65 protein-coding genes, 3 tRNA genes and 1 other RNA gene (2 of these 69 cut by a window edge) are annotated in these 53,276 nt (G+C 70.7%); 44 read left to right on the plus strand and 25 right to left on the minus strand.

The window, feature by feature from the left end:
- From KCQ71_RS04065 to KCQ71_RS04090, 6 genes are all read left to right on the plus strand, one after another.
- On the plus strand, nucleotides 1-776 hold the 3' portion of the coding sequence (locus KCQ71_RS04065; RefSeq protein ID WP_223403082.1) for an MOSC domain-containing protein. Its footprint begins 109 nt before the window's first position; only the last 776 of its 885 coding nucleotides appear in the window; its start codon lies off the left edge, out of view; the stop codon is at nucleotides 774-776.
- Nucleotides 773-1,087, plus strand: coding sequence for a hypothetical protein (locus KCQ71_RS04070; protein WP_223403084.1), 315 nt, complete (start codon nucleotides 773-775; stop codon nucleotides 1,085-1,087). Before KCQ71_RS04065 ends, KCQ71_RS04070 begins: the two co-directional genes overlap by 4 nt.
- 76 nt (nucleotides 1,088-1,163) lie before the next feature.
- Nucleotides 1,164-1,505, plus strand: coding sequence for an ArsR/SmtB family transcription factor (locus KCQ71_RS04075; RefSeq protein WP_223403091.1), 342 nt, complete (start codon nucleotides 1,164-1,166; stop codon nucleotides 1,503-1,505).
- Nucleotides 1,498-1,968, plus strand: coding sequence for an SRPBCC family protein (locus KCQ71_RS04080; RefSeq protein WP_223403093.1), 471 nt, complete (start codon nucleotides 1,498-1,500; stop codon nucleotides 1,966-1,968). Before KCQ71_RS04075 ends, KCQ71_RS04080 begins: the two co-directional genes overlap by 8 nt.
- Nucleotides 1,965-2,324, plus strand: coding sequence for a nuclear transport factor 2 family protein (locus tag KCQ71_RS04085; RefSeq protein WP_223403095.1), 360 nt, complete (start codon nucleotides 1,965-1,967; stop codon nucleotides 2,322-2,324). Before KCQ71_RS04080 ends, KCQ71_RS04085 begins: the two co-directional genes overlap by 4 nt.
- Before the next feature lie 3 nt (nucleotides 2,325-2,327).
- Nucleotides 2,328-2,708: a TfoX/Sxy family protein gene (locus tag KCQ71_RS04090; protein ID WP_223403097.1), complete on the plus strand. Its 381-nt coding sequence runs from the start codon at nucleotides 2,328-2,330 to the stop codon at nucleotides 2,706-2,708.
- On the opposite strand, the gene KCQ71_RS04095 is transcribed toward KCQ71_RS04090, so the two are convergent.
- The 7 genes from KCQ71_RS04095 to KCQ71_RS04125 all read right to left on the minus strand — a co-directional run bounded on the left by KCQ71_RS04095 (nucleotide 2,648) and on the right by KCQ71_RS04125 (nucleotide 7,570).
- Entirely contained in the window at nucleotides 2,648-3,061 is a 414-nt protein-coding gene (locus KCQ71_RS04095) for a hypothetical protein (RefSeq protein WP_223403099.1), read from the minus strand. The genes KCQ71_RS04090 and KCQ71_RS04095 overlap by 61 nt on opposite strands.
- Nucleotides 3,062-3,101: 40 nt before the next feature.
- Entirely contained in the window at nucleotides 3,102-3,803 is a 702-nt protein-coding gene (locus KCQ71_RS04100; protein WP_223403101.1) for a hypothetical protein, read from the minus strand.
- A 46-nt stretch (nucleotides 3,804-3,849) separates the two neighbouring features.
- Nucleotides 3,850-4,164 (minus strand): hypothetical protein, encoded by a 315-nt coding sequence (locus KCQ71_RS04105; RefSeq protein ID WP_223403102.1) that lies wholly within the window; start codon nucleotides 4,162-4,164, stop codon nucleotides 3,850-3,852.
- A gap of 10 nt (nucleotides 4,165-4,174) precedes the next feature.
- Nucleotides 4,175-4,933, minus strand: coding sequence for a YbaB/EbfC family nucleoid-associated protein (locus tag KCQ71_RS04110; protein WP_504739591.1), 759 nt, complete (start codon nucleotides 4,931-4,933; stop codon nucleotides 4,175-4,177).
- 120 nt (nucleotides 4,934-5,053) lie between these two features.
- Nucleotides 5,054-5,911, minus strand: coding sequence for an amino acid ABC transporter permease (locus KCQ71_RS04115; RefSeq protein ID WP_223403104.1), 858 nt, complete (start codon nucleotides 5,909-5,911; stop codon nucleotides 5,054-5,056).
- The gene (locus KCQ71_RS04120; RefSeq protein WP_223403106.1) at nucleotides 5,908-6,555 is read right to left on the minus strand and encodes an amino acid ABC transporter permease; all 648 of its coding nucleotides are present in this window, start codon (nucleotides 6,553-6,555) and stop codon (nucleotides 5,908-5,910) included. Before KCQ71_RS04120 ends, KCQ71_RS04115 begins: the two co-directional genes overlap by 4 nt.
- A gap of 70 nt (nucleotides 6,556-6,625) precedes the next feature.
- Entirely contained in the window at nucleotides 6,626-7,570 is a 945-nt protein-coding gene (locus KCQ71_RS04125; protein WP_223403108.1) for a transporter substrate-binding domain-containing protein, read from the minus strand.
- A 159-nt stretch (nucleotides 7,571-7,729) separates the two neighbouring features.
- Between KCQ71_RS04125 and KCQ71_RS04130 the strand changes: the two genes are divergently transcribed.
- From KCQ71_RS04130 to KCQ71_RS04145, 4 genes are read left to right on the plus strand one after another with little or no spacing between them, the layout of a single operon-like run.
- On the plus strand, nucleotides 7,730-8,893 hold the full coding sequence (locus KCQ71_RS04130) for a Nif3-like dinuclear metal center hexameric protein (RefSeq protein WP_223403116.1): 1,164 nt from the start codon (nucleotides 7,730-7,732) through the stop codon (nucleotides 8,891-8,893).
- A gap of 34 nt (nucleotides 8,894-8,927) precedes the next feature.
- Complete coding sequence (locus KCQ71_RS04135; protein WP_223403118.1) at nucleotides 8,928-9,446, plus strand: SixA phosphatase family protein; 519 nt, start codon at nucleotides 8,928-8,930, stop codon at nucleotides 9,444-9,446.
- Between the two features lie 33 nt (nucleotides 9,447-9,479).
- Nucleotides 9,480-10,208 (plus strand): zinc ribbon domain-containing protein, encoded by a 729-nt coding sequence (locus tag KCQ71_RS04140; protein ID WP_223403120.1) that lies wholly within the window; start codon nucleotides 9,480-9,482, stop codon nucleotides 10,206-10,208.
- A gap of 16 nt (nucleotides 10,209-10,224) precedes the next feature.
- Nucleotides 10,225-10,905 carry a histidine phosphatase family protein gene (locus KCQ71_RS04145; RefSeq protein WP_223403122.1) on the plus strand — a complete coding sequence of 227 codons (681 nt, stop codon included), beginning with the start codon at nucleotides 10,225-10,227 and terminating at the stop codon, nucleotides 10,903-10,905.
- Here KCQ71_RS04145 and KCQ71_RS04150 read toward each other — a convergent pair.
- The 3 genes from KCQ71_RS04150 to KCQ71_RS04160 form a co-directional block, all read right to left on the minus strand.
- Nucleotides 10,902-11,429, minus strand: a complete 528-nt coding sequence (locus KCQ71_RS04150; protein WP_223403124.1) for an RDD family protein — start codon at nucleotides 11,427-11,429, stop codon at nucleotides 10,902-10,904. The genes KCQ71_RS04145 and KCQ71_RS04150 overlap by 4 nt on opposite strands.
- Before the next feature lie 77 nt (nucleotides 11,430-11,506).
- Nucleotides 11,507-12,319 (minus strand): phosphotransferase, encoded by an 813-nt coding sequence (locus tag KCQ71_RS04155; protein ID WP_223403126.1) that lies wholly within the window; start codon nucleotides 12,317-12,319, stop codon nucleotides 11,507-11,509.
- Nucleotides 12,320-12,340: 21 nt separating this feature from the next.
- A complete protein-coding gene (locus KCQ71_RS04160; protein ID WP_223403128.1) occupies nucleotides 12,341-12,973 on the minus strand; it encodes a TetR/AcrR family transcriptional regulator in 633 nt (210 codons plus the stop codon).
- Between the two features lie 105 nt (nucleotides 12,974-13,078).
- Between KCQ71_RS04160 and KCQ71_RS04165 the strand changes: the two genes are divergently transcribed.
- From KCQ71_RS04165 to KCQ71_RS04175, 3 genes are all read left to right on the plus strand, one after another.
- The gene (locus KCQ71_RS04165) at nucleotides 13,079-13,636 is read left to right on the plus strand and encodes a dihydrofolate reductase family protein (protein ID WP_223403130.1); all 558 of its coding nucleotides are present in this window, start codon (nucleotides 13,079-13,081) and stop codon (nucleotides 13,634-13,636) included.
- Nucleotides 13,637-13,711: 75 nt separating this feature from the next.
- Nucleotides 13,712-14,200 (plus strand): GbsR/MarR family transcriptional regulator, encoded by a 489-nt coding sequence (locus tag KCQ71_RS04170; protein WP_223403132.1) that lies wholly within the window; start codon nucleotides 13,712-13,714, stop codon nucleotides 14,198-14,200.
- Nucleotides 14,197-15,060 (plus strand): alpha/beta fold hydrolase, encoded by an 864-nt coding sequence (locus KCQ71_RS04175; protein WP_223403134.1) that lies wholly within the window; start codon nucleotides 14,197-14,199, stop codon nucleotides 15,058-15,060. The genes KCQ71_RS04170 and KCQ71_RS04175 overlap by 4 nt, the downstream gene beginning before the upstream one ends.
- A 13-nt stretch (nucleotides 15,061-15,073) precedes the next feature.
- On the opposite strand, the gene KCQ71_RS04180 is transcribed toward KCQ71_RS04175, so the two are convergent.
- On the minus strand, nucleotides 15,074-15,850 hold the full coding sequence (locus KCQ71_RS04180; protein ID WP_223403135.1) for a YaaA family protein: 777 nt from the start codon (nucleotides 15,848-15,850) through the stop codon (nucleotides 15,074-15,076).
- 42 nt (nucleotides 15,851-15,892) lie between these two features.
- On the opposite strand from KCQ71_RS04180, the gene rnpB reads away from it, so the two are divergent.
- From rnpB to KCQ71_RS04215, 7 genes are all read left to right on the plus strand, one after another.
- Nucleotides 15,893-16,265: RNase P RNA component class A (gene rnpB / locus KCQ71_RS04185), an RNA gene on the plus strand.
- Nucleotides 16,266-16,419: 154 nt separating this feature from the next.
- Complete coding sequence (locus KCQ71_RS04190; protein ID WP_223403137.1) at nucleotides 16,420-16,653, plus strand: type II toxin-antitoxin system Phd/YefM family antitoxin; 234 nt, start codon at nucleotides 16,420-16,422, stop codon at nucleotides 16,651-16,653.
- Nucleotides 16,650-17,039, plus strand: coding sequence for a type II toxin-antitoxin system VapC family toxin (locus tag KCQ71_RS04195; RefSeq protein WP_223403139.1), 390 nt, complete (start codon nucleotides 16,650-16,652; stop codon nucleotides 17,037-17,039). Before KCQ71_RS04190 ends, KCQ71_RS04195 begins: the two co-directional genes overlap by 4 nt.
- Nucleotides 17,040-17,177: 138 nt before the next feature.
- Nucleotides 17,178-17,390 carry a hypothetical protein gene (locus tag KCQ71_RS04200; RefSeq protein ID WP_223403141.1) on the plus strand — a complete coding sequence of 71 codons (213 nt, stop codon included), beginning with the start codon at nucleotides 17,178-17,180 and terminating at the stop codon, nucleotides 17,388-17,390.
- A 330-nt stretch (nucleotides 17,391-17,720) separates the two neighbouring features.
- A tRNA-Gly gene (locus tag KCQ71_RS04205) sits at nucleotides 17,721-17,793 on the plus strand.
- Between the two features lie 38 nt (nucleotides 17,794-17,831).
- Nucleotides 17,832-17,907, plus strand: a tRNA-Arg gene (locus KCQ71_RS04210).
- A gap of 49 nt (nucleotides 17,908-17,956) precedes the next feature.
- Nucleotides 17,957-18,039: transfer RNA gene (locus tag KCQ71_RS04215), tRNA-Leu, on the plus strand.
- Nucleotides 18,040-18,135: 96 nt separating this feature from the next.
- Here KCQ71_RS04215 and KCQ71_RS04220 read toward each other — a convergent pair.
- The gene (locus KCQ71_RS04220; RefSeq protein ID WP_223403143.1) at nucleotides 18,136-18,474 is read right to left on the minus strand and encodes a TraR/DksA family transcriptional regulator; all 339 of its coding nucleotides are present in this window, start codon (nucleotides 18,472-18,474) and stop codon (nucleotides 18,136-18,138) included.
- 106 nt (nucleotides 18,475-18,580) lie between these two features.
- Between KCQ71_RS04220 and KCQ71_RS04225 the strand changes: the two genes are divergently transcribed.
- Nucleotides 18,581-19,804, plus strand: a complete 1,224-nt coding sequence (locus tag KCQ71_RS04225; RefSeq protein ID WP_223403145.1) for an RtcB family protein — start codon at nucleotides 18,581-18,583, stop codon at nucleotides 19,802-19,804.
- Nucleotides 19,805-19,892: 88 nt separating this feature from the next.
- A complete protein-coding gene (locus KCQ71_RS04230) occupies nucleotides 19,893-20,231 on the plus strand; it encodes a hypothetical protein (RefSeq protein ID WP_223403147.1) in 339 nt (112 codons plus the stop codon).
- A gap of 43 nt (nucleotides 20,232-20,274) precedes the next feature.
- Here the strand turns inward: KCQ71_RS04230 and KCQ71_RS04235 are convergent, their stop codons facing one another.
- The 3 genes from KCQ71_RS04235 to KCQ71_RS04245 form a co-directional block, all read right to left on the minus strand.
- Complete coding sequence (locus tag KCQ71_RS04235; protein ID WP_223403149.1) at nucleotides 20,275-20,970, minus strand: GOLPH3/VPS74 family protein; 696 nt, start codon at nucleotides 20,968-20,970, stop codon at nucleotides 20,275-20,277.
- The gene (locus KCQ71_RS04240; RefSeq protein WP_223403151.1) at nucleotides 20,967-21,488 is read right to left on the minus strand and encodes a small multidrug efflux protein; all 522 of its coding nucleotides are present in this window, start codon (nucleotides 21,486-21,488) and stop codon (nucleotides 20,967-20,969) included. The genes KCQ71_RS04235 and KCQ71_RS04240 overlap by 4 nt, the downstream gene beginning before the upstream one ends.
- 99 nt (nucleotides 21,489-21,587) lie before the next feature.
- Nucleotides 21,588-22,340: a MerR family transcriptional regulator gene (locus KCQ71_RS04245; RefSeq protein ID WP_223403153.1), complete on the minus strand. Its 753-nt coding sequence runs from the start codon at nucleotides 22,338-22,340 to the stop codon at nucleotides 21,588-21,590.
- A 170-nt stretch (nucleotides 22,341-22,510) separates the two neighbouring features.
- On the opposite strand from KCQ71_RS04245, the gene KCQ71_RS04250 reads away from it, so the two are divergent.
- On the plus strand, nucleotides 22,511-22,663 hold the full coding sequence (locus KCQ71_RS04250; protein ID WP_223403155.1) for a hypothetical protein: 153 nt from the start codon (nucleotides 22,511-22,513) through the stop codon (nucleotides 22,661-22,663).
- Nucleotides 22,664-22,867: 204 nt separating this feature from the next.
- A complete protein-coding gene (locus tag KCQ71_RS04255; protein WP_223403157.1) occupies nucleotides 22,868-23,284 on the plus strand; it encodes a PH domain-containing protein in 417 nt (138 codons plus the stop codon).
- 153 nt (nucleotides 23,285-23,437) lie between these two features.
- Here the strand turns inward: KCQ71_RS04255 and KCQ71_RS04260 are convergent, their stop codons facing one another.
- The gene (locus KCQ71_RS04260) at nucleotides 23,438-24,277 is read right to left on the minus strand and encodes a phosphatidylinositol-specific phospholipase C/glycerophosphodiester phosphodiesterase family protein (protein ID WP_223403159.1); all 840 of its coding nucleotides are present in this window, start codon (nucleotides 24,275-24,277) and stop codon (nucleotides 23,438-23,440) included.
- 157 nt (nucleotides 24,278-24,434) lie between these two features.
- Between KCQ71_RS04260 and KCQ71_RS04265 the strand changes: the two genes are divergently transcribed.
- On the plus strand, nucleotides 24,435-24,782 hold the full coding sequence (locus KCQ71_RS04265) for an ArsR/SmtB family transcription factor (RefSeq protein WP_223403161.1): 348 nt from the start codon (nucleotides 24,435-24,437) through the stop codon (nucleotides 24,780-24,782).
- A complete protein-coding gene (locus tag KCQ71_RS04270; protein ID WP_308116603.1) occupies nucleotides 24,779-26,497 on the plus strand; it encodes a SulP family inorganic anion transporter in 1,719 nt (572 codons plus the stop codon). Before KCQ71_RS04265 ends, KCQ71_RS04270 begins: the two co-directional genes overlap by 4 nt.
- A 30-nt stretch (nucleotides 26,498-26,527) precedes the next feature.
- Here the strand turns inward: KCQ71_RS04270 and KCQ71_RS04275 are convergent, their stop codons facing one another.
- The gene (locus KCQ71_RS04275; RefSeq protein ID WP_223403163.1) at nucleotides 26,528-26,827 is read right to left on the minus strand and encodes a hypothetical protein; all 300 of its coding nucleotides are present in this window, start codon (nucleotides 26,825-26,827) and stop codon (nucleotides 26,528-26,530) included.
- A gap of 183 nt (nucleotides 26,828-27,010) precedes the next feature.
- Between KCQ71_RS04275 and KCQ71_RS04280 the strand changes: the two genes are divergently transcribed.
- The 9 genes from KCQ71_RS04280 to KCQ71_RS04320 all read left to right on the plus strand — a co-directional run bounded on the left by KCQ71_RS04280 (nucleotide 27,011) and on the right by KCQ71_RS04320 (nucleotide 38,369).
- The gene (locus KCQ71_RS04280; RefSeq protein ID WP_223403165.1) at nucleotides 27,011-27,709 is read left to right on the plus strand and encodes a response regulator transcription factor; all 699 of its coding nucleotides are present in this window, start codon (nucleotides 27,011-27,013) and stop codon (nucleotides 27,707-27,709) included.
- Nucleotides 27,710-27,792: 83 nt separating this feature from the next.
- The gene (locus KCQ71_RS04285) at nucleotides 27,793-28,713 is read left to right on the plus strand and encodes an ATP-binding cassette domain-containing protein (protein WP_223403167.1); all 921 of its coding nucleotides are present in this window, start codon (nucleotides 27,793-27,795) and stop codon (nucleotides 28,711-28,713) included.
- On the plus strand, nucleotides 28,710-29,492 hold the full coding sequence (locus KCQ71_RS04290; RefSeq protein ID WP_223403169.1) for a hypothetical protein: 783 nt from the start codon (nucleotides 28,710-28,712) through the stop codon (nucleotides 29,490-29,492). The genes KCQ71_RS04285 and KCQ71_RS04290 overlap by 4 nt, the downstream gene beginning before the upstream one ends.
- A gap of 28 nt (nucleotides 29,493-29,520) precedes the next feature.
- Nucleotides 29,521-30,468 carry a sensor histidine kinase gene (locus KCQ71_RS04295; protein ID WP_223403177.1) on the plus strand — a complete coding sequence of 316 codons (948 nt, stop codon included), beginning with the start codon at nucleotides 29,521-29,523 and terminating at the stop codon, nucleotides 30,466-30,468.
- 325 nt (nucleotides 30,469-30,793) lie between these two features.
- The gene (gene kdpA, locus KCQ71_RS04300) at nucleotides 30,794-32,458 is read left to right on the plus strand and encodes a potassium-transporting ATPase subunit KdpA (RefSeq protein WP_223403179.1); all 1,665 of its coding nucleotides are present in this window, start codon (nucleotides 30,794-30,796) and stop codon (nucleotides 32,456-32,458) included.
- Nucleotides 32,455-34,548 (plus strand): potassium-transporting ATPase subunit KdpB, encoded by a 2,094-nt coding sequence (gene kdpB, locus KCQ71_RS04305; RefSeq protein WP_308116604.1) that lies wholly within the window; start codon nucleotides 32,455-32,457, stop codon nucleotides 34,546-34,548. Before kdpA ends, kdpB begins: the two co-directional genes overlap by 4 nt.
- Nucleotides 34,549-34,575: 27 nt before the next feature.
- The gene (gene kdpC, locus KCQ71_RS04310; RefSeq protein ID WP_223403181.1) at nucleotides 34,576-35,154 is read left to right on the plus strand and encodes a potassium-transporting ATPase subunit KdpC; all 579 of its coding nucleotides are present in this window, start codon (nucleotides 34,576-34,578) and stop codon (nucleotides 35,152-35,154) included.
- A gap of 12 nt (nucleotides 35,155-35,166) precedes the next feature.
- Nucleotides 35,167-37,695: an ATP-binding protein gene (locus KCQ71_RS04315; RefSeq protein WP_223403183.1), complete on the plus strand. Its 2,529-nt coding sequence runs from the start codon at nucleotides 35,167-35,169 to the stop codon at nucleotides 37,693-37,695.
- The gene (locus KCQ71_RS04320) at nucleotides 37,692-38,369 is read left to right on the plus strand and encodes a response regulator (RefSeq protein WP_223403185.1); all 678 of its coding nucleotides are present in this window, start codon (nucleotides 37,692-37,694) and stop codon (nucleotides 38,367-38,369) included. Before KCQ71_RS04315 ends, KCQ71_RS04320 begins: the two co-directional genes overlap by 4 nt.
- A 24-nt stretch (nucleotides 38,370-38,393) precedes the next feature.
- Here KCQ71_RS04320 and KCQ71_RS04325 read toward each other — a convergent pair whose 3' ends face one another.
- Genes KCQ71_RS04325 through KCQ71_RS04335 form a run of 3 tightly spaced genes read right to left on the minus strand, consistent with a single transcriptional unit; the run spans nucleotide 38,394 to nucleotide 40,401 of the window.
- On the minus strand, nucleotides 38,394-39,146 hold the full coding sequence (locus KCQ71_RS04325; protein ID WP_223403187.1) for an ABC transporter permease: 753 nt from the start codon (nucleotides 39,144-39,146) through the stop codon (nucleotides 38,394-38,396).
- Nucleotides 39,143-39,853, minus strand: coding sequence for an ABC transporter ATP-binding protein (locus tag KCQ71_RS04330; RefSeq protein ID WP_223403189.1), 711 nt, complete (start codon nucleotides 39,851-39,853; stop codon nucleotides 39,143-39,145). Before KCQ71_RS04330 ends, KCQ71_RS04325 begins: the two co-directional genes overlap by 4 nt.
- Before the next feature lie 2 nt (nucleotides 39,854-39,855).
- A complete protein-coding gene (locus tag KCQ71_RS04335) occupies nucleotides 39,856-40,401 on the minus strand; it encodes a TetR/AcrR family transcriptional regulator (protein WP_223403190.1) in 546 nt (181 codons plus the stop codon).
- A gap of 172 nt (nucleotides 40,402-40,573) precedes the next feature.
- Between KCQ71_RS04335 and KCQ71_RS04340 the strand changes: the two genes are divergently transcribed.
- Entirely contained in the window at nucleotides 40,574-41,203 is a 630-nt protein-coding gene (locus tag KCQ71_RS04340) for a hypothetical protein (RefSeq protein ID WP_223403192.1), read from the plus strand.
- On the opposite strand, the gene KCQ71_RS04345 is transcribed toward KCQ71_RS04340, so the two are convergent.
- The 3 genes from KCQ71_RS04345 to ppgK all read right to left on the minus strand — a co-directional run bounded on the left by KCQ71_RS04345 (nucleotide 41,200) and on the right by ppgK (nucleotide 44,310).
- Entirely contained in the window at nucleotides 41,200-42,045 is an 846-nt protein-coding gene (locus tag KCQ71_RS04345) for an alpha/beta fold hydrolase (protein ID WP_223403194.1), read from the minus strand. The genes KCQ71_RS04340 and KCQ71_RS04345 overlap by 4 nt on opposite strands.
- Nucleotides 42,042-43,283 (minus strand): Na+/H+ antiporter NhaA, encoded by a 1,242-nt coding sequence (nhaA, locus tag KCQ71_RS04350; RefSeq protein WP_223403196.1) that lies wholly within the window; start codon nucleotides 43,281-43,283, stop codon nucleotides 42,042-42,044. Before nhaA ends, KCQ71_RS04345 begins: the two co-directional genes overlap by 4 nt.
- 232 nt (nucleotides 43,284-43,515) lie before the next feature.
- A complete protein-coding gene (gene ppgK, locus KCQ71_RS04355; protein ID WP_223403299.1) occupies nucleotides 43,516-44,310 on the minus strand; it encodes a polyphosphate--glucose phosphotransferase in 795 nt (264 codons plus the stop codon).
- Between the two features lie 139 nt (nucleotides 44,311-44,449).
- Between ppgK and KCQ71_RS04360 the strand changes: the two genes are divergently transcribed.
- The 4 genes from KCQ71_RS04360 (at nucleotide 44,450) to KCQ71_RS04375 (ending at nucleotide 48,726) form a co-directional block, all read left to right on the plus strand.
- Complete coding sequence (locus KCQ71_RS04360; RefSeq protein ID WP_223403198.1) at nucleotides 44,450-44,677, plus strand: SPOR domain-containing protein; 228 nt, start codon at nucleotides 44,450-44,452, stop codon at nucleotides 44,675-44,677.
- Between the two features lie 110 nt (nucleotides 44,678-44,787).
- Nucleotides 44,788-45,633, plus strand: coding sequence for an N-acetylmuramoyl-L-alanine amidase (locus KCQ71_RS04365; protein WP_223403200.1), 846 nt, complete (start codon nucleotides 44,788-44,790; stop codon nucleotides 45,631-45,633).
- Nucleotides 45,634-45,939: 306 nt separating this feature from the next.
- Complete coding sequence (locus KCQ71_RS04370) at nucleotides 45,940-47,145, plus strand: glyoxalase superfamily protein (protein ID WP_223403202.1); 1,206 nt, start codon at nucleotides 45,940-45,942, stop codon at nucleotides 47,143-47,145.
- Nucleotides 47,146-47,259: 114 nt separating this feature from the next.
- Nucleotides 47,260-48,726, plus strand: a complete 1,467-nt coding sequence (locus KCQ71_RS04375; RefSeq protein ID WP_223403204.1) for a plasmid pRiA4b ORF-3 family protein — start codon at nucleotides 47,260-47,262, stop codon at nucleotides 48,724-48,726.
- Between the two features lie 41 nt (nucleotides 48,727-48,767).
- Here KCQ71_RS04375 and KCQ71_RS04380 read toward each other — a convergent pair whose 3' ends face one another.
- Nucleotides 48,768-49,739, minus strand: a complete 972-nt coding sequence (locus KCQ71_RS04380) for a helix-turn-helix transcriptional regulator (RefSeq protein WP_223403206.1) — start codon at nucleotides 49,737-49,739, stop codon at nucleotides 48,768-48,770.
- A 133-nt stretch (nucleotides 49,740-49,872) separates the two neighbouring features.
- Here KCQ71_RS04380 and KCQ71_RS04385 point away from each other — a divergent pair, with 133 nt between their 5' ends.
- The 4 genes from KCQ71_RS04385 to KCQ71_RS04400 all read left to right on the plus strand — a co-directional run bounded on the left by KCQ71_RS04385 (nucleotide 49,873) and on the right by KCQ71_RS04400 (nucleotide 52,026).
- Entirely contained in the window at nucleotides 49,873-50,268 is a 396-nt protein-coding gene (locus KCQ71_RS04385) for a RidA family protein (RefSeq protein ID WP_223403208.1), read from the plus strand.
- Between the two features lie 172 nt (nucleotides 50,269-50,440).
- Complete coding sequence (locus KCQ71_RS04390) at nucleotides 50,441-51,328, plus strand: TolB family protein (protein WP_223403210.1); 888 nt, start codon at nucleotides 50,441-50,443, stop codon at nucleotides 51,326-51,328.
- Nucleotides 51,329-51,461: 133 nt separating this feature from the next.
- Nucleotides 51,462-51,689 carry a ribbon-helix-helix protein gene (locus KCQ71_RS04395; RefSeq protein WP_223403212.1) on the plus strand — a complete coding sequence of 76 codons (228 nt, stop codon included), beginning with the start codon at nucleotides 51,462-51,464 and terminating at the stop codon, nucleotides 51,687-51,689.
- Complete coding sequence (locus KCQ71_RS04400) at nucleotides 51,682-52,026, plus strand: type II toxin-antitoxin system PemK/MazF family toxin (RefSeq protein WP_223403214.1); 345 nt, start codon at nucleotides 51,682-51,684, stop codon at nucleotides 52,024-52,026. Before KCQ71_RS04395 ends, KCQ71_RS04400 begins: the two co-directional genes overlap by 8 nt.
- 115 nt (nucleotides 52,027-52,141) lie before the next feature.
- On the opposite strand, the gene KCQ71_RS04405 is transcribed toward KCQ71_RS04400, so the two are convergent.
- Nucleotides 52,142-53,276 carry the 3' portion of an alpha-glucosidase gene (locus KCQ71_RS04405; protein ID WP_223403216.1) on the minus strand. 602 nt of this gene lie beyond the right edge of the window, so the window shows 1,135 of its 1,737 coding nt (coding positions 603-1,737); its start codon lies beyond the right edge, outside the window; it ends in the stop codon at nucleotides 52,142-52,144.

Raw genomic sequence — 53,276 nt, forward strand, 5'->3', positions numbered from 1 at the left:
TCGTCGACGAGGCCGGGAAGAAGATCACGGCGCGCGAGCTGCGGGCCCTGCTCGGGCTGCGTGCCGAGGTGATCGGGGCGGACGCGATCCGGATCCACGCGGACTCCGGGAGCATCGTCGTGCAGAACCCACGCGGGGCCGCGCCGGTACCGGTCAGCCACGCCAGGCAGGGACTCGCCGTGCCGGCGGAGGACTGCGCGAGCGAATGGCTCAGTGCCCGGGTGGGGCGGCCGGTGCGACTCGTCTGGCAGGACGACCCCACTGCCCGGTCGGTCGACGCCGAGCACGGCGGGCGCCCCGGGGACTCGCTCACGCTGGCCGACGCCGGCCCGCTCCTACTGACATCCGAGGCGTCGCTGGCACAGCTGCAGGACTGGATCGACGCCGAGGCCGGGGAGCCGGATCCCGTGGGACTCGATCCCGACGACGTGAGTGGGCCGGGCGTCCTTGCCACGGTCGCGCGTAGGGTCGTCGCGCCGCTGAGCATGCTGCGGTTCCGGCCGAACGTCGTCATCGACGGCGAGGAGCCGTTCGCCGAGGACGGGTGGCCGACCGTGCGTATCGGCGACGTCGAGTTCCGGACCACCGAGATCTGCGACAGGTGCGTGATGACGACGATCGACCCGGTCACCCTCGTCGGTGGCAAGGAGCCCATCCGGACCCTGGCCCGGCACCGCCGGTGGGACCGTGCGACCTGGTTCGGCACCCGGCTGGTCCCGCTCGGCGGCGGGCAGTTGCGGGTGGGGGATCCAGTGGTGGCGGAGACGGCTCGATGACCTGGGTGGAGCTCGTGGACGGGGCGGCGACGCCACGGCAACAGCGTCTGGTCGCGGTCGGCACCGAGCTGCTGCATCGACGGTGGCCCGGGATCAGGCTGCGGACGTTCGCGCTGCCGGACGACGACGCGGTGCTGCTGGTGCAGCCGGTGCGTGGTGGGGTGTCGCTGTTCGTGGCTCCCGACGAGTCGGTCATGTTCTTCGCGTCGGCGATCGAGCCGGGCGCGGCCCTCGAGCTGTTCCGCTCCGGCATGCGCACCGACAAGGCGAACTTCGATCCCACGGAGCCCGAGGCCCGCGAGAGTCGTTAACACGCCACTGTGAGTACAAACAGTCGTTTGTGCTACCCTCGAGCTCAGCCCGAGCCCCATGAGTCGGAGGAGAGCCGTGAGCGCGCAACCCGCAAGCGAAGGTGACCTCGACCTCGCGCTGCGTGCGCTCGCCGACCCGAACCGCCGCGCGATCCTTGGCGTGATGCGGACCGGACCGCGCGCCGTCGGGCAGATCGCCACCGAACTCGGGCTGTCGCAGCAGACGACCTCCCACCACCTCGGCGTTCTGCGTGCCGCAGGCCTCGCGAGCCGGACGAAGGACGGGACCCGGCATCTCTTCGCCGTGAGCACGGACGGACTCGGCGCGGTGCGGTCCTACCTCGACGACTTCTGGCCCACGAAGCTCGTGGCCCTGAAGTCCGCGGTCGAGGGGCGGGCGGGGGCTGACCGTGGCTGAGTACACGACGTCGATCGAGATCGACGCACCGCAGTCCGCGGTCTTCGAGTACCTGACCACGGCCGAGGGCATGACCGCGTGGATGGGACAGCACGCCAGTCTCGATCCGCGCCCCGGCGGCGGGTTCGCCGTCGACATCGCGGGCTACGCGATCCGGGGCGAGTTCCTCACGGTCGAACCGCCGGAACGCGTGGTGGTCTCCTGGGGTGCCGCTGGGAGCCCGGACTTCCCGGCCGGATCATCCCTCGTCGAGTTCCGCCTGGCGCGGACGACCACCGGAACGCTGGTCGAGGTGACCCACTCGGGCCTGCCCGAGGCCCAGGTCGAGGGCCACGCGGACGGCTGGGTGCACTTCCTGGCCCGCCTGCGCACCGCGGCCGGCGGCGGCGTGCCCGGCACCGACACCTGGCACCCCATCAACGGCCTGACCATCGACGACACCGAGCAAGGGAGTACGCCATGACTCACCCCTCCGCGCATGCGACCGTTCTTGACTACCACCGGGCCTGGACCGGGGGAGATGTCGAGGCGGCGATGACTCTTGTCGCGGACGACATCACGTGTCGGGCTCCCGGCGTGGACCTGTCCGGCAAGGATGCCTATCGCGCCTTCATCGCGGGCTTCGCGCCGCAGCTCACCGGCATCGGAGATATCGCCGAGTTCGCGGACGGCGAGCGGGTGGCCCTCTTCTACTACCCGCAGACCGCAGCGACCACGACGGCGCCGGCGGGGGAGTGCTTCACGGTCCGGGACGGGAAGATCGTCGAGAGCGTGCTCGTCTTCGACCGCCTCTCCTACGGCCCACCCGCCGAGGGGTGAGCGATGGTTGTCACGACGCCCCAGGCCGAGCTGATCGACCGCCTCCGTGACCTGCTCGCGGGCGAACCCTCGACCCGCGAGGTGTCGATGTTCGGCGGCCGGTCCTTCATGGTGAACGACAAGATGGTCGTCAGCGCCCTGAAGCCCGGTGACCTGCTGGTCCGCGTCCCAGCCGATCGGCACGACGAACTGCTCGCCAGGCCCGGTGCCGAGCAGGCCGAGATGGGCGCCGGACGCACGATGGGACCGGGCTGGATCTCGGTCTCCGCGTCCCACATCGACACCGAAGCAGGTCTGTCCGAGTGGCTCGACGTCGCCCTCGCTCACAACCGGCGTGGGCCGGGCGGGGGCTGCGGTCCGGGCGAAGCGGGCGGGCCGGCCTGACGGTTCCGGGCCATCGCCCTCCGGGTCCAGAACGTGGTCAGCGCCACGAAGACCGTGTTCAGCACGATGGCCTGCACGCCGATGATGACGGTTGTTGCACCCTGCCCCTGCGCGATGACAAGGAAGACCGCGCCGACCACCGCGGCCGCCACCTGGATCCCAAGCACGATGCCCACCAGGCCGCTGGCACCGGGCTTCGCGCCGGCACCGAGCACGAGGAGCAGTAACACCGCGGCCACCGCCGCGACGACGGCGATGACTGTGATGACGACGCTGACGGTCGCGTTCGGCTCGGAGATGGCCCCGAACAACGTGTTCAGCCAGAGGGACGCGGCAGCGTAGACAAGGGTCAAGATGCCGAAGGCGATCCCCGCTGCGCGCGGTGAGATCACCTCAGACCACGAACTCCGGCCAGCGCGTCACATTCGCTCCCGTGATCGACAGACGCATGTTGTTGGACTGGGTCTGGATCGTGTTGCCGAGGTTCCAGCCGGCGCCGAGGATCGCGGCGACGGCCACCCCACCGGCCGCGATGATGATCAACACCCCCGCCGGGATCCCGACGATCGTCGCCGAGGAGGCCAGACCGCCCACGATCCCCGCGATCAGTGCCGCGAAGGCAGCGATGATGGCGCCGTAGAAGACGAACATCGCGGTGCGCAGGGCGTCCAGCGCGGCAACGACCTTGGTGGCGATCGTCTCGCCGATCGCTGCGATCGTGGCGTGCTGTTCGGTGGCCCGGTTCTTGTACTTGGTCGCCGCGTCGCCCGACCAGGAGTCATCGTCGGTGGCCAACTGTCCGGCGGTGACCGTCGAAGCGATCGAGCCGGAGGGGGTCGCCACGCTGGAGATCCAGTTCTCGCTCTGCGCGGAGACGCCGGCCGGGTCGCCGAAGCTCTCGATGATCGTGTTCACCCCCGCCCAGAAGTCATCCCACATCTGGATGACTCGCTGCCACACGCGGTTGATCTCGTCGAGGACCCACTGAAGCGCCGTCGGCACGAAGGACAGCACTCGGTTCACGGTGTCGACGAACGACTGCCACCGCTGTTGGACCTGCAGGATCAGTTGAACGATCTCGTCGATCAGATGCATGGTTCTTGCCTTCCTGGAGATGTCTCGAGTCGGTTGCGGGTGGCGATCAGCCGTCGAAGGTCCACATCGACCGATACTTGGCCGCCGCGGCCGTTTCGTTCGCGAGGTAGTCGGCGTGGACGGTCTGCAGGGTGGAGACGGTGGCGTTCAGCTCCTCCGCCCCGGCCTTGGTCAGCTGCTCCACGTGCGCACGGACCTCCTCGTAGGCCTGTGCGGCCGAGAGGTCGTTGCCGGTGAATGCCAGTTGTCCGAGGGTCATCCCGGTCAGGGCCGACGACATCGTGCTCATCCCGGTGGCGGCCTCCGCCCACTTCGTGGTGTCGGCGGCGAGGTTCTCGAGGGCGACTTCGAGGTCGGTCATGGTCCTGCTCCTAGCTGTCGTAGACGTCGGGCTTGAGGATGGCGGCCATCGCCTGCGGATCCTGCAGCCGGGACGCGATGGCGTTGAGATCGTCCACGGGGGCGAGGGCCGTGGCCGATTCGGTCGCGGAGGCAGCGAGGCCGTTCGTGATGGCCTCCGTCACCGCGCGGGAGATGTTGAATGCGTGCGAACGCTCGGCGAATGCCGGGTCGATCCGCACCTCGACAAGACCGCCGGCACCGTCGACGACGGCTTCCACGCCACGCTGGCGATCCTGGCCCACGGAGCGGGCCTGGCTGCGGCCCTCGACGGCGCTCATGGCGAACTCGATCGCCTGCTGGAGCGACTCGAGCTGGTCGATGAGGCCGCGGGTCGCGGCAGTGCCATCGATCGACGAGTCGCCGATCAGGTCCTCCAGGCGCGAGGCATACTGCTCGTGCCGCGGCGGAAGCGGTCGAGTTCTGGGATCCGGCTCCTCGTCGAGCTCCTGGAGCGCGCTGCCCCATTGCTCCGTCCGGCGCATGTTCGCCGCGACGAAGGCTTCGACCACTGCGGCTCCGAGTTCCTCCGGCTCGTACTCCTCCGACCACGCCTCCAGGATCGCGACCTCCCGGAACCGGCCTTCGCCGTCGAGCCGAACGGTCACCACCTCGGCCCGGTCGTTGCCATGGGCCGCGTCCAGTCGTTGCTGGGACGATTCGACTTGCTGCGTCATCCGATCCATGGAGTCCCGCAGATCCGCGAGCCTATCCAGATTCTCGTCCCGCATAGGGTGCGCTCCCCGCTTCCTCGTTCGGTGACTGTGCCGGGACCGACGATAGGGCCGAACCCGTCCCGAGCGACATGGGCCGACCTCCCCATCGGCGCCCGGCCGAACCGGGCACGGCCGTTACTGGATCGCGGACCGCCCGGGGATCAGTGCCGTGAACCGGCGCCCGCCGCCGGCGCGCTTCCTGGCCAGCACGCTGTCGAGGCGCTGGGCGAGCCGGGAGATGATGATGTTCACGATGACGTAGATGACCGTGATCACCAGGTATGTCTGGATCAGGTCGCCGGTGTTCGCGACCAGCACCCGCCCGCTCTGCATGAGCTCGCTGTAGCTGACCACGTACCCGAACGCGGTGTCCTTGACGACGATCACTGCCTGCGCCACCAGCGCCGGGACGACCACCCGCAGCGCCTGCGGGAAGATCACCAGCCGGAACGCCTGCGGCCCCGTCATGCCGACCGCTGCCGCGGCCTCGCCCTGCCCCCTCGGCAGCGCGAGCACGCCGGCCCGGAACACCTCGGCGAGGGTGGCCGCGGCGCACAGCCCGATCGGGATCACGAGCTTCCAGTACACGTCCGGGTTGATGCCGTACTGGGGCAGCGCGAACATGAAGATGTAGATGATGAGCAGCACGGGCACGGCCCGGAACGCCTCGATCACGGCGGTCGCCGGCCAGCGGAACCACGCGTGGTGGGACAGCCGCCCGACGGCGAGGAGCAGGCCGAGCGGCAGCCCGATGGCGGCCGCACCGAGTGCGGCCAGGCCGGTGTTGCCCAGGGCCCGGGCGAGGTAGCGCATCGTGGACGGCTGTAGGAGCTCACGCCACTTCGACGGCGCCAGCTGGCCGCTGGCGTAGAACTGGTAGTAGGCGAGGGCGAAGAGGCCGGCGATGGCCACCAGGGAGATCACCGTGACGATGGCGACCCGGCGGCGCGCCTTCGGCCCGACCGTGTCGAACAAGGCGTGCTGCATGCTCATCGCAGCACCCGCAACCGTGTCTCCATGCGAGCCCCGAAGGCCGCCGCGCCGAGGGAGATGGCCGCGTACAGCACGGCCGCCACGAGGAACGTGGTGATCCCCAGCGCCTCCTTGTTGTTGATGTAGGAGACGGTGCCGGTCAGGTCCCGGACCCCGACCACGGTGGCCAGGGAGGAGCTGAGCATGATCCCGATGAACAGGGTGACCGTCGGTCCGATCACCGTGCGGGTGGCCTGCGGCAGGATCAGCTCCCGGACGATGCCGCCGAACGTCAGCCCGATCGAGCGGGCCGCCTCGATCTGCCCGGCACCGATCGCGTTGATGCCGGTCCGGAACGTCTCGCACGCGAATGCGGTGCCGACCAGCGTCATCGCGATGATCACCCCGGGCACGAAGCCGGGGTTCAGGTTGATCTCCGGCAGCCCGTAGACCACCACGATGAGCAGGCTCACCAGCGGCACGTTGCGGAAGATCTCCACGTACACCGCGCCCGCAGCCCGCAGCGGCGGGATCGGGCTGATCCGGAACGTGGCCATGAGCAGCCCACCCGCCACGGAGGCGACGAACGCGATGACGGTGAGCACCGCCGTCGTCCCCAGACCACGCAACAGCGTGCCCAGGTACTCGGTCAGGATGATCTGCACCCGCGCGCCTCCTCGCTGCTCACCCGGCCGGCGCCCACTCGGGGGCGCCGGCCGGGCCAGGTGTGGGGGATCAGGAACCCTCGACGGAACCGATCACCGGGGGCTCGGGGGCGGTGTCGATATCGGCGCGGTCACCGATGGTGATCTGCCACAGTTCGGCCCAGGTGCCGTCGTCGATGATCTGCTGCAGCCATTCGTTGACGAACTCCTGCGCGTCGGAGTCCTTCGGCAGGCCGATGCCGTAGTTGTCGCCGGGGCCGAACGGCTCACCGACGATCTGCACGTCGTCGTTGGTGACGACGGCGTTGAGCAGCAGGCTCTGGTCGATCACGTAGGCGTCGGCGTTGCCCTGCTGGACGGCGGCGAGCGCCTGGGCGTGGTCGGGCAGTTCCAGGATGGTCGCGCCCGGCGCGAACTCCTCGAGCACGGTCACGCCGGTGGAGGCGGCCTGCGTGGCGACGGTGGCGCCGTCGAGGTCGTCCAGGCCGGTGATGTCGGAGTCGACCGGGACCAGGATGCCGCTCTGCGAGGAGTAGTACGGGCCCGCGAACGCGACCCGCGCGGCCCGCTCGGGGGTGATCGAGTACGTCGCGAAGATGGTGTCCACGGCGCCGGTCTCGAGCAGGTCCTCACGGGTGTCCACGGTGACCTGCTGCAGGTCCGTGTTCACCTCGCCGAGGATGTACCGGGACAGCAACTGGGACAGCGCGGCGTCGAAGCCCCGGGCCACGCCGGTGGTCGGGTCGAGCAGCGAGAACAGCTCCGAGGTCTCGGTGCCGCCCACGGTCAGCACGCCGGCCTCGCGGACCCCGTTGGCCCACTCGTTGGCCTCGACGGTCGCGTCGTCGGCGACGATGCCGTTGTCCAGCAGGTCCTGGTAGGCGGACGACTCGTCGCCGGCGCCATCGCCGTCGGTGCCCTCCTCTTCCGGGCTGCAGGCGACCAGGGCGACGGCGGCCAGGGAGAGTGCGGCGACGGCGGTCAGGCCCCGTCGGGTGGTCGTGCGGGTTCTCATGATGCCTCCGGAAAGGGTTCGCCACGGATATGCGTAGGAAGGCTACACAGGGCGCGGTCGCCAGCCTCCCACCGGTCCGATCGACCCACGACCGGACACGATGGGCGGCCCATCCCATGAGACGGCGGCACCTGCCTGCCGGACGGGTAGGTTCGGAGGATGGATCTCGCACTGTCGGATGTGGTCGCGACCCTGGAGCGGCGCTACCCACCGGGGACCGCGGAGGACTGGGACGCCGTCGGACTGGTGGTCGGTGAGCCCGATGCCCGGGTGGCGCAGGTGCTGTTCGCGATCGACCCGGTCGAGGCCGTGGTGGACGAGGCGATCGAACGCGGCGTGGACCTGCTCGTCACGCACCACCCGCTGTACCTGCGCGGCGTCACCTCGGTGGCCGCGACCGGTGCCAAGGGCCGCCTGGTGCACCGGCTGATCCGGGCCGGGATCGCCCTGTACGTGGCGCACACGAACGCCGACATCGCCGCCGGTGGGGTCAATGACGCCCTCGCCGCGGCCCTCGGCCTGACCGGCACCCGCCCCCTCGTGCCGGCACCCGCGCCCGCGCTGGACCTGCTCGTCACCTACGCGCCCGACGCCTCGGCGGAGCAGGTCCGGCGCGCGCTCGCGGCCGCCGGCGCCGGCGCGATCGGCGACTACGAGGGCTGCGCCTGGTCGGTGACCGGAACGGGTGAGTTCACGCCGAAGCCCGGGGCGAGCCCCGCCGTCGGGCAGGTCGGCGCCCACGAACGGCTCGCCGAGACCCGCCTCGAGATGGTGGTGCCCACTCCGGCGCGCGAGCAGGTGCTGGCCGCGCTGCGGGCGGCGCACCCCTACGAGGAGCCGGCGTTCTCCTTCCTGCCCACGCGTACGCCGTCGGGCACCACCGGCAGCGGCCGGATCGGCGACCTCGCCGAGCCGAGCACGCTCGCGGACTTCGCGCAGGCGGTCGCCCGGGCACTGCCGGCGACGGCGCACGGCGTCCGGGTCGCCGGCGCACCCGAGTCGGTGGTGCGGACGGTCGCCGTCAGCGGCGGCAGCGGGGACGCCTACCTCGATGCGGCCGCGGCCGCCGGGGCAGACGTGTACGTGACCGCGGACCTGCGCCACCACCGCGCGAGCGAGGCACTCGCCGAGCCGGGCGCGCCCGCCCTGATCGACGTGGCGCACTTTGCCAGCGAGTGGCCGTGGCTGCCGGTCGCCGCCGCGGACCTGGCCGCCGACACCGGCCTGGTGACGGGAGTCAGCACCCTCGTCACCGACCCGTGGACCGACCGGCTCGCCTCCGTCGTCCGGACTGATGGACGCAGGGGCGCCCCGGGTGTTTGATGGGCCCACCTGTCGATGAAGAGAGGTGGAGCCGATGACCGAACGGACCCTGATCGTCCTGCGGCATGCGAAGTCCGCGTGGGACACCGGTGAGCCGGACCACCTGCGTCCGCTGGCGCCACGCGGGCTGCGTGACGGTGTCGCCGCCGGCCGGGTGCTGGCCGGCCATGACCTCGATGTGGTGCTGTGCTCGACGGCCACCCGCGCCAGGATGACCTGGTTGCGGGCCGAACGCGGCGGGGCCAGGTGCGCGGACGTGCGCTTCGACGGCGCCCTGTACGGCGCGGACCCCGCCGACGTGATCCGGCTCGTGCGCGAACTGCCGGGCACCGCGCGCACCGCCCTGGTGATCGGGCACGAGCCCACCCTCGCCGAGTTCATCCTCGACGTCGCGCAGCCGTCCGACGTCACCGAACACGTCGCCGAGAAGTTCCCGACGGCGGCCCTTGCGGTACTGCGGTTCGGCGGCGGTTGGGGGCAGGTCACCTCCCGCGACGTACGGCTGGAGGACTTCGAGGTCCCCCGTGGTCGCGTCGGCGCCGACGACGATTAGGCTGAGCGTCACTCGATACACCGGAGGACATCTGTGAGCACTGCCCCCGTCGCCGATCAGCAACGCCTGCTGGACGTGCAGGCCATCGACACCCGCCTGGCCCAGCTGGCCCACCAGCGCCGATCCCACCCGAGCCTGGCGACGCTCGCCGAGTTCTCCAAGCGCGCCCAGGACCTGGAACGGGTCCGGGCGGAGACGGCCGTGGTGGTCAGCGACACCCGCCGTGAGCTGGCCAAGGCCGAGACCGACGTGGAGCAGGTCGCCAACCGGGCCGCCCGGGACCAGCAGCGCCTCGACAGCGGTTCCGGGTCCGCGAAGGATCTGCAGGCCATGACGCACGAGCTCGAGTCCCTCGGCCGCCGCAAGGCCGCGCTGGAGGAGGTCGAGCTCGAGGTCATGGAGCGGCTGGAGGCCGCCGAGGGCGAGGTCACCGCGGTCACCGCGCAGGCGGAGGCGCTGCGGGCCGACGCCGAGCGGCTCGAGGCCGAGCGGGACGCCGCGTTCGCCCAGCTCGACGAGGCGATCGCGAAGGCGCAGGCAGAGCGGGCCGCCGCCATCGAGGGGATCGACGCGAAGCTGCTCGCACTCTACGAGCGGGTCCGGTCCCAGACCGGCGGGCTCGCGGCCGTGGCGCTGCGCGGCGAGACCACCGAGGGCGTGAACCTCACGCTCAGCCTCACCGAGCGCGCGGCCATCCGGGACGCGCCGCCGGAGGACGTCATCCAGTCCGAGGACTACGGCTACATCCTGGTGCGGGTTTGAAGACGAAGGGTCGTTCATGAGCATGCACGCAGACGCGGCGGGCCGCGGCGCCACCGGGGTGGGGGAGCCCGTCACGGTGGCACTGGTCCGCCACGGCGAGACACCGATGACGCCCACCGGCGCCTACTCCGGGTCCGGGGTGCCCGGCCCTCCGTTGAACGACGCGGGCCGCGCCGAGGCGGCGCGAGCCGCGACGATCCTGGGCCGGCTCGGGTCCGACCTGTTCGACGACGTGCCCCCGCCGACGACGCTGATCACCTCCCCGATGGTGCGCACCCGCGAGACCGCGGAGGTGATCGCGGCCCACTTCGGGCTGTCCGCGCTCGTGGACGACCGGGCGAAGGAGTGCAACTTCGGCGAGTGGGAGGGCCTCAAGGAGGCCGAGATCGACGCCCGCTGGCCCGGGGAGCTCGACGCCTGGCACACCACCGGCACCACCGTTCCACCGGGCGGGGAGTCCATCGCGCAGGTCGGCGAACGCACCCACGCCCTGCTCCTGGACCTGCTCGCCGAACACGCCGGGTCCACCGTGGTGGTGGTCGCGCACGCGGTGACGATCCGTAGCGTCGTCGGGCAGTGCCTGCTCGCGCCGCCCGGTGGCTGGTGGCGGCTGCGGCTGCAGTCGGGGTCGGTGAGCGTGATCCAGGTGTACCCGGACGGGCTCGCGCAGGTGCTCGTGGCGGGGTTGCTCGACTAGCGGGCAGCCTCGAGCACGTCGGCCGAGGTGGCCTCGACGAACGTGCCGGCGATCCGGTCGTGGACCGTGCGGCCCTGGCCGATCAGGACCCCGGCGATCATCACGCCGATGATCGGGTAGGTCAGGACCGTCGCGGCGATGGTCATCGGGTCGGCGCGCTGGTAGCCCCCGAACGCCGCGCCGACGGCGACCGCGTGTCCGAGTTGCCACGGGATCGCGATCTTCATCGTGTTGCGCAGCAGTGCCCGCCCGAACGGGACGCCTCCGCCGTCGGCGGTGTTCACCCGCAGGCCGAACCGGCGCTTGCCCCACGTCGCACCGCCCGGGCCCGACTCCCGGCGGGCGGCGAGCAGGGTCGCGAGGATCGGGGGCACGGCGCTCATGGCGAACACCAGGGTCTGTTCCCGGCCCCAGCCGGCGTTCCTGGCAACGAGGCCGAGCGGCACGGTCGCGGCGGCGATGCCCAGGTAGCCCGCGCAGTCCAGGATGTACGCCTTGCCGCGCCTGCCCGCCAGTGGGTTCATGACAGCCCACGCTAACAAGGGGGCGTCGTGGCCCGGCTCATCCGCAAGGACGATTCCCGCCGTCGGGGGGCGCGTACTCAGGCCAGGCGGAGCTGGTCTCGAAGCCAACGAGACTCCGCTTCGATCTCGGCGACGAGTCCACGCTCCAGGAACGAGTCGTACGGATGGATCCCGGCGCGGCCCCAGGTCAGCATGCGGTCGCGATCGCAGGCTTGCAGGTCGAGCAGCGTCGCGGCAAGGTCGGCGGCGGACACCCCGGCGTGGTCGGCGATGAGTTCCAGCCGGGCCAGATGGTCCGGCTCCTCGGCGAAACCGCACGTGCGCCAGCCCTTCGGCTCGGGACGCAGTGGGACGGCGAACCAGGCCAGTTGGGCGAAGTCCCACAGTTCCGGGGCCGGTTCGAGGAAGTCCCAGTCGATCAGGCCGACAAGGCGGTCCCCGTCCCACAGGGTGTTCCACGGACCGAGGTCTCCGTGGCGCAGGACCCGGCGTCCGTCCCGGGGAACCCCGCCGGAGCGCCACACGGCGTCGGGTGGCGCTTCAAAGCTCGCCAACGCCACGGCGAGATCGGCGACCATCTCGGCCAACTGGCGCAGCCCGTCGCCAGTGCGCAACACCTCCGGCCACGGCCGATCCGCCGGCGTGCCCGGCAGGAAGGACAGCACTTCGCGACCTTGATCATCGAGTCCCAGCGCGCGGGGAGCGCGGTCGAACCCGACGCGTTCCAGATGCTCGAGCACGGCATGGACCGCCGGTGTCCACGGTCCCGCGGTGCGCCGCACGGTGTCGCCGACCCGCACCACCGTGTTGACCATGCCGCCGGTGAGCGGCTGCTCCGGCTCTGCTGACTCCCTGACCATGGCACCGTCTCCGTCGAGTATGGCCTGCATGACTGCACCAATACTTCCGTGTCAGACGCTCGCGCGAGTGCCATAGCGCGCCACGATCGTCCGCGCGGCTTCGTCGACCACGCGCAGTGTCTCCTCCTCGGTGAGCGACCAGTTGCCATGGACCAGGCGCGGCCAGAAGACGACGGTGGCGATCATGCCCAGAAACTGTGGCGCCGCAACGTCCGGATCAGCCACGTCGGCGGTTCCCGCATCGGTCTCCGCCCGCAAGTAGCGCCGCAGTGCCGCGAGGAGCGGCAGGGTGCCGAAGTCGAAGGTCCGCTCGCGCAGGTCCGGGAACCGCGGGGCCTCGGCGATCAGGGTCCGGATCAGGTCCGCCATCCCAGGGCGGGACAGCAACTGCGTGTACGCCAGGCCCAGGACAACCAGACCCGCATGGAAGTCTCCGGCGGGCGGGTCCGCCAACTCGCTGTCCGGCGCCGCACCCGCCGCGAGCACCGTTGCCTCGAAGAGTTGGGCCTTCGTCGGGAACTGCTTGAACAGCGTCGCCTTGGAGACCCCGGCCCTCTCGGCCACGCGCGCCAGCGCGGTCCGGTCGTAACCGAGCTCGAGGAACAGACCTGCCGCCGCGTCGAGGATCGCGACACGGTTGGATGCCGCGACCTGTCGGTGGTAGGCGGAGAGTTCACGGGGCATGCGCCCAGTATGCCAGGGAGGTGAGTTGCTTGACTCACCTCTGGGCGGCCGCGTAGATTCGCGTGTGGTGAGGCGATGGACTCACCACACGCCGAAGGAGTCGACATGGCCAAGCTCATCTACTCGATGATCACCTCACTCGACGGCTACGCCGAGGCCGCCGACGGCACCCTCGGCACCGGTGCCGAGGACGAGGAGGTGCACACCTTCATCGGCGACACATTCCGCAACGTGGGCACGTTCCTCTACGGCCGGCGGATGTACGAGACGATGGTCTTCTGGGAGACCGCGCACGCCCTGCCCGATGCGCCGCCACACATCCTCCAGTACGCCCGCGACTGGCAGTCAGCGCAGAAGATCGTCTACTCCAGGACCCTGGGGTCGGTGTCCAGCGCGAAGACCACGATCGAGCGGACCTTCGATCCCGACGCGGTGCGCAGGCTCAAGGCCGAATCCGATCACGACCTCAGCGTCGACGGCCCGAAGCTCGCGGCCCAGGCGATCGCGGCCGGCCTCGTTGACGAGTACCACCTGTTCATCACCACGAGCGTGGTCGGCGGCGGCAAGCGGTTCTTCCCCGACGGCGTGCGCCTCGACCTCGACCTGGTGTCGGAGCGTGCCTTCGCCAGCGGACTGATCTACGCGCACTACCGGACTCGCTGATCCGCCCCTGACGTCGACGGCGAGCCTGATGCGCCACTACTTGCAGTAATTGTTGCAATCACGCATAGTGGAGACATGCCTGATCCCAGCGAGAGCGAAGCAGAGTTCGTCGAGGACGTCGCTCGGTTCTTCACGGACGAAGGTCTTCCGGCCGTCGCGGGACGCGTCATCGGCTGGCTCCTGATCTGTGATCCGCCGGAGCAGACGGCGGCGCAGCTGGCCGGCGCCCTGGACGCGAGCCGCAGTTCGATCGGCAACGCCACGCGGATGCTGACCCCGAGCGGACTCATCGAAGGTCGACGCCGCCGCGGCGAACGCCAGGAGTACTTCCGGATCGCGCCGGACGGGTGGAGCCGCATGCTCGCGGCGCGCTATGCCAAGGCGACGGCGTTCCGTGACGTCATCGTCCGCGGTCTCGATGCACTGGCGGACGCGCCGGCCGACCGTCGCGAGCGCCTCGAGCACGTGGACGAGCTGTACGAGTTCCTCCAGGCCGAGCTTCCGGGCCTGTGGGAACGGTGGGAGACCCGGGACCGGCCCGGCCGGGCGCAGGGTCGACCATGACCGGTAGCGCCGTCGTCGAGTTGCCCGAGGGCAGGATCCACTACCGGGTGCTGGGCGAGTCCGGCCCTGCGGTGGTCCTCCTGCACGGCGGCGGCATCGACAACGGGGACTGGACGTGGCGGTGGCTCGCCCCCGAGCTCGCCACTGATCACCGCGTGTATGTCCCCGACCAACCCAAACACGGCCAGAGCTGGCCGTGGCGCGCCCGGGCGGACCAGCGTGGCCAGGAGGACATGCTCGCCAGGATGCTCGACCACTGGCAGCTCGACTCCGCGACGCTGATCGGCCTCTCGCTCGGGTCGGCCACCGCACTGGGCTACGCACTGCGTTCCCCGGACCGGGTCGAGCGGCTCGTCCTGACCTCCAGCGGCGGACTACAGGATCGCGTGCAGATGCACGAGATCGCCTGGCTCTCGCTGCGGACGCCGATCTCCTGGGCGATCGGCCGGAGCATGACCGCTGAGGCCATGCGCGGCTGGGTCCGGACGAAGGTCGCGTTCGCCGACTACGTGCCGGCGGCCGACATCGAGGCACTCGCCGACCTGGCCGCCGAGGAACTGCTCAACAAGCGGGCGCACGGTGGCCACATGTTCTGCGACTGGAACCGGTTCGAGATCGCGCCACGCCACCAGCGCGCCGACTTCCTGAGCCGGGTTCCCGAACTCTCCCAACCGGTGCTCTTCGTGCACGGCAGGAACGACTCCGCGGTGCCGCTGCGCTATCCCCGCCAGGCGGCCGCCGTCGCCCAGCAGGGGCAGCTCGCAGTGATCGAGGATGCTGGCCACCTCGTCCCGGTCGAGCGACCGCGCGAGTACGTGGCCGCGGTCCGGGCATTCCTGGCCGAGACCGCGTCGACCTGAGCGCCGGCGCGGATCACGCCAGGATGAGTTCCAGGGTGTCCGGGCCGGTGCGTCCGGTGCGGGGGAGCAGGCTCGCGTCGCGCAAGACGGTCGGGATCAGTTCCTGCGCGGCAGCCAGTACCTGAGCCGAGGTGCGCGGCGGGGCACCGGGACGGGTGAGCAGGTGGTGGGTCAGCACGCCGCGGGTGTGCTTGGCGAAGTGGGAGACCACGGTGGGCTTGCCGTCACGGATCTGCACCACCCGAACCGTGAGCCACGGCAGGCCCGACGGCGGACGCCACGTGGGCAGGTAACTGGAGGATCGGGCGTCGATCACCACGCCCCAGTCCTCTGCGAGGGTCTGCTTCAGCGCGGGTGCCCAGTACTGGGTCAGCTCGCCGACGCCGGGCAGCTTCGCGCAGATGGAGGTCCGGTAGGCGGGGATCCGGTCCGTCGGGGCGAGCACGCCCCACAGACCGGACACGATCCGTACGGAACTGTTCGCCCGCCGTCGGGCGGTCCCGGTGAGGGTGTCCAGACCGGCGGCCGCGTACAGGACCCCGGTGTAGACCTTCGACGCGGGCGCCGCCGGCGCCGAGCGCAGGGTCGTGTTGTGCTCGATCTCGGCCGTCAGGGTCGGCGGGATGTCGAGGACCCGGGCCGCGTCCGGGCGGGCGCTGGCGTCGATCACCAGGTCGAGCAGGCGCTCGCGGTGCTCGGACAGCTCGGGATGGCTGAGTTTCTCCAGGTTCACAGGGGCACCGCGCCTCGGGCCGGTCTTGCCCTCGGACGGGGGAAGCAGGATGAGCACGCACCAAGGGTAGGCGCGCGGGCGGCTAGACTCGGACACGGATGAGTCGGCCAGGCGGTCGCGTCACGGAGTGATCCGTGCCGAGGAACGTCCGGGCTCCACAGGGCAGGGTGGTGGGTAACGCCCACCCGGGGTGACCCGCGGGACAGTGCCACAGAAAGTAGACCGCCGCACCGGTTCGCCGGCGCGGTAAGGGTGAAACGGTGGTGTAAGAGACCACCAGCGCATCGGGTGACCGAAGCGGCTAGGTAAACCCCACCCGGAGCAAGACCAGACAGGAAGCGTTCGAGGGCTGCTCGCCCGAGCTTCCGGGTAGGTCGCTGGAGGCGTGCGGCAACGTACGTCGTAGATGGATGGCCGCCCCCGGATCGCACGCGGTCCGGGACAGAACCCGGCGTATCGGCCGGCTCATCCACTCCCGGGAGTCTTGCCGGATGAGGCCACGCTCGGCCCCGACGCGCTTTTCCTGAGTGAGTGCACCCCACCGGTCGGGCGCCTCGACGAGGAGATGGCCAAGGCCCACCCGCGCGGGTTAGACTAAGGTGAACTAAGGCTCCGTGGAGGCGTCGATGAGGACCGTCAGCATGCATGAGGCGAAGACTCACCTGTCCCGGCTCATCAAAGAGGAGTTCATCGTCACCAACAACGGCCGACCGGTGGCGCGGGTCGTTCCGCTGGGGCAGTACGGGGCGAGCCGGTTCGGTTTCCTCCCAGCGGAGGTGATTGAGGGCACCCGAATCCCGGAGGACTTCGACACCATGGCGGCTACGGAGATCGCCGAACTGTTCGGAGTCGATGGGTGAGCGGTTACCTGCTCGACACGCATCTCCTGCTCTGGGCAGGGGTCGGATCGGATCGGCTCCCGCGAACCACTCGGGCCCTGCTTGAGGACCCCGCCGCAGACGTGCGCTTCAGTGTGGTCAGCCTCTGGGAGTTGGTGATCAAGCTCCAGCTCGGACGCACAGACTTCCAGATCGACCCCGACGCACTGCGAGCGCACGCGCGTCTCGCTGGACTGGTCGAGGTGGCGATCGAGGGTGAGCACGTGCTGGGTGTGGGCCGCCTGCCGCCTCTGCACCGGGACCCATTCGATCGGCTCCTGGTCGCTCAGGCCAGGCAGGAGGAAGCGACACTCCTGACCGTCGATGAGCAGGTGCTCGCTTACGGCGCGGGCGTCGAGCGGGCCTGACGGGTGCCGTGAGCCACGGCGTCGCGACACGCCATAACGGACGCGACACGCCGGAGCGTGTGAAAACTCCCTGGCAAACGGAAGAACCCACCCGTAGCCTTCGTTGCACAGAGCAGCACCCACCTGCCAAGGAGCATCATGTCTGCGCGCATCACCACGACCACGAGGGCCATCGCCTTCGACGTCGTCGTGCTGCCCGGACTCGGCTCGGCGAATGCGGCGGCGGCGGAACACCCGCGACCGACCCGATCCATGCGGGCCGAGCAGAAGCAGCCTGATTCCGAGCCCAAGGGCCACCACTACCTGTGGCCCAGCCCCGTGGGGACAGCGAGCCCGGCTCGCGCCACCTGATGAGGACGCCGGTCCACCCGAGCAGCGGATAGCCGCGGCAGGGTCGGGCCAGGGGTCCGAACCTCCACGGGGTCACCAGTCAGGTGGCCCCGTTTCCGTTGTGCGGCCAGACGACCAGCGGGTCGCCGCGCACGGGGCGCGAACGAACGGGCCCATCCGCGGGTGGAGCCCTCGAGCCCTCAGGGGCACCTTGAAACCTCAACAGTGGACAGCAACACCGGGCGGGGCACCATCCCCGCCCGAGTTCGGGCGACCCCGCACCGACGTCGACACCCAGCGGCCAGACCGCCGCCGGGTGGAGCCGGCAGGGCGAACGGGGTGCCCGAGGTCGCGAGCGTCGTCCAGTGGCCCAGGACCACTGCCTTCCAAGCAGTCGACGCCGGTTCGAATCCGGCCGCTCGCTCTCAGTTCAACCACGGTCCCGGAGCCCATCCGGCACTCGCCCTCGTAGCTCAAAGGACAGAGCACCTGACTACGAATCAGGAGGTTGCAGGTTCGAGTCCTGCCGAAGGCACCAACCGTGCCGGTCGCGCACGGTGAGCACCTCCGGGTGCAGCGACCACCTCGGCCTCCTGGCGGAACTGGTAGACGCGCACGGCTCAGAGCCGCGTTCCCGATGGGTGTGAGGGTTCGAATCCCTCGGAGGCCACGACGGCGGACCGCACCGGTCCGCGATCCGCAGGACCCTGTGACTCAGTGGGTCAGAGCGTCCGCCGCTCGAGCGGGGCCGCCGGGTCGCAGACGTTCAGGAATGCCTCAGGCACCGGGACGCGACCGGACGCGCCGCGAGACGTTCCGCACCGATGGGTTCCCCGCACACCTCGCAGATCCCGTAGTCGCCGGCGGCGAGGCGTGCCAGGGCTGCATCGGTATCGGCGATCCGTGCTCGCGCGCTGACTGCCAGCGCCTCCAGCAGCGCACGTTCGTAGGCGATGGTCGAGCCTTCGGGGTCGTGCTCGTCGTCGATGTTGGCACCCTGGGACGCCTGCACGACGTCGTCGCGGTTGACGCCGAGGTCTGCCAGCCGCGCGAGTGCTTCCTCGCGCAGCGCGAGCAGCACCTCTCGCGCGGTGTCCTCATCCATCCCCGAAGTCGACCACGCCTGAGCGCGGCACACAACGCCGGCGGCTCCGAGGTGTCCGTCACCGTCACGATTCGTACCCCACCAGACCTCCCGGAAGGAGGCCAGCATGAACACCCCGTACCCCGTTCCGCTCAGCGGTGCCAAGGCGTCCACCCTCATGTGGGCACACGAGCACGAGGTGGAGGCGCAAGCCCTCCAGCAGCTCCGAAACATCGCCGCCCTGCCCTGGGTCGCCGGCGTGCGCGTGATGCCGGACGTCCACCTCGGCAAGGGCGCGACCGTCGGGTCGGTCATCGCCATGCGGGACGCGGTCTCACCGAACGCCGTGGGCGTGGACATCGGCTGCGGGATGATCGGCGTCAAGACGTCGCTGACCGCCTCCGACCTGCCGGACGACCTGTCCGGCCTGCGCGCCGCGATCGAGGCGACCATCCCGGTCGGGTTCCACTCCCACGACGAGCAGGTGGACCTGCGCCGGATCCGGCCGATCACGGGCACCGGGGGAGCGGACCGGCTGCGCGGCGAGGGTGCGTTCTGGGACCGCTTCGGCGGGCTCCACGACGGCGTCCAGAAGCTTGAGGGCCGGGCGCGCAAGCAGCTCGGCACGCTCGGCGGCGGGAACCACTTCCTCGAGCTGTGCGTCGACACCGAGGGCGCCGTCTGGCTGCAGCTGCACTCCGGATCCCGGAACATCGGCAAGGAGCTGGCCGAGCGTCACGTCGCGATCGCCAAGGACCTGGATCACAACCAGGGCCTGGCGGACCGTGACCTCGCCGTGTTCCTCATGGGCACCCCGCAGATGGATGCCTACCTGCGCGACCTGCACTGGGCCCAGGAGTACGCGGCCCGATCCCGGGCGGTGATGATGACCCTCATGGTCGACGTCGTGCGCACGCACTACGCCGACCGGGACATCAGTTTCACCGAAGTGGCCAACGTGCACCACAACTACGTGGCGCACGAGCAGATCGACGGCGAGGACCTGGTCGTGACCCGCAAGGGAGCGATCCGGGCCGGAACCGGTGAGCTGGGCCTGATCCCGGGATCGATGGGCACCGGGTCCTACATCGTGCGCGGCCTGGGCAACCCGGAGTCGTTCTACTCCGCATCCCACGGGGCAGGACGACGCATGTCCCGGAACCAGGCGAGGAAGACGTTCACCGTCGGCGATCTGGCTGCCCAGACCGCCGGCGTCGAGTGCCGCAAGGACGCCGGTGTGGTCGACGAGATCCCCGGCGCCTACAAGGACCTCGAGTCCGTGATCGCGGCGCAGTCAGACCTGGTGGAGGTGGTTGCCCGCCTGCGCACGGTCCTGTGCGTGAAGGGCTGATCGCCCTCGGAAGACCCGGCCGGCGAGCGTGCGCTCGTGGGCCGGGCCGCAACCCCGCATCAACCAACCATGCTCGAGAAGGGAGCACATGATGTCGAACACCAACATGACCCGAGAGATCGCAGTGGCCGTGCTACCTGGCCAGCTCGCCACGACGAACTCGGCCCGCCTGCTCGTCGCGGCCACGCTGCGCCGAGCCGGGGCGCGGCGCCCGGACACCCTCGTCCTGCACGGGGGACCGGCGTCGAACGCCACGCCGGCCGCCGTCTCGGCGCTGGTGGCCTCCGCCGGCAGCGCCGGGGTGACCCGGCTGGTCGCAGTGAACGTCACGGACCGGCTCGACCGGACCCTTGGCGCGATCACCCGGGATGCCGACCTCGCCTACGAGCGGCGCGAGGTGTCCGAGGACGCCCTGCTCCGCGCGTGAGCTCGGAGTTGCTGTCCACTGCTGAGCCACGTCCGCCGCGACCCTAGGACTTGGGCAGGACGGCTGCCGCGATGACCACGTTGTTGACGATCACCGCGGTGACGGTGCGGGCCACGGCCTCGGCGGCCGCTTCGGCTCCCCAGTTGCCCTGCTCGAGCTCCTTGGCCCTGGTGATGACGGGCGAAGTCCAGGGGATCTCCCGGTGGAACTGCGGCAGCGTCCCGCTGCCCGAGATCAGTGCGGCGAGCGCGGCGACCCGCGGCTGCGGGTCCACGCCGTCGACGAGGAGCGCTCGCACCTCGGCGAGGAGGCTGGCCCGGCGCTCGCCGCCGCTGCCCTCGAGGACCCTCGTGTCGAACAGGCCTAGGGTCCTGCGGGTGCCTCGCTGGATGTCGCCGCGCTCGATGAGGCGGTCCAACAGCGGTTCGCGCAGTCCAGGCCCGACCGCCGCGAGGACCGTCTGGATGCCGCGGGGCTTCTCGGCGACGTAGTCCCAGACCGAGCGCAGGATCTCGTCGGCGGGCGGGTTGTCCTCGACCGCTTCCACGAGGGTGCCCCCGAACCTGCCGCCGGCGGTGCGCACGTGCTCGCCGAGGCCGAGCTCGGCGAGCACCGCGCCGGCGAGGATGTAGAACAGGGTGTTCTCGCCGGCGATGGTGCCGGTGCGCTGGAAGCCGGAGTTCGGCTGGAACAGCAGGAGCAGGAGGTCCTCGGCCAGGCTGGGTCGCGCGGTGGTCACATGATCACCGTGTTCAGGCCGACCCAGATGAGCGTGGTGGTCAGGGCGGTCCAACCGACGATCGCCACGGCCTGCCAGAGCAGGACCCAGCCGCGCGGTGCGCCCGAGGCGATGAACATGGCTGCGGTGAAGTGCGACGGGATCGCGACCGGGGCGAGCAGGCTTGCCCCGGGGACGCCGAACCGGACCAGCCACCTCTGGACGCGTTGGCGCCCCTTCGACTCCGGCTCGGGCTTCTCGAGGGTCTGCACCCCACCACCCGAGCGGCTGGCGAGGACCGCCGTGCGCGCCCGCGAACTGACGAACACGACGGCGGTGACGGCCAGGAAGTTCCCGGTGGCCGCGGCGACCCCGGCCACGATCGGGTTGATGCCGCCCAGCACGCCGATGATGCCACCGGCGTCACCCTCGATGAAGGGGATCATGCCGCCGAGCAGGACGATGAACGGTTGGAGGAACTCCGGGACCTGGGCGACCAGTTCCTGGAAGGTGCGGATCAGGTCCGCGATGGGATTCACGGTAGGACTCCTTGTCAGCGATTCCGAGCCCGATCTGGGCCAGGACCGCCAGTAGAGTCCGTGTTCTAGGAACAGGGTCAAGCCGGTGTGACGAGACTCTCAGTCCGCGTCCCGGCCCGAGTCCCGCTCGGCGCTCAGCAGCTCCTGCGCGAGGACGCCCGCGCGCCCGAGGACGTCGCGCTGCGCCGGGTTGTAGAGCTCGACGATCGCCTCGATGAAGGTCTGCTGCGTGACCCGCGTGCTCTTCGACAGGTGGCTCACCGGATCGTTCAGCCAGGGGTAGTCCCGCAGGTTCTGCGCGAGGGTCTGTGCGAGCGAGGTCGCAAGTCGTTGCCGGGTCGCCTCGTCCGCGTCCGCGGGCAGCGAGTTGATCTCGTCGCCGAGATCCTCGGGGTCTACCTCGACCATGCGGCGCAGGTCCGCCATCGCGCCCTCGTCGAAGAGCTTGCGGTAGATGTGCAGGATCGAGCTGTCGGCCTCGGACAGGCGCGCGGCGACGGACTCGAAACCCGGCGGGACGTCGGCCGGTGCCTGGTCGCGCAGGATGGCCGCGATGTCCGCCCGGGCCTGATGCAGCCGTTCGATCTGCACCGCGAGCTGCGCGTCGACCTCGCGCAGCGCCTCCGGGGTGGCATCGCCGGCCGCCTCGACCTCACCGATCTGCGACAGCGGCACGCCGAGCTCGGTCAGCCGCCGGATCCGCAGCAGGCGGACGAGGTCGGCCACCGTGTACTGCTTGTAGCCGTTGTAGCCACGCTCGGGCACATCGATCAGGCCGAGCCGGTGGTAGTGCCGCACCGTGTTCACGGTCGTGCCCGCGAGGTCGGCGAGTTCACGCGTACTCCAGGCCATGGCGTGCTCCTAGGTGCGATGTGGGGTTGGGTCGGACTCCAGGGCGCGCTCCTGGGTCCCCCGCGGCGTCGAAGTCCCCGGGCCGAGCGGTCGCCGCGCCCCCGGACGCGCTCATGCTCCGAACCTACCCCGGAGCGGAGGTCGGCTGCAGGGCCAGGGTCGGGCCCACCGTGACCACGCTGAGCGAGCGGCGCACCGCCCCACACGAGGTCCGCGTCACGCGGGTGGCGATCGCGACCGGCGCCTCGGCGGAGCGCGCCACCGAACTCGTGGCACACGAGGACCTGCTCCGTGCCGACATCTCCCGCCGGCTCTACGACTGAGATCCCAACAACGAGGAGTACTACGACCTCGTCATCAACACCGGCACGTTCACCTACGAGCATGTTGTGGACCTGATCATCGAGGCCTACCGGCACAAGTACCCGGTGTGACCGAGCCTCCGCGGGAAGGCACCGGGGGAGGGTGTCCGGCGTCACCCCGAGTGAGCGGGGATCCGACGGACGCACGGGACCATCCGCGTTAGCGTGCGAGAACGACGTTCCGACCAGCTGAAGAGGCCCACGACGATGATCGACTTCGCCAACGCGACCTACGCCAAACTCTCCCCGTGGGCCAACGGGGACGCCGCCTCAGAACTCAGCGGCATTCTCCTGAAGGACGAGCAGATCTACCTCGCGTTCAAGGGAATCCGCGACTCGGTGACCTTCACGAGCAAGCGTCTGGTCGCGTTGAACGTGCAGGGCATCACGGGCAAGAAGAAGGACTACACGTCGCTGCCGTACAGCAAGATCCAAGCGTTCTCGGTCGAGACTGCCGGCACCCTGGACCTCGACTCCGAACTTGAGCTCTGGTTCAGTGGCCTCGGCCGCGTGAAGCTCGAGTTCGCTCGCGGCGTGGACATCCGGAGCATCGGGCAGTTGATCGGCGATCACGTCCTCTGAGGGCCTCACACCCGGCGCTTCCGCGGAAGCGCAGAGTCCCCTCGCGTCCGCACACTGGCTGAGTCAGAGGTTCTCAGGTGAGTCAGAGGTCCGCAGAGTTCTAACTCACCCGCACCCCTCTGTCTCGCCACGCTTCCGCGGAAGCGTGCCGCTCTACTCGGACAGGAACGCCTCGAGGGCCGCGAGATCATCGGTGTTGATGTGATCCACTCCGGCGGCCACCAGTTCGGCCCAGACGGCGTCGCGCTCGGGACCCGCCACGTCAGGCGTGGCCCAGAACCGGACCCGGTAGCCGGCCGCGTGCGCGGTCTCGACGTAGGCGTGCAACTCGGCCCGTTCGTCCACCGGCATCTCGCCGACGCCGTTCCAGGAGAACAGCTGGGTCCAGTTGTGGCTGACCAACGCCATCAGGGCGGGCGACAGGCCCGACGTGAGGTCGCTCGCCCGGCCGTCGTAGAAGCTGAACCGGTGCTCGGCCGCCGCCATCGTCGCCAGCGGCCGGTTCCCACTGATCACCGCGGTGACCGGGCCGGGCAGGACCCGGCCGCGGACGTAACGGGTCACGAGCTGCCGGTGCTCGGCGAGCTCGGCCTCGATGGCGGCCCAGGTGGACTCCGACTCGGACTTGATGTCGATCAGCAGCTGCAGGCTGCCGTCCCAACCCGGGTAGACCGACCGGCCCTGTCCGCCGCGGAACAGGTCGGTGAGCGGGTCGAGGTAGAGGCTCGCCAGCGTGCGCTCCTCGTCGACGTCCGCCAGGTCGTGGGCGACGAGCAGCTCGCCGTCGACCAGCCAGACGTCCGCCTCGACGCTGGTGAAGCCGTGGGAGAGCGCGTCGAGCAGCGGGCGCTCGTGCTCGTAGTCGTTGTGTGCGTGGGCGGCGTCGAGCGGGTCGCCCAGGTCCACCGGCGCGGGCGGCGCAGCGCTGGCGGCGGTGCCGGCGCCGATGAGGCTGATCGTTGCGAGCAGTGCTGTGACGGTGGTGCGCTTCACGGTTCCTCCAGGGTGGGTGGGCACCAGCCAACGGCGATGGAGCGTCGCGGGCAACCGGAGCCGGGCGTATAGCGCGTCAACGGCCGGTGAACGTGCCCCACGGGTTCATTTGATAGATTCATCAAGTCGTCATCCCGTTCCCGTTCAAAGGTTGGCCGTGCCCACCACCACGCAGACCCCCATCTACGTCGCCAAGTCGGACCTGTTCAAGGCCCTCGCGCACCCCGTGCGGATCAGGGTCCTGGAGCTCCTGGTCGAGGGGGACAAGCAGGTCAGCGAGCTCCTCGCCGAGCTCGAGATCGAGGCCTCGCACCTGTCCCAGCACCTCGGCGTGCTGCGGCGCAAGGGCGTGGTGAGTGCGACCCGCGCGGGCAATGCCGTCCACTACACGCTCGCCACGCCCGTGGTCGCGGACCTGCTCCTGGCGGCGCGCACCTTCCTGGTGCAGACGCTCGCACCCAGCCGTGACCTGCTCGATGACCTCGAGACCGAGGGACGGGAGTGAGCCACTCACCGACCATGACGGTGAAGGGGATGGCGGGCTGGCTCGGCCACCTGATGATCCCGCGCCGCTCCGACTACGCCGGGCTGCGCACGAGCTGGCGCCGGGACCTGCTCGCCGGTGTCACCGTCGGGATCGTCGCCCTGCCGCTGGCACTCGGCTTCGGCGTCGCCTCCGGCGTCGGCGCCGGCGCGGGCCTGGTGACGGCGATCGTGGCCGGTGCGGTCGCGGCCATCTTCGGTGGGTCGCACCTGCAGGTGTCCGGGCCCACCGGCGCGATGACGGTGGTGCTGGTGCCGGTCGTGGCCCGGTTCGGAGCCGACGCGGTGGGCCTGATCGCGGTGATGGCCGGCGTGATCATCGTCATCATGGGCGTGCTCGGGATGGGGCGCCTGGTGTCCCTGATCCCGTGGCCGGTGGTCGAGGGGTTCACGATCGGGATCGGTATCGTGATCGCGCTGCAGCAGGTGCCGCTCGCCCTGGACCTGCCCAAGCCCGACGGCGAGAACTCGCTTCTCGTCGCGATCGACGCTCTGCGTGTGGTCGACTGGGCGGCCGCGGCGCAGCCGCTCGCCCTTGTCGCCCTGGTGATCGCGATCATGGTCGTCACGACCCGGCTGCGCCGGAACCTGCCGGCATCGCTGATCGCCGTGGCCGCGGCAACCGTGGCCGCGCTCGTGTTCTCGATGGACGTGGACCGGATCGGCGCACTGCCGACCATCTTCGCGGCACCCTCGCTGCCGGCCGTGGAACTGGCGGACATGCGCACCCTGCTCTCGGCCGCGCTCGCAGTCGCCGCCCTCGGTGCCCTGGAGAGCCTGCTCTCGGCACGGGTCGCGGACGGCATGGCCGATGACATCGGCCGCACCGAGAGCAGCCGGGAACTCGTGGGGCAGGGGCTGGCGAACGTCGCGTCCGGGCTGCTCGGCGGAATGCCCGCCACCGGCGCCATCGCCCGGACGGCCGTGGCCGTGCGGGCCGGCGCCCGCACCCGGGTCTCCGCCCTGACCCACGCGGCACTGCTCGCGGTCGTCGTGCTCGTGGCCGCGCCGCTGGTGGCGCACATCCCGCTCAGCGCCCTCGCCGGGGTGCTCATCGTCACCGCCGCCCGGATGGTGAACATCCGCACCGCCCGGTCCATCCTGCGCAGCACCCGGCGTGACGGCGTCGCCCTGCTGGTCACCGTGGTGGTGACGGTCGCGTTCGACCTGATCCTCGCCGTCGAGGTCGGCGTGGCGGTGGCGGCCCTGCTCGCGCTGCGCTCCGTGTCCAAGGTGAGCGGGCTGCGACGAGAGGAGGTGCCCGCGGAGATCGGCGCGGAGCAGGAACACGACCTCCTGCACGAGCACATCGCCGTCTACCGTTTCGACGGCGCACTGTTCTTCGGTGTCACCCGCCGGTTCCTCGACGAGCTCTCGGCCGCGGTGGACCTGCGGGTGATCATCCTGCGGCTGTCCAGCGTCCGGCTGATGGACGCCAGTGGCGCGAACGCCCTCGCCGAGTTCATCGTGGACAAGCAGGCGAACGGCGTCACCGTCCTGCTCAAGGGGATCCAACCGGACCAGCGACGCCTCCTGGAGTCCGTCGGCGTGTTCGACTCCCTCCGGACCCGTAAGCACGTCTTCACATCGATGCCCGAGGCGATCGAGCATGCCCGCTCGCACGTGCGCCGTGAGTTGGACGGGGAGCCACCGATGGTGCCCGAACGGCGCCACTAGGCCGTCGTTGCGATGGTGCGTTCGCCCCGGTCAGGCGGGATCGGTGAACGAGACCGGCGTGCCGGTGGCATGGGCGTAGGCGATCTCCCTGCTCGTGGACTCGCCGATATACCCGCCGGGGTTGACGACCAGCACCCGGTCGGCCAGGTCGATCTTGCGCAGGTGGAGGGCGTCCAGCGTGGCTTTCTGCTCGTCGGTGATCACCTCGTCCGCTTCGCCCGGCGCGACGACGATGACACCTGCGGAGGTCAGCTCACGGTTCGCCGCACGCATCTGCGCCACGAACCGGATGGAGCCGCAGATGCAGACGATCTCAGGTCGGTCGGGCACGCCTCAGTATGGAACACGAGCGGCGGCACCGTCGCAGGCGGGAGACGTGGCCCCAACGCGGCCCGATGGTTCCCTTCCGCGGGCAGCGCCGCTACGGTCGGGTCGTGCCGATCCGCCACGTAGTGTCCTGCCGATGAGCACACCCGAGGCTGCCGGGGCTCGGCCCGGGATGAGCCGCCGACCATGACCCGCGCGCACAGGATCCTCGTCGTGGAGGACAACGCCGACGTCAACGCACTGCTCGTCGAGACCCTCGTCGCCGAGGGGTACGAGGTATCGGGCGTGCACGACGGGCTCGCGGCCCGCCGTGCCCTCGCCGCGGGGGAGCAGGACCTGGTGATCCTGGACCTCATGCTGCCGTTCGTCGACGGATCGGTGCTCCTGGCGGAGATCCGCCGAGCCGGCGACGTACCCGTTCTGATCCTGAGCGCCAAGGACGCCGTCTTCACCAAGATCGACCTGCTCCGGCTCGGCGCCGACGACTACGTGACCAAGCCGTTCGACCTCGGAGAGGTCGCCGCCCGCGTGGCGGTGCTGCTGCGCCGTTCCGGCCCGGCCGGCCCGGCCGCGGTCCTGACCCACGGAGATCTGGACCTCGACCCCGCAACCGCCCGCGCCGCCGTCGCCGGCTGGCAGCTCGACCTCACTGCCACAGAGTTCCGCATCCTCCAACTGCTGCTCGAGGCGCCCGACCGGGTCCGGTCCCGCCCGGTCATCTACGAGGCGGTGTGGGGTGAGCCGTTCGTCGGTGATGACGCGGCCGTCAAGACGCACATGTCCAACCTCCGCACGAAACTCCGGGACGCGGCCCCCGAGACCGATCCGATCGAGACCGTCTGGGGCCTCGGCTACCGATTGCGGCCGATCCTCACACAATCCTGACCTTCTCGCCCGGCGTCCTGACCTTCGCTGAACCTCCGCTCCCTAGCGTGTGAGATCAGCAGACAGCCACGAGGAGGAACGCGATGAGCGATGACGTCCTGGTCACCCAGGGGCTCACCAAACGGTACGGCCCCGCGACGGCCGTCGACGACGTCAGCATCCGGCTCGAGCGGGGTCGCATCTATGGGCTGATCGGTGCGAACGGTGCCGGCAAGACGACCCTGATGAGGATGATCACCGGGCTGTCGCTACCGACGGCGGGCAGCATCAGCCTGTTCGGGTCCACCGCGGCCACCCCTCGGCAGCAGGATCTGGCCCGGATCGGGAGCCTGATCGAGGCTCCGGCGCTGACCGGCTCGATGACCGCTCGGCAGAACATGCACCTGCACCGGCTGCTGCGTGGTGTGCCGGACGCCTCCGTCGAGACCGAGCTGCTCGAGCTCGTCGGTCTGTCCGACACCGGACGCAAGCGTGCCGCGGACTTCTCGTTGGGGATGCGTCAACGGCTCGGGATCGCGCTCGCACTGATCTCGGACCCGGAGCTCCTCGTGCTCGACGAGCCGGTCAACGGCCTTGACCCGGTCGGGGTGGTCGAGGTGCGTCGCCTGATTCGGGACCTGGCCCGCGAGCGGGGGATCACCGTGCTGATCTCGAGCCACAACCTGCCCGAGCTGTTCCAGACGGCCACCGACTACATCATCGTCGACCGAGGCAGCGTGAAGCGGACGCTCACGCTCGGCGAGCTCGAGGACGAGACCCAGCACTTCCTGCGCATCGAGGCGCGCGACGGCGAACGACTCACCACCGTGCTCGAGCAGGATCTCGGCACCGAGGACTTCACCGTGATGCCGGACCGGTCGGTCCGCCTGCGATCCCATCTCGACGAGCCCGAGAAGGTGCTCCGCACCCTGGTCGCCCACGACGTCTGGCCGACCAGCTTCGCCGCCGAGGGCGAGACCCTCGAAGGCTTCTTCCTCTCTGTCATCGGAGGCCACCGGTCATGATCAATCAACTGCGCGCCGACCTGTTCACCCAACGACACTCCACCGGGTTCATCGTCTGCCTCCTCGCCGCCTGCGGCGCCGCCGCGGCCTACCTGTACCTCCAGCATCAACTCGCGCTCGGTGGGCTGAACGCGGCGGCCGCGAACGGGGTCCAAGGGCTCAGCGACGTCATGGTCATCAACCTGCTCGGGTCCCTGCTGATCGGACTCATCGTCTCCCGCCCGTTCGAGACGAAGTCCGTCCACGACGCCCTGCTCGCCTCGAGCCGCGGGTCCTTCGTCGCCTCCAAGACGGTCGTGGCCGCACTGGCGGTGTTCCTGCTCGGTGTCCCGTACGGCATCGCCGCGCTGGTCGGCCGTGCCACCGGTCTCGAGGTCGCGCCGGCCGTGCCGACGACCTTCGCGCTGCTCGCCGAGTCGGGTGCGGAACCGGACGCCGCGGGCGTCGGGCGGATCATCGCGGTCTCGGTGGTGGCGGCCATCCTGTACGCCGCACGCCTGGCCGTGTGCATCCCTCTCGCCATCGTGGTCAAGCGACCGATCGTGGTGATGGCTGCCGGCTTCGTGTGGGCGTTCGTGGCGGATCTGCTGGTCGGGGCCGCGGCGAAGTGGGAGGCGCTCGAGGCCATCACGCGGCTCACCCCGTACGCCCCCGACCACCTGCCGCTGCCGGACAGTTCGGGCGGCGAGCTGGTCGGCACGAGCATCGTGGCGGTCGTCTTCATCGCGCTGATGGGTCTGGTGGCCTGGCTGCTGTTGCGCCGCGCGGACATAAAGTAGGCGGCACAAGCCATCCTGGGAGGGCACCGTGATCGCCGTCGTCGTGATCCTCGGTGTCCTCCTGGTCGCGGCGTGCCTGTACCTGGTGCTCGTCCTGCGACAGATACGTTCGATGACCCGTCAACTCGACCGGCGCCTCATGGGCCGCACCCGGGCGACGGTCACGATCGATCTGGTCAACGGCGATCTCGAGGCTCTCGCCACGCGCGTGAACGACGCGATGGTGGCGGCGGAGACCGCGACCGCCCGCTCGCACCGGGATGAGCGGCAGTTCCGGGCGATGATCACCGACATCTCACACGACCTGCGCACCCCGCTGACGGCGGTGCGCGGCTACCAGCAGCTGTTGGGGCGCTCGGAGCTGGACCCGGAACAACGGGCCAGGCTCGAGGTCGCCCAGCGACACGCGGGTGAGCTCGAGAACCTGGTCGAGCGGCTCTACGAGTACACCTACCTGCTGGAGGCCGAGCCGCACCTGACTGCGGAGGAGTTCGACGCCAGCGCCCTGGTCGGCGAGGCTCTGCTCGCCGCGGTCCTTCCGCTCGAGGACGCCGGCCTCGACGTCCGCTTCGAGCCTGACGGGCCGGTGCCGGTCGTCACCGACCGGGAGAAGGTCACCCGGATCGTGCAGAACCTGATCCGCAACGCCACCCAGCACGGCCGTGGCGTGCTCGACGTCGCGCTCGCCGCGGAGCGGGGCAGTACCGCGGCCGGCGGCGCACCCGGGACCGCGACGTCCGGCACCTGGATCACGATCACGTGTGCCAACGGCATCGAGCCGGGGGCTCAGATCGTCCCGGAGCGCCTGTTCGAGCGGTTCTACACCGCCGACCGGTCCCGGTCCGGCCGGACCACGGGCCTCGGGCTGTCCATCGTGCACGTCCTGACCCGGCAGCTCGGTGGGACCGCCTCGGCGGCCGCAGCGGACGGCCGGCTGACGCTGACGGTGCGGATCCCCAGCGGACCGACCCCGTAACTCCCGTCAGGGAGGCGTCCGGATCCGCCGGCCGGGCGTCCGGGTTCCGTCAGGAATCCCCTCTGGGGCGTTTTCCGGGTGCTGAATGGATGACGGCGGTCGTCCGGACCGCTCGACGTGCCAGCCGGCACGTCGTAGTCCGATCTGGAGTTCGCTGTGGCTGATCTCGCCTTCGTGGCCCTGACCTGTGCGGGGTTCCTCCTGCTGGCGCTGCTGGCGCGGGGGGTGTCGAAGCCGTGACCGTGGAATCCCTCCTCGCACTGGCGCTCGCGCTCGCGCTCGCCGGCTACCTGGTGTGGGACCTGCTGCACCCGGAGAAGTTCTGATGCCCGTCGCACTGGCCGCCGTGCTGCAGACTGGGTTCCTCGTCCTGCTCCTCGCCGCGGTCCACGTGCCGCTCGGCAACTACATGGCAGGCGTCTACTCGGGGAGCCGCCACCTGCGGGCCGAGCGGGCCGTCTACCGGATCGGCGGGATCGACCCCGACTCCGACCAGCACTGGTCGGTCTACACCCGGTCGCTGCTCGCGTTCTCCGCCGTCAGCATCCTGGTGCTCTACCTGCTCCTGCGGGTGCAGGCGCACCTGCCGCTCTCGCTCGGCTGGACGGGCGTGGCGCCGGACGGAGCCTGGAACACCGCCGTCTCGTTCGTCACGAACACGAACTGGCAGTGGTACTCCGGCGAGTCCACCCTGGGCCACCTTGCCCAGATGGGTGGCCTGGCCGTGCAGAACTTCCTCTCCGCCGCAGTGGGGATCGCCGTCGCCATCGCCCTGGTCCGCGGCTTCGCCCGGCAGGGCACCGACCGCATCGGCAACTTCTGGGTCGATCTCGTCCGCGGCTCCGTGCGGATCCTGCTGCCGCTGGCCCTCCTCGCCGCGATCGTGCTCGTCATCGGCGGCGCCGTCCAGAACTTCGACGGCGCCCGGGAGATCACCACGATCACCGGAGAGCGCCAGAGCATCATCGGCGGCCCGATCGCGTCCCAGGAGGCGATCAAGAACCTCGGCACCAACGGGGGCGGGTTCTTCAACGCCAACAGCGCGCACCCCTTCGAGAACCCGACGGCGTGGACGAACCTGATCGAGATGTTCCTGCTCCTGGTCATCCCGTTCAGCCTGCCCCGGACCTTCGGGCGGATGGTCGGCAACCACCGGCAGGGCACGGCGATCGTGTCCGTGATGGCCTCGCTCTGGCTCGCAGCCGTCACCGTGACCACGTCTGCGGAGATGCGCGGGTTCGGCACCGTGCCCGGCGCCGCCGGCGGCGCGATGGAGGGCAAGGAACTCCGGTTCGGGCCCGCAGCATCCGCCCTGTTCGCCGCGTCGACCACAGGCACCTCGACCGGCTCGGTGAACAGCTTCCACGACTCCTACACCGGCGTCGGGGGCGGCGTCACGCTGCTGAACATGATGCTCGGCGAGGTGGCACCCGGCGGGGTCGGCGCCGGCCTGTACGGGATGCTCGTGATGGCCGTGCTCGCGGTGTTCCTGGCCGGACTGATGGTCGGCCGCACACCCGAGTACCTCGGCAAGAAGATCGGCCGGAAGCAGGTCACCCTGGTGGCCCTCTACATCCTGACGATGCCGACGCTGCTGCTCGCCGGTGCCGCCATCACCGCAGCCAGCCCGGGACTCGTGGACGCCTCGGTGCAGGATCCCGGACCGCACGGGCTCACCGAGATCCTGTATGCCTACGCCTCGGCGGTGAACAACAACGGCTCGGCATTCGCCGGCTTCGGAGCCAACACGCCCTACCAGAACACCGCCCTCGGCCTGGGCATGCTGCTCGGCCGGTTCGTCCCGATCATCCTGGTGCTCGCCCTGGCCGGGTCGCTCGCCAGCCAACGGAAGGTCTCCGAGACCACCGGGACCCTGCCCACCCACGGGCCCGTCTTCGTGGGCCTGCTCGGCTTCGTCGTGCTGATCGTCGCCGGCCTGACCTTCTTCCCTGCTCTCGCTCTTGCTCCTCTTACGGAGGCCCTGCTGTGACTACCCTGACCTCCACCACCCCCGAGTCCGACCACGCGCCTGCCGCCCGGGTCCGGGCCGGCGCGTTCCACCCGCGGCAGCTGCTGCGGTCCCTGCCGGACGCGCTGCGCAAGCTTGATCCGCGGCACCAGATCCGCTACCCGGTGATGTTCGTCGTCTGGGTCGGCGCGCTGGCCACGACCGTCCTGGCCATCGTGCACCCGTCCCTGTTCGCCTGGTCGATCACCGTGTGGCTCTGGGCCACCGTCGTGTTCGCCAACCTCGCCGAGTCGGTGGCCGAGGGCCGCGGCAAGGCCCAGGCCGACTCCCTGCGCAAGGCGCGCACCACCGCGATGGCCCGTCGCGTGCGCGGCGATGACACCGAGGAGTCGGTGCCGGGCACGGCGCTCGAGGTCGGGGACCTCGTCGTCGTCGAGGCCGGTGAGGTGATCCCCAGTGACGGAGACGTGGTCGACGGCGTCGCTTCCGTCGACGAGTCGGCCGTCACCGGGGAGTCGGCGCCCGTCATCCGGGAATCGGGCGGTGACCGCTCGTCGGTCACCGGTGGCACCCGGGTCCTGTCGGACCGCATCGTGGTGCGGATCACCGCGAAGGCCGGCGAGACGTTCCTGGACCGGATGATCTCGCTGGTGGAGGGCTCGGCACGGCAGAAGACGCCGAACGAGATCGCGCTGAACCTGCTGCTGGCCAGCCTCACGCTGATCTTCCTGCTCGCGGTCGTCACCCTGCAGCCGTTCGCTGTCTACTCCGGGCAGCCCCAGCCACTCATCGTGCTGGTCGCCCTGCTCGTCTGCCTGATCCCGACCACGATCGGCGCGCTGCTGTCCGCGATCGGCATCGCCGGCATGGACCGGCTCATCCAGCGCAACGTGATGGCGCTGTCCGGCCGCGCCGTCGAGGCAGCGGGCGATGTCGACGTGCTGCTGCTGGACAAGACCGGCACGATCACGCTCGGCAACCGGCAGGCCGTGGAGGTCGTCCCCGCCAAGGAGGTGACCGAGTTCGACCTCGCCGAGGCCGCGCAGATGTCCAGCCTGGCGGACGAGACCCCCGAGGGCCGCTCCATCGTGGTGCTCGCCAAGGAGCGCTACGACATGCGGCTGCTGTTCCACGATCAGCTCCCCACCGCGACGTTCGTCCCGTTCACGGCCCAGACCCGGATGAGCGGGGTGGACGTGCAGACCCACTCAGGGCTCCGGCGGATCCGCAAGGGCGCCGCGTCGGCCGTGATGGCGTGGGTGCGGGACAACGGTGGTCACCCGACCGCGGACGTCGGTGCGAGCGTCGACTCGATCAGCGCAACCGGCGGGACCCCACTGGTGGTGGCCGAGCAGCGCGGCGACGGCCCGGCCCGCGCGCTCGGCGTGATCCACCTGAAGGACGTCGTCAAGCCCGGCCTGCGGGAACGGTTCGACGAACTCCGCCGGATGGGGATCCGCACGGTGATGATCACCGGGGACAACGCGCTCACCGCGCGTGCCATCGCGACCGAGGCCGGCGTCGACGACTACCTCGCGGAGGCCAAGCCCGAGGACAAGATGGCGCTCATCAAATCCGAGCAGGCCGCCGGGCGGATGGTCGCGATGACCGGCGACGGCACCAACGACGCGCCGGCCCTGGCGCAGGCGGACGTCGGCGTCGCGATGAACACCGGGACGTCGGCAGCGAAGGAGGCCGGGAACATGGTGGACCTGGACTCCAATCCGACGAAGCTCATCGAGGTCGTGGCGATCGGGAAGCAGCTGCTGATCACCCGTGGCGCGCTCACCACGTTCTCGATCGCGAACGACGTCGCGAAGTACTTCGCGATCATCCCGGCCATGTTCACCGGCCTGTACCCGCAGCTCGACCGGCTCAACCTGATGGGCCTGTCCTCGCCGGAGTCGGCGATGCTCTCGGCGGTGATCTTCAACGCCCTGATCATCGTCGCGCTGATCCCGGTCGCGCTGCGCGGTGTGCGGTACCGGCCCCGCGGCGCCTCCGCGATGCTGCGCGGCAACCTGTTCGTCTACGGCATCGGGGGACTGATCGCCCCGTTCGTCGGCATCAAACTCATCGACCTCGTCGTCTCCCTGCTACCCGGCCTCTGAGGGCCCCTCCGACTGGAGCACAGCACCATGTCCGCATTCCTCAAACAGTCCCTCGCAGGCCTGCGGGTCCTGCTCGTCATGACCGTCGTCCTCGGACTCGGTTACCCGCTCGCCGTCTACGGGGTGGGCCGCCTGATGCCCGCCAGGGCGGACGGCTCACTGGTCGTCGTCGACGGCGAGACCGTCGGGTCGAGCCTGATCGGCCAGGCCTTCGACGGCGACGAGTGGTTCCAGTCCCGTCCCTCCGTCGCCGGGGACGGGTACGACCCGCTCGCCTCCGGCGCCTCCAACCTCGGCCCCGAGAACCGCGACCTGCTCGCGACCGTCGAGGAGCGGCGCGCCGAGGTCGCCGAGCGTGAGGGCGTCGACCCCGACCAGGTCCCCGTCGACGCCGTCACCGCCTCGGGGTCGGGCCTGGACCCGCACATCTCACCCGCGTACGCCGCGCTCCAGGTCGCCAGGGTGGCCCGGGTACGCGACCTGACGGACGCCGTCGTCCAGGATCTGGTCGCGCGAGCGACCACCTCACCCGAGCTCGGCTTCCTCGGCGCCCCACGGGTGAACGTGGTCGAACTGAACGCGGCGCTCCTCGCGCTGCAGCAGTGACAGGCTGAGCACATGACGGACCGCGATGAGCCCGACGCCGCCGGTCAACGGGGGCGGCTCCGGGTCTACCTCGGCGCCTCGGCCGGCGTCGGGAAGACCTACGCGATGCTCGACGAGGGCCGCCGCCGGCTCGGCCGCGGCGTGGACGTCGTCGTCGGGCTCGTCGAGACCCACGGCAGGGCCCACACGGCCGCCCTGCTCGACGGGCTCGAGGTCGTCCCTCGGCGTGAGCTGGGGCACCGGGGTGCCGAGTTCACGGAGATGGACCTGGACGCGGTGCTGGCGCGCGCACCGCAGGTCGCGCTGGTCGACGAGCTCGCCCACACCAACGTCCCGGGCAGCCGCAACGCCAAACGCTGCGGGGATATCGAGGAACTGCTCGCCGCCGGCATCGACGTCGTCACGACCGTCAACATCCAGCACCTGGAGAGCCTGAACGACGTGGTCGCCTCGATCACCGGGGTGCGCCAGCAGGAGACCATCCCGGACGAGATCGTCCGGCGAGCCGACCAGATCGAACTCGTCGACATGAGCCCGGAGTCGTTGCGCCGTCGGCTCGCCCACGGCAACGTCTACCCGGCCGAGAAGATCGACGCGGCGATGTCGAACTACTTCCGGCTCGGGAACCTGACGGCGTTGCGCGAACTCGCGCTGCTGTGGACCGCGGACCGCGTGGACGAGGCGCTGGAGGCCTACCGCAAGGACCACGACATCGCCGAGCCGTGGGCGGCCCGGGAGCGGCTCGTGGTCGCGGTCACCGGCGGAACCGAGACCGAGACCCTGGTGCGGCGGGCCGCTCGGATCGCCCAGCGCGGCAGCCGTGGCGAGTTCCTGGCCATCCACGTGCTCCGCAGCGACGGCCTCACCGGGGTGGCGCCGGGCTCGCTCGGCAGGCACCGCACGCTGGTCGAATCCCTCGGCGGCAGCTGGCACACCGTGCTCAGCGACGACGTACCCGGCGCCGTCCTCGACTTCGCCCGCAGCGTCAACGCGAACCAGATCCTGCTCGGCGTCACCCGCCGCGGTCGCGTCGCCGGCGCGGTCGCCCCAGGGGTCGCGGCCCGCGTGGTCGAGGGGTCCGGAGAGATCGACGTGCTCGTGGTCACCCACGAGCGAGCCCGGACCGGCTCGCGGCGGCGCCCGCCTCGCGGTCTGCTCACCCGGCGCCGGACCTTGCTCGCCTGGACCATGGCGCTCGCCGGGCCGCCGCTGCTGTCCTGGATCGGCACCTCGATGGGCGAGCTGGACTCGTTCCCGACCGTGCTGATGCTGTTCCTCACCCTCACTGTGGGGGTGGCGCTCGTGGGCGGCCTGCGCCCGGCGCTGCTCAGCGCGGTGCTGGGCGGGCTGCTGAGCAACTTCCTGTTCGCGCCGCCCGTGCGCACCTGGACGATCGACGAGCCCCAGCACGCGCTGGCGATCGGGATCCTGCTCGCGGTGGCCGTGAGCGTCTCGGCGGTCGTCGACCTCGCCGCCCGGCGCACCCTGGAAGCCGGGCGGGCCAGGGCCGAGGCGGACGCGCTGACCTCGGTCGCCGGAGCGGTGGTCCGGGCCAGGGATGCCGTGCCCGCCGTGCTCGAACAACTGCGGGAGACCCTGGGTGCACGCGGCGTGGCGCTGGTCCGCACCGGCGCCGGGAGCACGCGGTGGCAGATCCTGGAGCGGTCCAGTGGCGAGCCGCCCGGTGCGCCGGACCAGGCGTCCGCGACCGTCCAGATCGACGACGGGCTGACCCTCGGGCTGAGCGGTCGCACCCTCTCAGCTGGTCAGGTCCGCTTCGTCGGCGCCGTCGGGCAGTACCTGAGCTCACTGCTGGAACGAGAGGAGCTGCGTTCGCAGGCCCGGGCGGCCCGGGCGGAGAGTGAACGCGGGGCGATCCGCACGGCGCTGCTCGCCGCCGTGTCCCACGACCTGCGCACGCCGCTCACCTCGATCAAGGCGGGCATCACCGCGCTGCGCTCGTCCCCGCAGATCACGCCGCAGGACCGCCGGATCCTGCTGGCCGACGTCGAGGACGAGACGGACCGGCTGCAGTCCCTCATCGATAACCTGCTCGACATGAGCCGGATCGACGCGGGTGTGGTCACTGCCCACCTGGACCCCGTGGCACTCGACGAGGTGGTGCCGCTCGCGGCCCGGGCGGTCCCCACCTCGGCGGTCGAGATCGACGTGCCCGAGGATCTGCCGCTGCTGCGCGCCGACGCCGGTCTGCTCGAGCGGGCGCTGGCGAACCTGATCGAGAACGCCGTCCGCCACACCGCTCCCGGCACGCGGGTGCGCGTGGTCGCCGAGCATGCCGGGCCGTCCCTGATGATCCGGGTCGTCGACCGGGGACCCGGCGTGCCGGACGAGAAGAAGGACCAGATGTTCGCCGCGTTCCAACGTCTCGGTGACGTGCCGCGCGGGCAGGGTCTCGGTCTCGGTCTCGCCGTCGCGCGAGGTTTCATCGAGGCCAACGGCGGCACACTGGAGGCCGAGGACACGCCGGGCGGCGGCCTGACGATGATCGCGACCCTGCCCCTGCCGGCGGAAGCACCATGACGCGCGTCCTGATCGTCGATGACGAGCCGGCCCTGGCTCGGGCGCTCGCGGTCGTGTTCCGGGCGAACCGGTACGAGGCGCAGGTGGCCACCACCGGCGCGGCGGCCGTCCAGGCGGTCACCGACTGGCACCCGGACGTCGTGGTCCTCGACCTCGGCCTGCCGGATCTGGACGGCATGGACGTGCTGCGCGCGATCCGCAGCTGGTCGAGCCTGCCGATCGTGGTGCTGTCCGCGCGTCAGACCAGCGACGACAAGGTCGAGGCGCTCGACGCCGGCGCGGACGACTACGTGACCAAGCCCTTCGGGACGGACGAGCTGCTCGCCCGGATCAGGGCCGCCGTCCGGCGCCGCCCGGCGGAGGACGACCCACCCGTGGTGCACGCCGCAGCGTTCACCGTCGATCTTGCCCTCCGGCGCGTGGTGCTCACCTCGGGGGAGACCGTGCGGCTGACGCCGACCGAGTGGCACCTGCTCGAGCTGCTCACCCGCAACGTCGGCAAGATCGTGGGGCGACGCGAGCTGCTGCAGGAGCTGCGCGGCCCGAATCTGGACGCCGAGACCCACTACCTGCGCGTGTACATGGCCCAGCTGCGGCGCAAGCTCGAGCCCGATCCCGCGCGGCCCCGGCACCTGATCACCGAGGCCGGTGTCGGCTACCGCCTGCAGCCATGAGCGCGCTGCCCGAGGCACACCGGGTCACCGGTTCAGTTGCAGTCGGGCCCAGCTCGCGCAGGTGAGCGCCACGAACGCCGCGGCGCAGATGAGGGCGACGGCGAGCTGAGCGACGCCGACCTCGGTGCCCCGGCTCATGGCCCAGAGGGCGGGTGCGGCCAGCGGCATCGCGGCACCGGCGCCGGCGAGGACGGCGACCTGGGTGACGACGACGAGCCCGATCACGCAGCCGACCCCGGCCAGCAGGGACCGGGTGAGCGTGACCACCCAGGCGACCGGCATCGCGATCGCCCCCGTGAGCATGCCCAGTGCCCACTGCCGACCGAGCCCGGCCCAGGCCTCGGCGTCGGGGCTGCCGTAGCCGAACAGACTGCCCAGCAGGAGCAGCGCCAGGCCCAGGACCAGGCTGACGGCGACCACCCAGATCAGGTAGACCACGATCTTGGCGAGGGCGATCCGGGCCCGGCCGACGGGCAACGCGAACAAGCCGCTGATGGTGCGGTCGGCGAACTCGCGGCCGAACAGCCACGCCAGGACCGTCCCGAACCCGATGAGCCCGCCGGCCGCGGTGATCTGCGCCGCGGCGGACAGCAGGCCGGCCCAGTCGCGGGTGGCGGTCGGTCCCATCTTGGCGACGAGGTCGGGTTGCCCGCCCGCCAGCGAGAGGGTGATACCGCAGAGCAGCGCCACCGTGCCGAGCACCAGGGCGAGGGTCCCGATCACGCCGACCAGCGAACGCGAGAGTTTGAGCGCCTCGACGCGGATGGGTGCGTTCATGGGGTGCATCCACGATGCTCGTCGTCCTCGAGGACGCGTGCGAAGAAGGTGCGCTCGAGGTCCGGCGTCGCGGGGTCCAGCCCGCCGATCAGCCGGCCGGCGTTCATCACCAGGATCCGATCGGCGATCCGCGCCACCTCGTCGAGGTGGTGGCTACTGACCAGGATCGCGGCGCCGTCGCGCGCGCGTTCGGCGAGGTGCTCCCGCAGCACGATCACCGATGCCGGGTCGAGCGCGTTGCTGGGCTCGTCGAGCACGATCAGCCGCGGTTCGTGCTGCAGCGCCGCGGCCAGTCCGACCCGCTGCTGGTTGCCGAGGGACAAGTGCCGGAAGCGGCGGTCCACGACGGGGCCGAGCTGCCATCGGGCGATGGCATCGTCGACCAGCCGCGGGTCGGTGCCGCGCAGCAGCCGCGCGACGGTGAGGTTCTGCCGGACGGTGAGCTCCGGATAGGCCAGCGGCGCATCGACCATGGCGCCCACCTCGCGCCATCGCGACGCGGGCAGCTCCGCCATGAGCGATCCGTGCAGCGTCACCGTGCCGTGGTCGGCCCGCAGCATGCCGAGGGCGAGGCGCATCAGGGTGGTCTTGCCGGCGCCGTTCAGTCCCACCAGCGCCACGATCTCACCGGCGGTGACGGCGAACGTGAGGCCCTGGACCCCGGCGCCACCTCGGAACCGCAGACCGACGTTCTCGAACTCGAGCACGATCAGCCGCCGCCGAGGGTGTCCAGCGCCCGCCCGAGCACGGCACCGAGGTCGTCCCGGTCGGACCGGGCCCAGTCCAGCAGCGCCGTGCTCAGGCCGGCGATGACGGCGGTCGCCGCCACCCGCGCCGCCGAGGCGGCCACGCCACGGGTGATGAGCGCGTCGGTCAGCGCCGCGACCGTGGCTTCGCTGTTGCGTTCCAGCGCACCGCGTAGCGTGGCCGCCTCGGCGACGATCCGCAGCCGGGTCCGCAGGTGCGCGGCGTCGTCGGGGTCGACGTCGCGCCACGCCGCACGGATCCCCTCCACCACCGCGCGCATCGGCCGCTCCTCGGCCGGGCGACCCGCCACCGCCTCCGCGATCTGCGGGTCATAGGGATCGTCCAGCAGCAACGCCTCCTTCGAGGCGAAGTGCCGGAACAGGGTCATCTCGCTGACCCCCGCGGCGCGCGCCACCGCCGCGGTGGGTGTCGCGTCGTAGCCGTTCGCCAGGAACAGTTCGAGCGCGGCCCGCTGCAACGCTTCCCTCGTGTCGGCTCTGGTTCCCACCCTCGCAATGTTAGTCACTAACGTGCGGGTGTGGGTAGGGTTCGTACTCCCTCGTCCGGGGGAGAGCGTCGGCCCGCCCGGGGGAGGAGCCGTCGCCGTGGCCGCGGCACCATGGGTGCAGGCTTCGTCACTCGGCGGGCCATTTGCCCTGATCGGCAGGAGACCGGTGACGATGCAGACCCCGCCCATCCTCGACACGGCCGCAGACGTGGCCGGCCCGGACGCGCGGCAGGCCAGGCTCGCCGGCCCGGCGATGATGGCCGGCGCGGTCGTGTTCGCCGCCGCCGGGTACTTCGCCGGTGAGCCGTCCGGCACCGCCGCCTACACGGTCTCGAACGTGGCCGGCCTGATCGCCGTCGCGTGCGTCCTGGTCGGGTTCGGCGTGTTCCACCGCCGCTACCGGGCAGCCTTGGGCCGGCTCGGTGCCTGGGGCATCGGCCTGGTGCGCTTCGGCCTGCTGGCCACGGTCCTCGGGTACCTGGTGAACCTGGTCGGCCCGCTGCTGCCCGGCCAGGCCGCCGCGGCCGTGGCCCTGGTCGGCATCCCGGCCTGGTCGCTGGCGCACTTGATGTACGTGGGCGCGACCGTGCTCGGCCTCGCCTGCCTGCGGACCGGCGCGGTGCCGCGCCCGGTCGCGGTGCCGCTGGTCTGCGGCCTGCCGCTGCTGCTCGCCGGGGTCGGTCTCGGCCTGGCCGTGGGCGGCACGGCCGCAACCGTTATCACCTGGATCGCCACCGAGGGGCAGGCCGGGCTCGCGTGGTTCCTGGTCGGGCTGCACCTGCGCGGACGGGCCCGCACCTAGGACCGGAGGCCACCTACCCATGCGGCGATGAGTCGGGTCGTGTCCGCGGTGAGGAGATGCCCGGCGTCCGGCACGGCCACGGCCGGGGGCAGAGCGGTGTCGGGCCTCGAGAGATGTTCCGGTGGGAGAAATGGGTCGTGCTGGCCGGTGGCGATCCGCATGGGTGCCCTGGCGGCTCGATCCAGCACGTCCCGGGGCAGCGCGCGCGGCGCGAGCGAGGTGTGGTTGGTCGCGCTGACCAAGGTCATCCAGGAGATGAGCAACTCATCGACGCGTGCACCGGGCGCACTCATGTGCTCCAGGACGGTCCGGCTGGTCCCTGCGTTGGGGCCGAGCATCCAGCGCAGGCTCGCCCAGGTCAGAGCCATCGGGAGCCGAAGCCGGACCACCCCCGCGGGTGAGATCAGGACCCGGCCGGCGATGTGTGGGGAGTCTGCTGCCAGGGCGATCCCGCCGCCGAGGGAGTGCCCCACCACGACCACCGGCGTGGCGAGATCGCCGAGCAGTTCGCTCAGCCACGCGCCCAGGAAGAACAGGGGTGCGCTGTCGATCCGGAACGGGCGGCTCAGCCCGGGTTGCCCCGGGATGTCGGGGACAATGACCTTGAAGGTCCGCGCGAGGGCCTCGATCTCGGCAAGCATCGAGGCCGCACAGAAGTTCGTCCCGGGCAGGAACACGACCGTCGGCCCGTCGGTGCCGGCGCCCGCACTCAACAGGTGCGTCCGGCCCGCCTTCGTCTCGCGTGTCTCACGCTGGTGCGGGTGGGTCCAGCTCTCGAGGCGCCGCTCGCACCAGGCCTGCACCCGCTGTTCGGCCTCGGTCGACTTGTAGATGTACTTCACGGCCGTTCGCCCTTCTCGTCCGCGCCGATGAAGGTGTTGATGTCGTCGGCGATGCCGTCGCGGTTCATGTCGTTGCTTCTCGCCCGACGTACGTCCCAGCGCAGTGAGACCGCAGCAAGTGCCGCCGCGACGAGGGATGCCAGCAGGATCGCGACCTTGGCCGCAGCGAGATCCTCTCCGCCGGGGAACGACAGCTCGGCCACGAGCAGTGCGACGGTGAACCCGATTCCCGTCAGTAACCCGACGCCCACCAGGTCCCGCACGCCGATCCCTTGGGGGAGTCGGAACCGGGTGAACCGGGTGATGAGCGCCGTGACGCCCAGGACTCCGATGACCTTGCCGGCCACGAGACCGACGAGGATGCCGATCACGATCGGTGAACTCAGGATGCCCCCGACGTCCGCACCGACCACCGTGACTCCGGCGGAGAAGAACGCGAACACCGGCAACGCGAGACCGGCGGAGATCGGACGGACCCGATGCTCGTAGGCGACCGTCCGAGGGAGTTTCTCGCCGTGGATCGCTGTGGCCGGGACGCAGAAGCCCAAGAGCACACCGGCAACCGTCGCGTGCACGCCCGACTCATGCATGAACCACCAGGCCACCAGGGCGACCGGAAGCAGGAACCACCATCGCGCGAATCGCGAGGTCACCAACAGGCGGAACACGACCAGACATGCCGCGACGGCCACGAGCGGGGCGAGACGCACGGTATCGGTGTAGAACACGGCGATCACGACGATCGCCAGCAGGTCATCCACCACGGCCAACGTCAGCAGGAACGTCCGCAATGCCAGCGGAAGCCCTCGCCCGAAGACCGCCAGCACGGCGAGCGCGAACGCGATGTCCGTAGCCGTCGGGATCGCCCACCCTGTCAGCGCAGCAGGCTCTCCCATGAGCGACACCACGAGTACGTAGAGCACCGCCGGTACGGCCATCCCACCGATCGCCGCGAGCATCGGGACCGCGGCCTCCCGCGGATTCGACAGTCCCCCCGCGCGGAACTCGTGCTTGAGCTCGACCCCGACGACGAAGAAGAACACGGCGAGCAGGCCGTCCGCGGCCCAGGTCCCCAACGAGAGGTCCAGGTGCAGCGCGCTGGGGCCGACCCGCATCGCGACAAGGTCCGCGTACCCCTCACGCCATGGTGAGTTCGCCCAGGCCAGCGCAACCATCGCCGCGGCCAGCAAGATGGCTCCGCTGGCTGCTTCCCCCGTGATCCAGGTGCGCAACCGCACCCTGGCATGCATAAGTCGACCCACAAGTGTCCCTTCAACCCGATCAACGAACCGTGCACAAACACATTCGCCGACCAGGCTTCCCGGCACACCAACAACCACTGTAAACCCAGCGTGACCACACGCAGGAACAGTGCCGCTAAGGCAGCGCTAACCCTCGGGCGCTCCGCCACGCGGTCCGCCGGAACGGTGCGGCGGGCGGAGCTGGGATGGAACGGATGCCCCGAACGCGTCAGCGGCCGCGTGCCGCCAGGGCCGCGGCGCCGACGATGCCGGCGGTGTTGCGCAGCTTCGCGGGCACGATCGGCGCCCGCAGTTCCAGCAGCGGCAGGAACTTCTCGTGGTCCTTGGAGACCCCGCCGCCGACGATGAACAGGTCGGGGGAGAACAGGAACTCCACATGCGCGAAGTAGCGCTGCAGGCGCTCGGCCCACTTGGCGTAGCTGAGGCCCTCCTTCTCCTTCACGGAGGAGGCGGCGCGGGTCTCGGCGTCGTACCCGTCCAGCTCGAGGTGGCCGAGCTCGAGGTTCGGCACCAGCACGCCGTCGTGGATGAGGGCGCTGCCGATGCCGGTGCCGAGCGTCATCACGAGCACCGTGCCGTCCTGGCCGAGGCCGGCACCGTAGCGGGCCTCCGCGTAGCCGGCGGCGTCGGCGTCGTTGACCACGTGCGCGTCGTGCCCGGTGAACCGGCGGGCCACCTCGCCGACGTCGGTGCCGATCCAGCGCTTGTCCATGTTCGCCGACGTCATGGTCACGTCGTTGAGGATCACGCCCGGGAACGTCAGCCCCACCGGGGTCGAGTCCGGCAGGTCCCCGAAGTGCGCGACCACCTTGCCGAGCACCTCACCGACCGCCTCCGGGCTGGACTCCTCCGGGGTGTCCAGCCGGAACCGCTTGCCCAGGAGTTCGCCGGTACGCAGGTGCACCGGCGCCGCCTTGATACCGGAGCCACCGATGTCGATGCCGAACCCGACGTCGCTCTCGTGCACGTCGGCGAGGGTCAGATCACTCACGTTCTTGGCCATGGCTGTCGGGATCTCCGCTTCGAGGTGTGTCGGCGCCTGGCCCCGCGAGCGGAGCGACGGCATCGGGAAGAGTCTAGAGGCCGGCACCGCGGCCAGGTGCGACGTGCCACAATCGAGGAGTCAGCGAAAGGAACCGACAATGTCTGAGACCTCCCCGCAGCCGAAGTCGTTCTACTACAATCTCGAAACCGGAGCGGTCGAGGAAGGTCTCGTCAGCGACTGGACGTCCCGGATGGGTCCCTACGCCACCCGCGAGGAAGCCGCGAAAGCGCTGGAGACGGCGCGGAACCGGAACGCGAAGTGGGAGGACGAGGACCGGGCCTGGAACGAGAGCGACGATCCCGGCACCCGCAGCGACGAGGACTGAGTAAGCACCACAGCAGAACACCGACGAACGAGAAGGACCGGTCGGGCAGCCCGGTCCGCGAAGTCAGCCATGCGCGAGCGGGCCGGCAACACCACAGCGGAAGAGGCGAGATGGCCAAGCGATCACCCCGACGACGGGGGACCCTGGTCGGCGCCGCCCTGGTGACGGCCCTCGCCCTGGTGACCCCCGCCGTCGGCCCCGCGGCCGCAGGCGCGACCCAGACCTCCGCCGTCCCTCGCGACGATGAGGACGACGTCCCCGCCAAGGTCAAGGCGCACACCACCAGCCGGCCCCTGGTCGGTTGGACGATCGGCCTCGACCCCGGCCACAACGGCGGCAACGCCACCAACGTGAGCGCCATCAACCAGCAGGTCGCGGACGGCCGTGGCGGCTGGAAGCAGTGCAACACCACCGGCACCACGGCGCTCAGCGGCTACCCGGAGCATGAGTTCACGCTGGACGTCTCGCTGCGCACGCGGGAAGCCCTCGAGGCCCTCGGCGCCACCGTGGTGATGACCCGCGAGGACAACGAAGGCGTCGGTCCGTGCGTGGACGTGCGCGGCACGTTCGCCGAGGACAGCGACGTGGACGTGATGCTCTCGATCCACGCGAACGGCTCCACGGACCCCGCCATCGCAGGGTTCTTCGCGATCATCGCGGACCCGCCGCTGTCGGAGTCCCAGGGGCTGCCGAGCCTCGAGCTAGCCGAGACGATGATCGCCGCGCTCACCGACGGTGGCTTCACGCCGAGCACGATCTACGAGGAGGCGCTGTCCCAGCGCGCCGACCTGGCCACCTTGAACTTCTCCCGCCGGCCCACCGTGATGCTGGAGCTGGGGGAGATGCGCAACCCGGCCGAGTCCGAGCTGATGAGCAGCGAGGCCGGCCGCCAGCAGTACGCGGACGCGCTCGTCGACGGCGTGCTTGACTGGTCCGGGCCGCGCAGCCCGCAGTAGGTCGCGATCATGCAGACCGGCCGGCTTGCGGTGCAGGACCCGCTGCCCGGTGGGGCGCGCCCTGACAGCCCGACGGCGGGGGTGCTTCGTGCGCGAGCCGCCCGCAGGCGCTTCCGCGGAAGCGGCCGCCGCCGTTTGCGTTGACGACCTACCGGTGCGGGTCTAGCCTCGTGTGCAGCGCGAGCGGGATCGCGCCGAGACTCGCCGGAAGGCTCGAAGCCACCCCGATGCTGTAGGTGAACTGTTTCGGACACCTACCGATGCTCAGCCCGTGCGAGTCCGGGCGACGAGCGAGGTGTTTCCGACATGAAGATCCTTCCTGACTCCCCGAACCTCGACCACCTGCGCCGGCAGGCCAAGGACCTGCTGGCCGGTCTGCGCGATGGTGAGCCGACAGCGTCGCTCGCCGACGCCCAGGCCGCGCTCGCCTGGCAGTACGGGTTCCGCGCGTGGCCGGACCTCAAGGCGGAGGTCGAGGGCCGCCGCGGCGGCGGGGACGTCGCACCGTCCGCCCTGGCAGCGGCGATCGCCGAGCGCTATGCCCTCGGCACCGTGACCGGGCAGATGCGTTCGGTGCAACGCTCGGACGACCTCGGGCACCGCTGGGTACTCGACACCGACCGATGCCGCTGGTCGGTGAGCTCGGTCGAGAACTGGTGGCCGATCGTCGACGCGGCCCGCGACGTCGAGCTCCAGGAGGCCGCCGCGGCGGCCGGTGTGCAACTCCCACTCCCAGTGCGGAGCCGGACGGGCGCCGTCGTCGAGGAGATCGACGGCGCGCCGTGGCGGGTGACGCAGTGGCGGCACTCCGGTCCGCCGCTCGCCGCGCCGGTGGCGGCGCGGATCACGGCCAGCGTCGGCGCCATCCTGGCGACGATCCACGGCCTCCGCTTCGAGGTCGACCGCATCAGTCCATGGCACGCGGCCCGGTTGTCGGACGAACCATGGGCGCAGGTCGCCGTCCGGATTCGTTCGGCCGGCGTGCCGTGGGCGGATGCCTTCGACGCCGCCGTCGGAGAACTGGAGAGCGGCTCGCGGACCTCGGATCGGCACCGGTCGACGCCTCGACGGCGGTCCTCACCCACAACTCGCCCGGCGAAGGTCCGCCGCGAGCACGACGGGAGCCTCGTCGTCGTCGGCTGGGAGCATGCCGGTGGCCAGCCGCCCGCGTGGGAGCTGGCCGACGTGCTCGCGACCTGGACGATCGACCCGAGCGGCGCGGTCAACCTCGCCGGCGCGCGGGCACTGGTCGAGGGCTACGCCTCCGTGGCCGACGGCGTCCCGCACCTCGACGAGGCCGCGTTCCGTGGATTCGCGATGAGCATGTGCAACTACGTGGGCGGCCAGGTGGACGCCGCCCTCGAGGCCCACCGGGCGGCGATGACGACGGCGGGGCGCAGCGAGGCGGCGGAGCGCGACTTCACGGCGCGTAGCGTCACGCACCTCCTGACGCATCTGACTCGCCGGTCGGCCTTCGTACGGTTGCTTGAGGCGACGGCGCTGGTTCGCTGAACCCCGACGGCCGCGGAGCCTCGGTGCCTCGGCTGGCGAGGCGGCGCGCACCGCCACGGCTGAAGCGTGCATCCGCCTGGATGCGCCCTCGCTGTTGGTGGTTGACTGGTGACCGTGGCGACCTCAGACGACGAAATGCACCGGCTTGCCGCCCAGGTCGCGGCCGACATGACCCCTGATCAGCGACAGGCGTTCCTGGATGCGGCGCTGGGGCGTTCGACCGGGCTCTTCGAGAACGCGCTCCACGCCCAGGCGCCGGTGCTCCCCGAGGCGCCGACCGGGGTCCGGGGCTTTCGCGTGCGGCTCGACCTGAGGGACGCCAAGCCACCGGTGTGGCGGCGCCTCGAACTGCCCGGCGACCTCACCCTGGACCGGGTACACCTCGTGATCCAGGCGGCAATGGGTTGGACCGACAGCCACCTGCACCGATTCCGCACGGGCAGCGACTACGGCTCGCCGCACTTCATCACCCCGTTCGACGTCGAAGAGGGCGACGGCATGCTCGAAGGCAGCGTCAGACTCGACCAGGTGCTGTCCAATAAAGGAGACGGACTCTGGTACGAGTACGACTTCGGTGACAGTTGGGAACACGTGCTCGAGGTGGAGGCGGTCCTCGACGAGCCGCCCGCCCAGCCGCGCTGCACCGCTGGACGGATGGCCTGCCCACCGGAGGACTGCGGCGGGATCGGCGGCTACACCGAACTTGCCGAGTGGGTGCGGGCCGGGAGCGATCCGGCGTCCGTCCCGGACCCGTTCGAGGACGCCGCGCAGGCCCGCGGTTGGTTGCCCCTCGGCTGGGACCCCGACCGCTTCGACCTCGCCGAGGCCAACGACGCACTGACGGCGGCCCTCGCCCCGCCGGTGCCGGTCGCCCCGGAACTCGCCGCGCTGCGCGAGATCCTGGAACGCCGCGGCGACCTGTCGCTCACCCACATGCTGGCCGAGGCGGCCACGCACCGGATGACCGAGGTGAGCGAGGAGGACGCGGTGCGCATCCTCGAGCCGTACGCCGTGCTCCTGGACGTGATCGGCGACGGGGTGCGGCTGACCGGCGCCGGCTATCTGCCGCCTGCCGTGGTGCAGCAACTCGCCGAGCGCACCGGCGTGACCGATTGGTGGATCGGCAAGGCGAACCGCGAAGACCTCACGTGGCCGATCGCTCTACTGCGCGACAGTGCCCGGGCACTTGGCCTGGTGAGCGTGCGGAGTGGCCGGCTGGCGCCGTCCGCGATCGCGCGTCGGTCCCGAGACCAGCCATTGGCGTTGTGGCGGCACATCGTCTCCAAGCTGCCCCTGGGCAGGAGCGAGTTCGACCGCGATGCGGGCTGGCTGACGCTCGCCGTGGTCGGGGCCGGCGCCCCGGCCGAGAACTGGGAGGGCGAGATCCAGGACCTGCTGCTCGGCCTCGGCTGGCGTTCCGTGGCAGGCCCCTATGAAAACCTCGTCCGCGTTGTCACGCCCACCCTCGACGTCCTCGACCTGCTGGCCGGGAAGACGCGCCGCGGCCGGCTCAGCGGCACGGATGCCGCCGTTGCCGCGACTGCCCGGGCTGCGATCGGCCCCGAGTCCGTTCCGGAATGAGCCGACGGCGCTTCCGCGGAAGCGCCCGGGCCGCCCAACGCTCAGGAGGAGTCGGCGTAACGCGTGGCAAGGGCTGCGGCACGGTCGCGTAGGGCCGCGCGCAACGACTCCGGGGCCAAGGCTTCCGCCTCCGTGCCGAGCTGCCACAGTGCCCACTCCGCGTGCCATGGGTCCTGGTAGGTGACCTCGAGCCGGAGCCAGCCGTCCGGCTCGGGTTCCTCTGCGCGGACGGCCACTGCGGTGGCCAGCAGGTCTTCCCGGCGGGCCGGGCTCACGCGCACCAGCACGGTGAGGTGCCCGTCGGACAGGAACTGCGCGCAGCGCTCTCGCCAGATCCGGTCGAGGTCGACATTGCCGGGTCTCTGCGCCAGCTCGGGGAGCTCCTCGGCAGCCAGCATCCGGGACAGCCGGTAGGTGCGGTCCGCACCCGACCGCGTGGCCAGCAGGTAGGCCCGGTCGCGCACCGTCACCAGGCCGAGTGGGTCCACCGTGCGCCACGTCGGTGCCTTGCCCGTGGCCGCATAGTGGATCCGGAGTTTGTGCCCGGTGAGCACGGCCTTTCGGACCTCGCTCATCGTGGTATGGGGCACGTCCTCGGTGACCCGCCGCCGGGAGAGCAGGTCCGTCTCCGGCTCGACGAGGAACCGCTGGGTCGCGTCGCTCACGGTGACCCGATGGCCCTCGGGCAGCGCGTCAACCACCTTGCGCATGGCCGAGGCAAGCGCCGAGCCGAGGCCGAAGGCCTGCTCGGCGTGACCCGTCCCAGCGGTCAGCAATGCCAGCGCCTCGTCGTGGTTGAGTCCGGTGAGCTCGGTCCGGAACCCGGGAAGCAGTGCGAACCCGCCGTGCCGGCCGCGCTCGGCGTAGACCGGGACACCCGCCGCGGACAGCGCCTCGATGTCTCGCAGCACGGTGCGTGTGGAGACCTCCAGTTCGCGGGCGAGGGCCTGGGCCGTCAACTGCCCGCGCTGGCGCAGCAGCAGCACCAGCGAGACCAACCGGTCGGCGCGCACCTGTGAACGGTATCCGAATACATGACCGAGGATGTCGTGATTTGTCGCCAGGCTCGTCCTGCGGCATCAGCCAGGACAGTGGCTGGGCCGACGGAACGTACGCACCCCAACAACGGATGGAGCAGATATGGCAATGGAACGAACGGCAGTCAACCCGGTGACGTGGTCCCTGGAGATGGGATTCAACCAGGGTGAGGTGGTCTCCGGGCACACCCGGACCCTGTACATCTCGGGGCAGACGGCGATGAGTGCCGACGGCCGGCCGCAGCACGAGGGTGACGTCGCGGCGCAGCTGGCGCTGAGCCTCGACAACCTCGAGGCCGTGCTCGGCGACGCCGGCATGACCCTCGCGAACCTGGTCCGGCTCAACGTCTACACCACCGACGTCGACGCGCTGTTCCCGCACTACGGCGTCCTGGCGGCGCGGCTGGGCGCCGCCCGCGTGGCACCCACCACCACCATGCTCGGCGTCACCCGGTTGGCGATCCCGGGCCAGGTGGTCGAGCTCGAGGGGACCGCCGTCGCGTAGCGCGACCCTGCGGTCTCCCGCTCGTGCCGTTGGCCGGTACGAGCGGGAGGTTGTCCTCCGGTACGTTCTACGTGCGCGGCCGCCTTCGCCGGGCCCGCCAGCACAACGCACGACGGCGGGGCTGCTTCGGGCGGGTGCCGTCGCCCCACAGGAACCAGGAGTGATCGCTCAGATGCCAAGTTCCACCCGAGGTCTGGCGCCCGGGCAGCGTGCCGAGCTGTACATCATCGACGTCGACACCGATGCCCAGACGCTCGTGCACGAGAGCTCCACGGTGCTGTTCGAGGCACCGAACTGGACACCCGATGGCAAGCACCTGCTCGTCAACGGAGACGGTCTCCTGTACCGGATCCCGGTCGAGGGTGGCGACCTCGTGGAGGTCCCGCTCGGCGGAGTCCCGGCGATCAACAACGACCACGTGCTCAGCCCCGACGGCGAGACCGTCTACGTCTCGGCCGACGACGGTCACATCTATGCGATCCCGTTCCGAACCGGTCAGCCGCGCCGGGTCTCCAATGACCGAGGCAGCAACTTCCGCCACTACTTGCACGGCGTGTCCCCGGACGGATCGAGGCTCGCCTACATCGGCATGCTCGTCGAGGAGGGCGGCGCGGTGACCACGAACGTGTTCACGATGCCGGCCACTGGCGGTAAGGACATCCAGCTGACCGACGACCCGTTCCCCAACGACGGGTCCGAGTACAGCCCGGACGGTCGGTGGATCTACTTCAACTCCGAACGGGCCTCCGCAACCCCAGGGCACGCTCAGTTGTTTCGGATGGCGCCCGACGGGACCGGCATCGAGCAACTGAGCCGCGACAGACGGGTCAACTGGTTCCCGCACGTGTCCCCGGACGGCGAGCGCGTCGTCTACGTCAGCTTCCCGACAGGCACGATCGGCCATCCGGCCGACCACGACGTCATCATCCGGATCATCGAGCGCGATGGCGCCGTGCGGGATCTTGCGTCGCTGTTCGGCGGCCAGGGCACGATGAATGTCTCGAGCTGGGCACCCGACAGCAAGCGGGTCGCCTTCGTTGCCTACCCCGTGCGTCCCTGAGGCCTATACAGCCGGTCGTATAGCGAGGTCGACGGCATTGCCGCGTTGACGGACCTGGAGGTGCTTCGTGCTTCACCACCGGACGCCGCACGGCGGGTATACCTGTTGGTAGCCAACGAGCTAGAATCGCGCCATGGCCACGACGATCAAAGTCAGTGCGGAGTTGCGTGATCGGATCAACCGCGACGCGCAGGCGCGCGGACTGACTGCGGCGGGCCTGATCGAGCGACTGCTCGATGCGCACGAGCGGCGTCAGCGCATGGAGGAGTTCGGGCGTGCGTTTAAGGAGGCAGACGCGTCCTACTGGGATGAGTTCCGGTCCTGGGACGTGACGCTCGACGACGGTCGACCCGGTGACTGAACTGCGTCGCGGGGACGTCGTCTGGGCGGAGCTTGATCCGGTGCGCGGCCGTGAGCAGTCCGGCCGCCGACCTGCGCTCGTGGTGGCCAGCGACCTGTACCTCGAGCAGGCGGACACACTCGCGATCGTCCTGCCTGCGACGACGACCGATCGGGGATGGCCGAATCACGTACTTCTGCGTGGTCCGCGGCTCGGCTTGTCGACGCCGACGTTCGTCATGACAGAGCAGCCGCGCACGGTCACCCGGGATCGCTTCGTCGGCGACGTCGGGGCGGTCGACGCCGCGACGATGCGTGAGGTGGACGGCTGGCTGCGGGACTTCCTCGCGTTGCCCTGAGACGCCGGTCGACCGTGAGTCAGTACCTCCGTCCGTGACGAAGTGCCTGCGCCCCGACGCAGACTGTTCTGCGGCACTTCTTCGGGCAGGAGGTTCTTTCTCACGGCGTCCAGGCTCAGCCCGACAGGACGACCCGCGACTCCCATGGGCGCAGCACCAGGTCACCGGAGTCGCCGGGGATCGGCGGGTGGGTCGCCAGCAACACCTGCCCATCGGCGATCCCGAGGCCGGCGCGAGCGAGTGACGCCGGCGCGCTCGACATGTTCGCAACGACCGTGAGCACCTGCGCCCCGAGGGTGCGGCGGTAGGCCATCAGCTGCCCGTGCTCCGGCAGCAGGAGCTCGAAGCCGCCGTCGACCACCACGGGCAAGGTGTGGCGCAGTTCGATGAGTCGCCGGTAGTGGTGCAGCACCGAGCCGGGGTCGGCCCACGCGGCTGCGGCGTTTACCTCCGGGTAGGTGGGATTGGCCGGGAGCCAGGGCGTGCCGGCGGTGAAGCCACCGTGCGGGGCGTCCGCCCACGGCATCGGCGTGCGGGCGTTGTCCCGGCCCATCGCGGATACCGCGGCGAGCACGTCGGCCGGGTCGGCCCCGGCCCGGACCGCCTCCCGGTAGTGGTTCAGGGTCTCGACGTCCCGGTAATCCTCGATGCTCGGCCACGAGACGTTCGTGAGCCCGAGTTCCTCACCCTGGTAGACGAACGGGGTGCCGCGCATGAGGTGCAGCACGGTGCCGAGGGTCTTCGCGGAGGCGACGCGGTGCTCCGGTGCGTCGTCACCCCACCGGGACACGATCCGCGGCTGGTCGTGGTTGTTCCAGTAGAGCGCGTTCCACCCGTCACCGAGACCGGTCTGCCAGGCGGCCAGGTTCGCCTTGAGTGCGGGCAGCGTCAGCGGGCGGGGATCCCACTTGCCGCCGGGTCCGTGGTCGAGGGAGACGTGCTCGAACGTGAAGACCATGTCCAGCTGGGGTGTGGCCGGGTCCGTGATCGAGCGCGCCAGCGGCAGCGTCACGCCGGGCATCTCCCCGACCGTGACCAGCACGTCGCCGCGGGCGGTCGGGCCTGCGAACACCTCACGGTGCAGTTCGCGCAGGAACTCCTCCAGGCGGGGGCCGTTCGTGTAGTACGCGGAGCCGTCCGCGAGCCCGGTCCCCGCGAGGGCGGGGGAGTCCGCGCCGTCGGGCAGGGACCCGTCGGGTCGCACCGCCTTCGAGATCAGGTTGATCACGTCGAGCCGGAAGCCGTCCACG

It is taken from the genome of Occultella gossypii (assembly GCF_019947135.1).
Classification (GTDB): domain Bacteria; phylum Actinomycetota; class Actinomycetes; order Actinomycetales; family Beutenbergiaceae; genus Occultella; species Occultella gossypii.

Bases quoted from the DNA above. Each gene is read 5' to 3' on its own strand.
- KCQ71_RS04200 (WP_223403141.1), top strand. From the start codon at position 17,178: ATGTCTGCGCGCATCACCACGACCACGAGGGCCATCGCCTTCGACGTC.
- KCQ71_RS04230 (WP_223403147.1), top strand. From the start codon at position 19,893: ATGATGTCGAACACCAACATGACCCGAGAGATCGCAGTGGCCGTGCTA.
- KCQ71_RS04290 (WP_223403169.1), top strand. From the start codon at position 28,710: ATGATCAATCAACTGCGCGCCGACCTGTTCACCCAACGACACTCCACC.
- KCQ71_RS04325 (WP_223403187.1), bottom strand. From the start codon at position 39,146: ATGAACGCACCCATCCGCGTCGAGGCGCTCAAACTCTCGCGTTCGCTG.
- KCQ71_RS04150 (WP_223403124.1), bottom strand. From the start codon at position 11,429: ATGAACCCACTGGCGGGCAGGCGCGGCAAGGCGTACATCCTGGACTGC.
- KCQ71_RS04115 (WP_223403104.1), bottom strand. From the start codon at position 5,911: ATGAGCATGCAGCACGCCTTGTTCGACACGGTCGGGCCGAAGGCGCGC.
- KCQ71_RS04085 (WP_223403095.1), top strand. From the start codon at position 1,965: ATGACTCACCCCTCCGCGCATGCGACCGTTCTTGACTACCACCGGGCC.
- KCQ71_RS04100 (WP_223403101.1), bottom strand. From the start codon at position 3,803: ATGCATCTGATCGACGAGATCGTTCAACTGATCCTGCAGGTCCAACAG.
- KCQ71_RS04090 (WP_223403097.1), top strand. From the start codon at position 2,328: ATGGTTGTCACGACGCCCCAGGCCGAGCTGATCGACCGCCTCCGTGAC.
- kdpC (WP_223403181.1), top strand. From the start codon at position 34,576: ATGTCCGCATTCCTCAAACAGTCCCTCGCAGGCCTGCGGGTCCTGCTC.
- KCQ71_RS04315 (WP_223403183.1), top strand. From the start codon at position 35,167: ATGACGGACCGCGATGAGCCCGACGCCGCCGGTCAACGGGGGCGGCTC.
- KCQ71_RS04110 (WP_504739591.1), bottom strand. From the start codon at position 4,933: ATGCGGGACGAGAATCTGGATAGGCTCGCGGATCTGCGGGACTCCATG.
- KCQ71_RS04360 (WP_223403198.1), top strand. From the start codon at position 44,450: ATGTCTGAGACCTCCCCGCAGCCGAAGTCGTTCTACTACAATCTCGAA.
- KCQ71_RS04170 (WP_223403132.1), top strand. From the start codon at position 13,712: ATGCCTGATCCCAGCGAGAGCGAAGCAGAGTTCGTCGAGGACGTCGCT.
- KCQ71_RS04385 (WP_223403208.1), top strand. From the start codon at position 49,873: ATGGAACGAACGGCAGTCAACCCGGTGACGTGGTCCCTGGAGATGGGA.
- KCQ71_RS04390 (WP_223403210.1), top strand. From the start codon at position 50,441: ATGCCAAGTTCCACCCGAGGTCTGGCGCCCGGGCAGCGTGCCGAGCTG.
- KCQ71_RS04220 (WP_223403143.1), bottom strand. From the start codon at position 18,474: ATGGATGAGGACACCGCGCGAGAGGTGCTGCTCGCGCTGCGCGAGGAA.
- KCQ71_RS04190 (WP_223403137.1), top strand. From the start codon at position 16,420: ATGAGGACCGTCAGCATGCATGAGGCGAAGACTCACCTGTCCCGGCTC.
- KCQ71_RS04245 (WP_223403153.1), bottom strand. From the start codon at position 22,340: ATGGCCTGGAGTACGCGTGAACTCGCCGACCTCGCGGGCACGACCGTG.
- KCQ71_RS04130 (WP_223403116.1), top strand. From the start codon at position 7,730: ATGGATCTCGCACTGTCGGATGTGGTCGCGACCCTGGAGCGGCGCTAC.
- KCQ71_RS04145 (WP_223403122.1), top strand. From the start codon at position 10,225: ATGAGCATGCACGCAGACGCGGCGGGCCGCGGCGCCACCGGGGTGGGG.
- KCQ71_RS04395 (WP_223403212.1), top strand. From the start codon at position 51,462: ATGGCCACGACGATCAAAGTCAGTGCGGAGTTGCGTGATCGGATCAAC.
- KCQ71_RS04070 (WP_223403084.1), top strand. From the start codon at position 773: ATGACCTGGGTGGAGCTCGTGGACGGGGCGGCGACGCCACGGCAACAG.
- KCQ71_RS04175 (WP_223403134.1), top strand. From the start codon at position 14,197: ATGACCGGTAGCGCCGTCGTCGAGTTGCCCGAGGGCAGGATCCACTAC.
- kdpA (WP_223403179.1), top strand. From the start codon at position 30,794: ATGCCCGTCGCACTGGCCGCCGTGCTGCAGACTGGGTTCCTCGTCCTG.
- KCQ71_RS04280 (WP_223403165.1), top strand. From the start codon at position 27,011: ATGACCCGCGCGCACAGGATCCTCGTCGTGGAGGACAACGCCGACGTC.
- KCQ71_RS04160 (WP_223403128.1), bottom strand. From the start codon at position 12,973: ATGCCCCGTGAACTCTCCGCCTACCACCGACAGGTCGCGGCATCCAAC.
- KCQ71_RS04165 (WP_223403130.1), top strand. From the start codon at position 13,079: ATGGCCAAGCTCATCTACTCGATGATCACCTCACTCGACGGCTACGCC.
- KCQ71_RS04320 (WP_223403185.1), top strand. From the start codon at position 37,692: ATGACGCGCGTCCTGATCGTCGATGACGAGCCGGCCCTGGCTCGGGCG.
- ppgK (WP_223403299.1), bottom strand. From the start codon at position 44,310: ATGGCCAAGAACGTGAGTGATCTGACCCTCGCCGACGTGCACGAGAGC.
- KCQ71_RS04285 (WP_223403167.1), top strand. From the start codon at position 27,793: ATGAGCGATGACGTCCTGGTCACCCAGGGGCTCACCAAACGGTACGGC.
- KCQ71_RS04365 (WP_223403200.1), top strand. From the start codon at position 44,788: ATGGCCAAGCGATCACCCCGACGACGGGGGACCCTGGTCGGCGCCGCC.
- KCQ71_RS04135 (WP_223403118.1), top strand. From the start codon at position 8,928: ATGACCGAACGGACCCTGATCGTCCTGCGGCATGCGAAGTCCGCGTGG.
- KCQ71_RS04225 (WP_223403145.1), top strand. From the start codon at position 18,581: ATGAACACCCCGTACCCCGTTCCGCTCAGCGGTGCCAAGGCGTCCACC.
- KCQ71_RS04105 (WP_223403102.1), bottom strand. From the start codon at position 4,164: ATGACCGACCTCGAAGTCGCCCTCGAGAACCTCGCCGCCGACACCACG.
- KCQ71_RS04125 (WP_223403108.1), bottom strand. From the start codon at position 7,570: ATGAGAACCCGCACGACCACCCGACGGGGCCTGACCGCCGTCGCCGCA.
- KCQ71_RS04370 (WP_223403202.1), top strand. From the start codon at position 45,940: ATGAAGATCCTTCCTGACTCCCCGAACCTCGACCACCTGCGCCGGCAG.
- KCQ71_RS04155 (WP_223403126.1), bottom strand. From the start codon at position 12,319: ATGCAGGCCATACTCGACGGAGACGGTGCCATGGTCAGGGAGTCAGCA.
- KCQ71_RS04340 (WP_223403192.1), top strand. From the start codon at position 40,574: ATGCAGACCCCGCCCATCCTCGACACGGCCGCAGACGTGGCCGGCCCG.